Origin of the sequence: Prevotella sp. P3-92, assembly GCF_002251205.1 — a bacterium.
In the GTDB taxonomy this organism is placed as follows: Bacteria; Bacteroidota; Bacteroidia; order Bacteroidales; family Bacteroidaceae; genus Prevotella.
This window is the reverse complement of record NZ_NPJE01000040.1, coordinates 1-57,671: the sequence shown is the minus strand read 5'-3', so window position 1 is coordinate 57,671 and position 57,671 is coordinate 1. Positions and strand designations below refer to the sequence as shown.

Sequence of the window (57,671 nt, the reverse complement as noted above, 5' to 3'; positions counted from 1 at the left end):
TTGATTAGAGCCTCAAAGTAATGCGGCTCTGTCTTCGTACCTTCACAGACTATGAGGAAACGCACGAGCTTTTCACGAACATTCTCCTTGCGTTTCTTGGCAGCCTTGGCTTCTTTTCGTTCCCGCCTCAGTTTTGCGATTTCTTCTTTTCTCGAATATCCCATAGCAGTACTCTATTTTCCAATGAAAGGTATAGCGCCATATCGTCCGCGAATATAATCTCGCTTGATGTCACGATCATTGCGCACTTTCTTTCCATCCTCATCCTTGAATTCCACAAGAGAATAGATATCTGTAGCCTCCACCGTATCCTTCTCAGCGAACCAGATTTGGTCACGCCGAATAATTTCCAAATCAAGCAGATTTGTATCGTGAGTAGCGAAGATCAACTGTGCACCATGTCTGTTCTTCTCTGGATCCATGAATAGAAGTACGATGTTCCGAGTCAGTAATGGGTGAAGCTTTGCATCAAGTTCATCAACAATCAGAGTCTTGCCCTCGTTCAGCGTATCAAATATAGGGCCGGAAATCTCTATAACTTTCTTCGTCCCCTCAGACTCCATCTGATTCTTGTGGAAATTGCGTTCCCCTATCACAAGACCATTTTCATTATAGACATTATGAGTAGTAATTGGCTCAACAAAACTACCTGTCACAATATCCTTTTCAAGCTGTGCCCTTATAGACAGAGGAGCACTATCTAAGGCTTCTTTGGGAATATCTACTTTCTTTACAGAAAATCGGGTAAAGCCCAGTTGCAGAGTTTTAAAAAACTCCTGAGCCTGATCAGCTCCATTCAAATGCTCCAAAAACATTCTGAGCGTAAAGGCCTCATAACCTTCACTATCGATTCCTGATAGTACATTACATTCACCAAACCAGCCCATTATCGAATTGGACTTTTCACCCTTCAGCTGAGCAACAAGTGACAGAAAGAGACGATTCGAATTGGTCAGATCTTCTTTTCCTTGACCTTCAGGGAATCTTTTCTCAGACACTTCAATGATGTCTCGCGAGCGCATGAAGAGTTCATACTCTTTCTCGCCAAATCGCTTCTCATAAAGCCACTCAGAGATAATATCGGTTTTGTTGTATTCAAAACCATAGCGATATAGGACCTCACCTTTTATAAACTGTATCTCAAACAACGTAGGTTGCGAGTCAGAATTTTCATCCAATGCAAAAGGGTCGTAAGGTAGCGCATCACCTTCATTCAAACGCACAGAACGTCTGACCATACTTCGCATAGTAGATATTGCCAGAATGAAATTACTCTTGCCACTAGAATTTGCACCATAGAAAACTGCCAACGGAAGCAGCTTGTATTTACCTTTGTTGATGACAGACTTTTTATGTTCCTTTATGGAACTCGCCTCCATACCAAAAGTTCGTTCCTGTTTAAAAGAGCGATAATTCTTAACTGTGAAATTTACTAGCATATCTCAATTTTTTGTGCAAAGATACAAATAACAATCGGCATAACCTGTAAATTACGAGAAAATATCTCAAAAATCAAGACGTTTTAACACAAACAACCTATTTAACAGCCCAAAAATTAGAAAAAAAAACACATTTTTCATTGTAAGCCATCAGCGAACCCCGTCTTGCAGAGTTCCTCCTAAAATGTTAGAGAGATTTTCAAAATCTTGCAGGATTCTCCAAGATTCTCGGAATAAGTCCAGGATTCTTTGAGGATTTTCAAAGGATCTCAGAGGATGCCCTGCTGCTTGAGCCTGTGCGACAGGAGTGTAACTCCGTAACTCCGTAATTCCGTAACTCGCCCCAGCTGCTAAAATCATAATCCTTGATGTCGCTCACGATTCCTGCCTTCACTGGATTCTGGTGTATATATCTCAGAAGCGTTACGAAATAAGCCATGTCGTTCACCGGCTCACTCTTAAAGCGTTCTTTAAACAAGTGCCCGTCACGTCCATACTTCTTATTATAGTAATACACATAAGAACTTGCTATACGCTTAACCGTCTCCCCCACCTTCTCCTCACGCTCACGAATCAAAAGGTGGAAATGATTAGTCATCAGGCAATAGCCATAATAGGTGCAGTTCGTTCCACAAGGAAGCCCGTTGTCATCCATACGCAGGCGCATCCGATCAAGAGTATTGATAAACTGCCAATTATCCTCTTCATCTTCAAGGCTGCGATTAAGCGAGTACAATGCCTAGCTCGCTTGAGCATTGTCGAGCGTGAGCAGGCTCGACCGAAGGTCAGAGATATTCTGATGATTGATGCCACGCATCATCACATGAAATATCCCTGTGCACGATTCCTTCCTCGCCTGCCTCGGCATGCTTGTATTTTAGATCCGTTTATACCCAACAGTTTAAGATGATGCTGATGCCACTGACCTGTCCCTCTGGCATTTGCTCCGCTTTTCACCAGTTCTGCCGTTTTCCGAGCAAATGGCGACAAGGCTAAAGCAATAGCAATATCATCTTTTTTCTTCAAAGCTGTTTGATAAGCTGATGCCACTGACCTGTCCCTCTGGCATCCTCTGGCATCCGGGCACGCCTTTCCCGTACCCAATGAACCCTCCAAATCCGAAGTCCATCAGATACCCAGCCATCCCGTTATGACATGTACTGAGCCTTCTTCTCATTTTTCTCTCTTGTTTTACTGTGCTCGCTAATTTCCTTTCGAGCAGTTTGACAGGAGTCATCTTTTCTCATATTCTTTGCTATACACGACCTTCACCGTATGCCTCTATTTTCTTTTTTTTTAACAATTCCAAGACAGGAGCATCAATCAAGTGTTCGTCTGGGATTATAGGATCGTCATCTGGTAATATTGTTGAGTTATCCATATCATTTACTCCGACCTCCCAAGCTTCTCTGAACACAATATTTCTAACAGGGATAACTTGATTATATCGTTTCTCTTTGTTAAACATTGTTTCCTCAATGTTTTTGCTAAATTCCACAGCAGAAATGCCACATAAATGGCGCTGCTCAAATGCCTCTCTGAATCTGTCAATATTCTCTGTGGTTTCAGGTTCCATAGTATGGAATCTAGTTGCCTGCATAACGTATCTTCCTTTCAACTTTTCAACTTCTTTCATTGAAAAGACATCCTGTCCTACTTGCACTCTATACCATGCGGGATGCTTCTTACTCACATGCATAATAATAGATATTCTAATATTCAACTGCTTTTGTTTGAACAATTCTGCCCAACCCTCAAAAATCTGAATGCCAGCCTTAATATCCTTATAGCAGAACAATAGTATGGGTAACTCTATCGATTCTAAATCAACGAAAAAAGCGCATCCACTCCACTTCGCTTTATCCCATAATGGATAATCAATTATTGAAGCAATAGTATATGTTGCTTGCTTTCCTTTCCTCTCTTCAAATGGCTCAGAAAGGTCGTCCGCTCCCTGAAAGGCGTATTCTGCATCACCTTCTTCTTTCCAATCCCCAATAGTTGTTCTATACTGATCACCTATCAGATTTTTAGAGTCAGAGAGATACGACGTTAAAGTTGAAAGGCGATGCATCAATTTTTCCTTGGCCTGTTTATCCTCAAATAGTTTCATCAGATCATTTGTCATAGTATTCTGAGTAAACAGAAGAGCCAAAAACATACTTAGTGCTTCCCATAGTTTTTGGTCATCCAGGTCTTTTGTATTCACGTTAAATACATAATGGTTGGAAGATCGCCCTTTTAAAATCTCTGTTTTGCCGTTTGCAATTTCCACCACGTCAAAATGAATATGTCCCGTTGCAAATACAAAGTCCTTGAAATCCATGGTAGAACAGAGTATTTCAATAAAAGCGAGCACTGCTTCTGAGCACGTATGGAGCACTTCGTCACTTTTACTACTAGCAGTTATGCGACAACCATTAACAAGGGTTTCTATCTCGGTTGTTTCCTCTGCGATAAATGTTTTATAAAGGAAGAAACCATCCTCAACAAGCTTTCTTAACTTCTTTAACGCATCTGGGTCGTCCTTTAACAACTGACTAAACTCGTCACTCAATTTATCTTTATAGCCAAGCTTATAGAACATCACATCTGTAGGAACCATCAACTCCAAGCGATTAAAGATTTCTGGCAACATTGCATAGACTGGGCTGCTAACATCTCCTACCGACAATCTCACTGCAAGACAATTCTGTTCTTCTGCTATCATTTGCATTAGACGTTCATCTTGAAAATCGGGGTTCAAGTTTGTAAGCACGCAGCGCAAGTTGTAGAAATTCAAGAAATCTACCAACTGCCCAGAACGCAATGCAACCCTGCAGATTTCATGCAATACAGTAATCAGCAAATGGTCTGCATGACCTTGTATTTCTACTTGATGGAGCAGCATCATTGCTGCTTTCATCAACATAGCCTTGCCTGCATACAGCAAATCCTGATGAATATAAGCGACCCCAAGCAGTCCACAAGCCCTCACATATTCGGTCATGGTTTCTTCTTTGCCAAACATGATGATGCATTGGCCTAAGTGTCTAATGGCTTGTACATTATTATCAGCATCTAGATTCTGTTCACCTCGTCTCAATTGTATCTCAGCAGCTGTAATTTCTTGCTGGCGTTTAGATAGTATTTCAGAGAATTCATCTATAAGTCCTTCAAACTTCTCATTGTCTTTTACCGACAAACCTATCATATTAAGTATATCCTCATTACCCTCAATCGGAATGTCTACATGTCTTTCTGCTGCCTTAAGCGCTTTACTCAAATCGTCTATAAGGTCGTTCATCATATCATTGTCAGCAGAATTCTGTATCATTTTCATTTCTAGCCAATGAATGTGAATGTACAGGTAACTTGACTGACGTTTTTCATCATTCTTCAAATTTCGATGTAGCGACTCATAGAATATCGTTTCAGGTTCGATATCTATTTCTCTCTTGAATAGTTTAAGATGAGTAGCGGTCTCTATATTATGGTATAAAGTTACAAAACGTTCCACTCTGGCTACATTGATTTCTTCCTTCAACATCCCTTTCAACTTCAAGTAGCTGTCGTATGTGGCATCCGGGTTCTCTAGCCAATAGAATTCCGTCCAGCCTGCCTGATAGATGGCCTGATATAGTTGTTGCTTTGTACCGTATTGAGTAGCCAATCTCTCAGCTCGTTTCATACGCCCCCTCGTTTGAGTCGGGGGCAATTCCAGGCATCTGCTAAGAATTACAGCCTCAATAGCCAAGTCAACTAGTTCTGTATCAAATCGAGTTGCGCCTTGCCTTGTAATTATTTCCTCTTCAACTTCATTCAACCGCTCTTTTCTCTTCTTGTCACGTGGGCCAATTTCCTCAGTATTCTCGCAATACTCGGAACTAAGGTTCAGTTCTTTCACGGCTATATCCAAACACCCCTGACGGAACACTTTATCTACAAACCAGTTTTGGCTGAATATCTGAACTGGGACATTGTATTGTTTGGTGAGTGCATCTTCACAGTCTTTACTATCCTTTGATTTGATGAGCCTGTTTGAGAAGAAAAGAATCTTAGTGAAACCACGACCAGTTTTCACAATATTCTTTACATCACCCTTAACCTTTCCTTCCCAGTCCTCCTTACAACTAATGGCAAAAGCCCATTTCTCAGAGCCTCTACAGCCACCATCACATACATACCAACGTTCTGCAATTTCATCTGCAACTGGATGTGTTTCAAGATCGGTTTTTCCATCTCCACCTCCAGTTGGACCAGTCTGTGGTATTATGTTGGGAGTTATAAAACGCAAAGCAAGACTTTTGGTCAGGTTCTCGAACAGATCTTGTTTCATATCGTTCGAAAGCCTGTCCATTATATACTGGAAATGCTCCTCTGTTAAAGTCGATTTATACACAACTTTAGTATCCGAGAAGTATTCCGGCCTGAATTTCCTGTAATATTCATATGGTGTTAGCTCGTTCTTCATCGTTATAACGCTCGATTATTTACTTCATTATCATCTGCTTCACAAAAGAACCTGCCTTCAAAAGCACTTTCTTAAAACAAGACAATTCAACTTTGTTCTTTGCCTGTTCCTCTATCAAAGCCTTAATGACTACTTCTTTCTCTATGTTTTTGGGTATATAGATAAACTTAAACTGCTCACCTAAGTCATTAAAGTGCATTCTCCCCTTCGGATACAATGTCTCATACTTCTTGACCTTCCCATCTATATAAATTTGGAGCTCGCTCGTCGAGCCAAAACGGTCTTTCAACTTGGGCTCCAAAATCCACACATTATATTCTTCAATATTGAATTGCTCACAAAGGAATCGCTTGCAATCATCAGAGAGCACCCACAAATCAACACCGTCTTTTGAAATATCGCCCAAAGTGTCCCCAAAGAGATGCTTAAACTCAGACTTTGATTTCCATAACGGCTGAAGCTCATAGTTCCTTGTCAGCCATTGACGAATAAAGTAATCGTTCGGGAAACACTTCATCAACGAGACAAAGTCATCATCTGAGGGATACAGCAATGGTAAATTATATGAGCCAAATTGACAAGGAGCTGTAAAAGCCTTGATATTACAAAGTGTTTCTAAAGCCCTCTTTCGTAGCTGAGCATCATATGACATCACACCGTGAAGATGCCAATAGGCAGCTGACTTCATGGCCTCCTCCAACAGTTTCTGATCATACGCCACCACATGATGTGCAAACACGTTGTATTGTTGGAAGTGTTTTACACCAAGAACAGCCTCTATCTCATTAACTGCCTTATTCGAGAAACAGACCTTGTACTGGTCATTGTCATCAGCATCCTTGATAATAAAGATTTCAGCTACCAATCTTTCTACATCAATATTGTTGGTACTATAGCCTGCCATTGCAGCGTCTCTGCAAGCGTAGTCTAATCCGTCAGCATCTAGCACCTTACTATGCAACAATTCAACAAAGGCATTTTCGAAACTCTTCGCGGGATCAGAATACTTGCATCCAACTATCATTCTGGCTATAAACTCCATATCATAATCAGGTGCCTTCACGTAGTTTGGAAAACAAGTTATTGCCATAATGGCACTCATAATCTCATGGGGAGCAGAATTCCATTCCCTATCTTTCCAATCTTCAGTAAAGATCTTAGTATTAACTTTCTGCTCTAATGTAACTTTCAAGGCATTAGATTTATTATCGTAATAATCTTCAAATGTATGTGAGAACGGTGTATGACTCACGTCATGTAACAGACAGGCAATCAGATAATTCTTGGCCCTATCATCGAAATTCTCAGGCAGATTATCATGGCAGTTTTTTCTTACTGCCTTAACAATCTTCTCCCCAAGATGATATACGCCAAGTGAATGGATAAAACGGTCATGCCTCGCAGATGGGAACAATACCCTACATGAAGTCTGCTCCACTCGTCTCAACCTTTGGAAATATGGTGTATCAATCACGTAATCACAAATATCCTCAGGGATTGTGATATAACCGTGAACACTGTCTAATATTCTTTTTTCCTTTGTTTCCATAACGCTTTGACCTTCATATTCATTTCCGAATCTTGACTGTAGATAAGCTTACGCTCAAGCACTTTTTTCAGTTCACGCCCATTATATATAGTAACAGATGTTTCCGACACATGAACAAAGTGTGGGTATTGCCTTGCTACAGCATAAAACTCTCTGGACGATAAATCGGGCTGAATTGAAGATTCCTCCAGTTGAGATTTAATATAACTAATCTCACTTCCTATAATAGATTGCAATTCAGGATTGTCCTCCAATATAATCTGCAAGAAACGGAGTACTGTTAAATTTTTCATTCGTCTAATTATTGATATTGATTTAATCTCTTATACTGTTCACTCAACTCCATCAGTTCCTTAAACATCCCAAGCCTTGGTTCTTTCAGTTCACCTGCATTCATCAACTTCCGTTGCTGTTTCGTCCAATTGAGAAGTTCTCTTTCCGCCCCAACATATTTAGACGGATTACGATGGCGCGTCTCAATAAAACTAACCACTTCTTTATATCTTGTCAACCATCGTTCTTCTTGTGTCATCGTTTCTCGTCACTATTCCCAGTGGTTTTCCGTAGGGCTTTATTGTTCTGTATGTTGCGACATCGTTGCGACCTTCCATGTAGTCCCTGTGCTCAGTGGTTTTGCCGTTGAGAAAAGCTTCTCACTTCTTCCTCCACCTTCTTCATCAGCTGTGGTATCAACTGCTCTATAGCATAACACTAAACCTTACTACCGAAATTCATAGTCCGAGTAGTCGATATAGTTGGCCATAAACAGCAGATGAACTTTCTCTGCCAGTTCCACACTCACCCCGTCCAACATCTCATGAAGGGTTTTCAGGGTAATGCGCTTCTGCTTGTTTGCCGTCTCTTGCATCCTTATGCCATTTCTTAAAACCGACAAGCGGCCATATCCCTATTGGAAGTTGCTCTCAAACCAATAGTTCAATGACCGACTTGTCTGTGTATCACTTAAGGGAATCAACAATTCGCCTTTGACATTTGACCTTAGTTCTTTGACATATAAAAGGATGCGTACCACTCCGCGAACTTTCTCAATCCCTCTCTCAACGTGATCTTTGGTGTAAACCCGAAGTCACGTTCAAGGGCTGTGGCATCTGCATAGGTGGTGGGAACATCACCTGGCTGCATGGGAACGAGCTTCTTGTGGGCTTCAAAGTCGAAGTCTTCGGGAAGGACTCCTGCACGAACAAGCTCCTCTTGCAGGATATTTACGAAATCAAGCAGGTTCTCGGGCTGGCCACCACCGATATTATATACTGCGTATGGAGGGATGGGCAAGCCATCCTCACCCTTCTTGCGCACTGGAGCACCTTGCATCACTCGATACACGCCCTCTACGATGTCATCAACGTAGGTGAAGTCACGACGGCAGTTGCCGTAGTTGAAAATTTGGATAGTCTCGCCCTTCAGCAACTTGTTGGTGAATCCGAAGTATGCCATATCAGGACGACCAGCAGGGCCATATACTGTAAAGAAGCGCAAGCCTGTTGTGGGTATGTCATACAACTTAGAATAACAGTGAGCAAAGAGCTCATTGCTCTTCTTGGTAGCAGCATATAGCGACACAGGATTATCCACTCTGTCATCTGTACTGAATGGTACCTTCTTGTTGCCACCATATACGCTTGATGAAGAAGCATATACCAAATGCTCTACAGGGTTATGCCTGCACGCCTCCAAGATGTTATAGAAGCCAATCATGTTGCTCTGTATATAGGCATCAGGATTGGTGATACTATAGCGCACACCTGCCTGTGCTGCCAGATTTACCACCACGTCAAAGTGGTACTTCTCGAACAGTCCATCAATCAGTGCCTTGTCAGCTAAGTCACCCTTTACGAACTCATATTCAATTCCCGCAGGTTTAGCCTTCTCAATCTCACTGAGACGGTAATTTTTCAGTGTCGGATCATAATAATCATTCAGATTATCCAGTCCAACAATAGTACCCTCGCTCATTTCTTTAAATAAGCGTAGCACCAAGTTCGAGCCAATAAATCCAGCACTTCCGGTAACCAATATCGTCTTCATTCTTCAATTTTCAATTTTCAATCTTCAATCTTCTATCAGTCCCTCTTGAAAATATCGCGAGTATATACTTTCTCCTGCACATCATCCAGTGCCTCGTCGTAGCGGTTGGCAATAATGGCATCACTCTGCTTTTTAAACTCATCAAGGCTATTCACAATCTTCGACCCGAAGAAGGTTTCACCATCTTTCAGCGTAGGCTCATAGATGATGATATTAGCACCTTTTGCCTTCACGCGTTTCATAATGCCCTGGATCGCACTCTGACGGAAATTATCCGAATTAGACTTCATCGTCAGACGGAACACGCCGATGGTCACATCCTTCTCTGCGCTCTCGTTCCAGTCACTATTGGCAGTATAATAGCCTGCTTTGCGCAGCACCTCATCAGCAATAAAGTCCTTACGCGTACGATTACTCTCCACGATAGCCGTCATCATGTTCTGTGGTACATCCGCATAGTTGGCCAACAACTGCTTAGTGTCCTTAGGCAAAAAATAACCGCCATATCCGAACGAAGGATTATTATAGTGCGTTCCGATACGAGGATCTAGACCTACGCCCGATATGATAGCCTGACTGTCCAGACCCTTCACCTCAGCGTATGTATCCAACTCATTGAAGTACGACACACGCAGTGCCAGATATGTATTTGCAAACAACTTCACGGCCTCTGCCTCGGTCATGCCCATAAACAAGGTATCGATATTCTCCTTGATAGCACCCTCCTGCAGAAGTCCTGCAAATGTCTTAGCCTTCTCCTCTGCCTCAGGATTACCGATAGCTGTAATGGCAGCATTCTCCTCGTCCCACTTCCTGTTTCTATCAGCAGGCAATATCTTTGGATAGCCAACAATGATGCGAGAGGGATAAAGGTTGTCATACAGTGCCTTGCTCTCACGAAGGAACTCCGGTGAGAATAACAAGTTAAACTTCTTTCCTTTCAACTCTGGATCAGTCAAGAACTTCAGTGCGTACTTTACATACAGAGAACGACAATACCCGACAGGGATAGTACTCTTAATGACCATCACTGCATCAGGATTCACACTCAGCACGAGGTCAATCACATCCTCAATATGATGCGTATCAAAGAAATTCTTCTGCGGGTCATAGTTCGTCGGAGCCGCAATCACAACATAGTCAGCATCCTTATAGGCAGTCTTACCATCCAGCGTTGCCGTCAAGTCAAGCTCCTTCTCTGCTAAATACTTCTCAATATACTCATCCTGAATAGGCGAGATTTTTTTGTTGATTTTCTCCACCTTTTCAGGTATCACGTCAACAGCTGTTACGTGGTTCTTCTGTGCCAACAAAGTGGCGATACTCATACCGACATAGCCGGTTCCTGCTACTGCAATTTTCATTGTATAATAAGTTTTTATTCGTTAGATTCGTGAAATTCGTATTCGTTACTTACCGTATTTCTCAACGGTTTGACCTTCGGTCGAGCCTGCTCACGCTCGGCATCCAAAATCAAATTTTGCCTGCTCTCGCTAACTCGCAGGCTTCATAATAAGTATCGAGGCTGCCGATGTCAAATCTTCCTGCACTCATGGGCCAAGCATGCATGGTAGTATGTTCCACCATATAGTGAGCAAGATTACCTGGCGCATCCTTGCCACAGCCATTCTCTACAGAGTGACGAACCAGATCTAGGTCTTTCTTCAGATAGATATAGAACGGAGGCACTGCCCAGTGGCTCTTAGGCACCTGCGGTTTCTCTTCCATGCCTAACACCTTGTTGTTGGCATCTAGTTCCACTACACCTGTTCGCTGTAGCTTCTCTATCGAGGGCTGCTCATGGCACATGATACACGATGTGCCTTTGGCACGAGCAAAGTCCACGAACTCCTGGAACGAGAAAAACAACAGGTTATCTGCAGCGACTACCAACAAGTCATCATCGATGTGGAACTTATCCATTGCAAACAACAAATCGCATACAGCTCCAAGACGAGTTTCATTTGTCTCTGTTCCATCATCAACTATCGTGATGGGCTTCTGCCATCGACGGTCTGCAGTCTGAGGGCTAAGGTCTAAGGCAGCCTTTGTCTTTTGACCTTCGTCCTTTGACCATTGCTCTTTCGCCCATTGGGCGAATATCGGCGCAAACTTATGATTCGTAATAATGATATGCTCGTCAATTTCAGGAATCCTGTCTATGTCGTCGAGCATTCTACCCAAGATAGTGTTATCACCTATCTTCAGCAATGGCTTCGGAAAGTTCCTTGTCAACTCACCAAGCCTCGTTGCATATCCAGCAGCAATTACAATATTCTTCACTTCTATAGTTGTTAGTTATGAGTTATGAGTGATTAGTGATTAATACATGTCACACTTAAGTTCTTTTTCTTTGTGATAATGATGCTTGTAAGCAACTTCATTATTTCGATATTATCAGCCATCAATGAATTGTACATCTTTTCATCAATATACTTTCCATAAAATGCAAGTTCAAGCCAATAACTAGTTTCACTGCATTCTTTCTGGCTGATAGACATTTTTGATATGAAATCTGCAGGACTTTGAGCATATTGCGCTTCAGCAATGTTGGCACCTATACTTGTGCCACATCTGAAAAGTTGATCACACAAACTGTATTTCTTATATTTGCTCAGAATGTAATCTGTGCAATCCATAATACGATGTGCAAATGCAATGCTCTTTTCCTCAACTACTGATCTCATATCACTAAACACTGACCATTAATCACTGAACACTAAGGAATCGTGCACCGTCATCTGGTTTCACCCAAAACACTTGGAATGTCTTTTCATATTCGGGGAACTGTTCCAGATACTTCTCTGTGAGCACCTTCTGAATTTCCTCCTTATAGGCTGGATCTACGAGTGCAATACAAGCCCCCTTGAAGCCAGCTCCAGAGAAGCGACCACCATACACTCCAGGTAACTGGCGCATTATCTCATAGATAGCTATGAGCTCAGGTGAGCCACACTCATAGTTGTGGATGCTACTCTCGCACGAGTCAAAACTCAGTTTGCCGAATAATTGCAGATTACCCGTTTCCCATGCTGTCACTCCCTGACGCACACGGCGGTACTCACTATAAAAATGTTCTGCACGCCGTGCAAAACGCTGTGGCATAGCAATACGCGTCTTATCAAACGTTGCTTTAGGGATATCCCTCAGGAACGTCTTATCAAACGCCTTCAGTGGCTGGTCTGTATAAGCCAACATATTCCACGCCGCAGTCTTACACTCATACACCCTCAGGTTATAATCTGAGTTAACCAGCGAACGTGTTAGTCCAGAGAAGAAGATACCAATCTCAAAATCTGGCATGTCAACATTGCGCTTAATGATACGCCAGTCGTTCGAATCACAATCTAAAAACAAAAGACCGTCCTTCTTCCCCAATGCAATACAAGCCTGGTCAAGCAGACCATTATTCAGTCCGATATACTCACGCTCAGCCTCTGATGCAATTTTCACCACCTCAAACGGCTGAAGAGCTATATCATTCGCCTTTGCAAACGCCATCACATACGCTATCAGCACAGCAGCAGAAGAAGACAAACCACCTACAGGCAGCGAACCTTGAATGACGCCCTCTATACCATGACTCAACTCAAATCGCTTACGAAGAGCATATTTTGCGCCACGAGCATAATCCCCCCAATGTCTTTCTTTTACCTGTGATGGCGTATTGACATGGAACTCCACATCACCCTCAAACGTCCGGGATGATAGCTTTACGAGACTATCCTCCCTTACATTAAACCACAGGTCAACACCTTTATCGATTGCGAAGCCCGTCACTAGTCCATGCTGGTGGTCAACGTGTGCCCCCAATGGGCAGACCCTATATGGGCTGAATATATGATATTGATACTTATCCATTGTATTATTCCTTTTTTTTACCCCATTGAGGTACAAACAAGTAACTACAGAATTGCCAGATGGCTATCAAAAGGCTCTTCATCCAATGATGTTTTCCTTGATGGTGTCAACAATGTATTTCACATCATCGTCGCTGACATACGGGCCTGCAGGTAGACACATTCCGACTTTAAACAATGCTTCTGATACGCCATTAACGTAAGCTGGGACATCCTTATAGCATGGCTGTTTGTGCATTGGCTTCCATACAGGTCGTGCTTCAATCTGCGCTTTGTCGAGAGCTACGCGCATGGCTTCAACATTGGTATTGGGTTCACAATCGGTATGTGCAGACTCTGCTGCATGAATGACACCTGCCGCACCACCAACAGCTCCAGTCACGATGGTCTTATAAGCGTCCTCCTGCCCCTTCACCTTCACATTCTCATCGATAGTGATGGTGCAAAGCCAGTAGTTAGAGTCATAATCACCATTATTAGGCTGAGAATGTACATGTACTCCTGGCACATTAGCCAACAGTTCTTCGTACATCTTCTGCACATGCTTGTGATGAGCAAGGTGGTCATTCACCACAGTCATCTGGCCACGACCAATACCAGCGCAAATGTTACTCATACGATAGTTATAACCTATCTTCTCATGCTGATAGTAAGGATAGCTCTCACGATACTGAGTGGCGTACATCATAATCTCGCGCCAGTGGTCATCATCCTCTGTTATCAGAGCACCACCACCGCTGGTAGTAATCATCTTATTGCCATTGAACGACAGCACACCATACTTTCCAAACGTGCCGAGCACCTGCCCTTTATACTTTGAGCCAAAACCTTCAGCAGCATCCTCCACTACGGGAATTCCGTACTTATTGGCTATCTCCATAATGCGATCAGCTTTATATGGCATACCATAGAGTGCTACAGGAACAATTGCCGCAGGATATTTGCCCGCCTTTTCTTTCCGGTCAACAATGGCTTTCTCCAAAAGTTCTGGGTCAATATTCCAAGTGTCAGGCTCTGAGTCCACAAGCACAGGTGTAGCGCCTAGATAAGTTACAGGGTGAGTTGATGCACAGAATGTAAAACTCTGTACTATCACCTCATCACCAGGCTTCACACCACAGTTCAACAATCCCAGATGCACAGCAGCAGTTCCTGCAGACAATGCAACGACGCGTTTTCCCTCACCTACGAAATCTTCAAGGTCTTTCTCGAATCCATTCACATTTGGCCCCAAGGGCACAACCCAATTAGTGTCAAAGGCTTCCTTTACATACTTTTGTTCCATTCCGTCCTCGCTCATATGAGCCAGACAGAGGTAAATTCTTTTTCTTTCAGACATATTGCATTCTTAAATTAGTTCTCCATTATATTCCATTTTCTTACCAAGTACAGTACATAATATCATTTGTATATCCTTCACAAACGAATAATGTCTGTAGTAATAGCAATTCAGTCGTACCTTATCAGGATAGATAACCGTATCATTATACTCTACGGCTATCTCCTGCATGGGGCGAGCATCACCGTTTTTCTGTTTCTGAGCAACATACTCAGAAATCATTTCGTCTTCGAGCCTATACTTCAGCGTAGCAGGCCCAGTAATCCCCGGCCTCAATTTCAGCACATCCCTATCCGAACCTTGGAGCTTATCAGCATAGCCTGGAACATCTGGCCTTGGCCCGACGAAGCTCATGTTACCGATGAGAACATCCCAAAGTCCGGGCAGTTCATCAATCTTATAATGCCGTAATGTTGCGCCAAAAGGAGTGATACGACTGTCCCCAGCCACGGAAACCGTGCTACCATTATGCTTCACCATCATCGTGCGAAACTTATGGCAGTCGAACAACTTACCATCCTTACCAATGCGCTTCTGTACAAAGAAAGCAGGGCCTCCCGGCATTTTTATTTTCACCAATATTGCCACTATCAGCAATACTGGCCACAAAAACAACAATCCGATTAGCGACACCAATCGGTCAAATATCCATTTAAAAATCATTGTATTCAGTTTAGAACTTGAATCTTATTCCGTACAATATTCCCTTCCCAGATAATCAGGGAACAGGTCTGTCTCATAATACTTATGGGCAAGTAAGCGCAGGAATCCATACCCTTTACTATCAGTACGATATTTTATACTCTTATATTTTTTCCTGAACTTCTGTTTAAACTCATCTAAGGTTTCTGGCAGCTTGATACTTGTTTCTACTGAGATTTCCTTGTGCAATCGATGCTCAAAAAGCGATTGCTCTATATCATACTCTGATATTTCCGGATAGGCCACCTGCAAATCAACTTCCGACTCTTCCACAGCCTTCTTCAGTAGCGTATAGAACTCAGGAATATTCAAGTATGAGATAAGTTCAAACATCACAGTCAATAACAACGATGAGTCACAACAGTATTCATCAGATTTTGTAATCAGGCTTTTTGCTAACGCCATTCGGTTTCCACTCAGTTCTGGCCACATCTTCTGGTTCCTATAGCGTTGAATAAGGTTCAATACTGTATCCATCACAAATTGACCCAAGCAATCTGCATCGTCTTGCGACTTTATCCTGAATATCATATATCTGAACACCATCAATATGGGAATTGTATGCGTGTCAAGCAGAGGAACGGTACATGCAGAATTGTTTCTTATAATGGCCTTCAACGCATCCATCCGTATTTGTCCTACCTTCTCATAGTCTGCGCCACATGCCTCCGTCATGACGTAAAAATAAATTAAATCACTTAAGAATTCATAACAACGCAATGGATAGAACACCTGCTCTGTTAATGAGGACTGGAAACTATACAGTCCTTTTCTGAGATTAGCAAACTGAAGAATTTTGTTGATGTACTCCTCGTAAATCTGCATCTGGAGCATCACCAAGCCATAGAACAAAGAAAGTATCGACGATTTCTTCTCTCTCTTTCCTCTCAATATCCATGCCCAAGTCTTCAACACGATGGTATCTATGCAGAATTTGGCGGGATAAAGGTTGTTCGACTCCCTTGCATAGTAGTACATCATGGCACCTATCAAACGTAACGTCCCGAAATAGTTGAGTACTACGCGACGGTTATCATGTTTCTCCTTCTCTAACTTTTCTATCTGATAATCCACAAGTGCTACAAGGTCTGAGAAATCGTTCTCTTCAGCATCTTGCAATACCAGGACTTTTTTGAACAGCTTGTAACTCTTATCATCTGCAAGCAGCGTTTCATCAAACAAATAATCAGAGAATAGTGCCGTCAGTCTCTCCAAATCCCATCTCTCAAAATTACCTTCTGGAAATTCTGTTTTAATGAACCCGTTGAGCGTAGGCATTACATTTGCCTCTGCGAATCCGTTGTGTGCAAATACATATTGCCTGGGATAATCCTTCAATCCGGGAATACCAGCATCTTCATACTCGGTATATTTAGATGCCCTCAACGACTCTATCAGTCCATCCTTGGCATTGAGATTCCTATCAGTAATGTCCTTTGCTACAAAGCCTTTCAGTTCAAAAAGGTAAAGAGTCGGAACTCCTTTCAGTTTTTTGACAGCAATAACATCACGACCGTATTGTGATTGCCCCTTCGATTGCTTTGGAGTAGACAATATCCTAAAGCCCATCCTCTCCAACAATATTGGAAAGATGAAGTCAAGCTCACCATCCTCTTTCAAGGAGGCAACATATTGCTTAATGATTTCCTGTCGTATCATCCCAGTCTTTCATTATTTCACCTATCCATTTCCGCATTTCAAAGGGAGTCTGCGATTCATTCATCAACGGTGCTGGTGCCGAGAACTGTATCTTTGGCAGTTTTTGAGTCCTCCCATCTGGCATGCGCCATCCTTCACCACGGGCCAGTACAACCTTGCGGGCCAGTTCTTGCCAAAGATATTTATGACCGTTTTCTGCCTCCTTGATCTGGCTTTGCATAAACTCTCTTTCCACTCGTCTGGCCTCGCGGTATTCTTTTCCATAGGTATATTCAGGTGCCAGTTCTTTCAGTTCACGTCGTTTTTGGATTACATTCCACCGTTTTTCCACATAGTTTTTGATAGTCTTAGCGTTCTTGCCTTTTATATTCAATCTGTCCAAAGCAGAGCTCACATGCCCCATATAATCGTCCGTATAGGGTTGGAGAATTGCCATTACAAATCCTTTCACCTTTTCACTACCAGTCTTTAGCAGTGGCAACACCTTTGGAAGCCGCCTCTCCGGGTTCCCATGATCCTGCAGCATGAAATACGCAAATACGCATTGCAGTGACTCGTCAAAGTCTGCAGGATTGAAATCCGTTGTATCCAAGTGATATTGGTCCCAAAGTTGTCTGCCTACTTTTCTATATGCTCCTTGTGTGTGAACGATAAACAGAAGTACCAACTTAACAAAGTTCTCACGGTCATCATTTAGCCGATGTAGACAATGATCCATTTTCAAGACATCATCAGGCGACATTGTTTCAGCCACCTTGACTATTACCTTTGCCAATAAATCGGGACTCTTGTGCTTTGCTGCAATTGTGTTATCTATAGTTGCGAGACTGTCACTATCCTTGCCAAGTTTCTCTATCAGTAGTAAGACCAACTTTTCCAAGAATTCTGTCGTATCCTTTACCCTTAACATCCAATTGCAGATGTAGCGCGTATATTCCTCCGTGTTCCCTCCTTCCAGAAGTTCGCAAATTCTTTTTTCGCAATCTACCTTCCTGTTTCCATCTAATCCAAGTTGTTCCTTCAGCAGGAAAGCCATCAACGAGGTTAAAGCACAATCAGTAAAGGTGATAGCGATGTCATAAGCCTTCTCATGTACGTCTTTCTTCAAATCCAACGCTCCGCAATAAGCATCGGCAAAATCGTTCTGGTGTTCCATGGGAGGAAACACCTCACAATATTTTTGAAAGTCATTCTCCATCAACCCTGCCAATATACCCGTCCTATATCGCTCCAAACCATCCATCAGTTCCAATCCATGATCAAAACTATGCCTTGCGTATGTCTGCGCTACATTACCAAGCATTCCCTCTGCGTCTTTCTGCTTGTCAGCAAATGACATGATAACTCGTCGCATGAAGCCAGGTTCCCATTCTGCAACCTCTGCTAATAAATATAAGGAATATACCCAACTCCAGATATGCGCACCTTTAGGAACGTCAATCTGCCCATTCTTTTCATTTGCTATATAGGCAGTCGCTACAGCATAATAGGCGTTTTCATTATCTAACCCAAAGTCTAATGAATCGACAACATCCTCCTGGTCAGCCCATTTCTCCAATAAGTCGCTAAATTCAAACTCTCCCTTCTCTGCCTTCTCATTCAAGAATTTTACCATCTTCATGAGAGGTTCGGGAAGCCCAGCAATGATGTTCCGTCCTGTAAACATACGAATATTACAATTTACCAATCTGCTTCTTCAGCCAATTGTTCATACCTATATTCACAATATCAGCTTCATATTCAGTAGCGAAGACACCAATGGGAGAAAACAATGATTTGTATTCATCCTTCATGTTCTTATAAATGAAATTCGATAATATTACATTCTTTGTACCTTGGCTCAATTGATGTTCCGTTTCACTGAATATCTTCCCGGTCATCAGACTTCCTTGTTCTCCTACTGGCACAGCGAATACCTTTCCGAAGTCCACTGCTGTCCTGACCTTAAATTTGATACCAGTTTCCTTACGAATCTTGTAGTTGATGACATCCGTCAGGCTGATAATTCTTCCTGCCACATCCACCATCGCATCGATGTGAGGCTTTTTGGTCGTGTTAAACACAGCCCTCAGTCTCTCACCATCCCAGTCGAAATACAGCAATAAAGGCTGGCAGGCAACCAAATCATACATCTGTGTCAGCAGGATGTCATACACTCTTGCATAGTCCTCGACATTCCCATCTTCCGCGCCCGTAACATCGAACACCACAACCATTACTGTTGCATCAATAAAGGCACCTCTCGCCCCTCCCAACTTCTCTGCAGAATAGGATCCAAGTCGTGGTATCACACTACCCGAATGCAGTATGCTATCTATAGTGGCCAGAGATTGCTCAAAATTGAATTTAATATCTGTGGGCTTCATATTCGTTGTTGCTCCATTTAAATTTTGCCTGTCGGCTTTGTGAAATGGTTGCCAGCAGGTAGTCTTCTATCCGTTTGTCGCTCCATTTCCTTTCCGTCAACAGACCTTCACGCTTGCTCATGGCCTTTGCCACCAGCATATATTCGTTCAACAGGGACGTGGCGAAGATTCCCTTATCGTCTGTGTTGATTGTTACAGGCAGATGCTTTCCCCAGAATCTCGATGGACTATTCTGCCTGAACAACGGCAGCTCGTCATAACGCTCCATGGTACTGAGCATCAAGTTCGATGTTGGGTTACTCTCAATCGTCACACCTATTTTCTCCAACCGCTTCATCATCACCTTCTGTAGTTTATTCATCAGCAGCATATAGTCTCTGCTGATTTTCCATTTCACGGCATCGTTGCCCCTTGTGTTAAGGGCAGCATCCGTCTGCATCTTGTATGCAATCTTAACCGCATTGCCGTCTTCCCGACTTTTCACACATCGCTCATGCTGGCATTTCATGGTGCGCTCCCATGCAGGGTGTGCACCGCCACTTATCGTTCCCGCTACATCACTTCTCAACCACATGGCGTGGTAATAGGTATTCATGCTCGGTCTGTTACTGCCAAACACTAGTGTCATGAGCTGTTTGATGCCCTTTGCCATTCTCACCGCTAAAGCCTGAGGAATAGCAACTCTCTCTTCCTGACACGTCATCGCCGTCCAAACCATATTGTCAAGCATCACCTGACAGGGCATTGTCACCACCCAATGCTTACGCTGATAGAAATCGTATGTGTCGATTCCCATTGCCACACAATGTCCTAATCGCCATCCTGTCTCTACACCAAGAAACACAATTGTCTCGTCAATAGCTCTCAGTCCGTCGGCTATGTCATAAAAGTCTTCCCCGACATGCATGGTGAAGTTCCTGTGCCCTCTTTCGCGTAGATAACGATAGTAGTGTCCCAACTCTGCTGGGCGGCATTGCAATTCCTCTCCAGCCGCATCAAAGCCGGTCAATTTTATTCTTTTCTTGTTTTTATTTTCTTTCATGGTATCTTTTTCCCTCAAGTGGTTTTCCAGCAGGTCATGTACCAACAAACGCGTTGGTTCTTCTACCTTCTTTTTCTGAAATGTCTTGCTCAAATGCACCACATAGTCCACCTTCCCTTTCTGTTTCTTATCAAGCCATTCCGCATCGCCAAAGATGCTGCGGTTCAGACTCTCACCTTCAACCATCGCTATTTCATGTGGAGTAGCATTCACTCGAAGTTCCAGTTCATCCTCCGTTCCTGGTCGGATACTTGTTTGATAGGCAAAACGCATGGCCACATCCTTCAGCCTGTCAGGAACAAACCTGTTCTTTCTACGATTGAAGTCCATAAAGTAATAGAGTCCACGGTGTGAATGGTCGATAACCAATTGCCTCCTGAATGCAGTCTTAATGAGACAATAAAGATACACATATCGCGCAATCTTTCTCGCCTTCTTATTGCCAGTCTGATAGTCACAAAAGAAGAGATAAAGCAATCTCCGTTCTCCATGATACAGCATATAGGGCGACTGTAACTTGTCATCAACAAAGTCTTTTCTAATGGCATAGTCTATCGACAAGCCTTCGGTCGTATTCTTCGCATTATGAACAGCTATTTCCACAAGTGTTTTCACCCAGCAACGTCTTGATCGGAAACCCTTTTCCAATCCTGCCAACACTTTCATGTCATCGGAAAACTGCTCGCCAAAGGCGTTATTGTTGCCATCTAAATAGTAGCTGTACAGCGCATAGCGTATTCTTGCCGCCATCACGCTCCACACCTTCAGCTCGCCCATATCCTCCAGCGCATCATCATCCTCAAAGCCACCATTCATTAGTCCTATCCAGTTCAGAATAAAAGGATATCCAGCGCCGCCTAAGTGGGCATGAATATCACAAAGTCCTTCGCTGCTCAGTGTCTGTGCCACCTTCCCACCACAAGGCAGTATGTCTTCCCAGACATAACTCTTCAGTTCCTTCTTATGTTGATAGGCCAGAAACATACATGCCATCATGTCCTCACCTATCAGTCTTGTAATACCATTCCACCGCAGCAGATGCTTATAACTGGCATAAAGATTGTTATTTTCTTCGTTCAGAAAAATATTTGCGCAACGCAATAGCACCTTGAATGCTCCGTCCAACGGTGTCGTCAGATTATTCGGTTTGATGCCACCTATCCAACTATTCTCTACAAGATTACTGATAGCCTTTGCCTCTCCCATATTGAGCGTAGTGTGGTGGTCATGCAACGTCTGTTCCATGGTATTATAGTACCACTTCCCGTCACCACCGTTACCTCTCACAATGAGATTTTCTACGACCGCCTTTATCGGATAGTCATAGAACATGGCTTGTATAGCTATCTTCTCAACGTCCATTTGGTGCTTTTATCTAAGCATTGCCAACTCCGAAGTATTGTCCTCAATATACTGGTCTATGTGATTCGTCAAGAGACTTGTGTTTTCATCATTATCTATCTCGCACAGCACTTCCGACAGCACCTCTAAGAATCTGAACTTGATGGTATAAACATTCTTCTCACCTCTCGTCTGTGGATATGTCCTCATCTCCGAGTTAATGAGCCGGTCATAAAATGATGCCACTTCTTTCAAATAATGGCTTTTGTCCTTCAGCAACCGCCGGTTTCCAAGTACCCGCTCTCTTACTGATGTCAGCACCTCCGCATTCCTGATAATGGCATCCGATGCCACTTGGCATTCTTCGTGGTTTCCATTGGCATCCATGGCGGCTTTCAGTCTGCCCAGTATCGTCCAGTCGTTTTCGCAGGCAAATTTATACCAGTCACCCATTACATAACTAAATCGGTCATATGTGTATTTCACGTTTATCAAGTTGGCAAACGGAGCCAGGATGTCAAACACATAGTAAGAGTCATTTTCGTTGAAAGGCGTAAGATATGACGGCTGTGCATTGTCCTTCTTCAGTTCGTCTACCTCTATCTCATTATCCGTTGCTGCCAATATGCACAGCATCAGATACTCCGCAAACAGGCATCTCTTCCTATAGTCCTGCTCCGTTTCCTTCATCTTGGTGATATTCTCCATGAATTCCCTTACTCGGGCAGCATCAATACAGTAGCAGTCCAAGGGGAAAGTCTCATAGTCATTTACACCCATATGTGTCTCAAACTCCATGATTTGCTTGGGCTTGTAGGTGAAGTAGGAGCCATTGACAAATCGCTGCAAACTGTTCGTATTCTTAAACCACGAGTCGTTTTTGAATATCTCCGGTCCCTGTTCGTCATCTTCCTCCTTGCTTACAGGGTGCAGTGTACTCATATCTGTCTTGCAAGCAGTCGCTTCATCATAATACTCATACAAGCGGATGCCATAGAAAGCTTTCACGAAGAACGCTATCATTCGGCTCTTGTTGTCCAGCGCATTCCGCTCTATCATGTCCATCATCTCAAATACATCTCCAATGGTGATGTTATAGCTATAGTTCTCAGCCCGCAACAGGTTCGCAAAGGTCTTTTTCTGCTCTGCATCCAAGTATCGCTGCATATACCTTACCACATACTTGTTGATGGAGTAAGCATCGTTATTATCCACCAACTTGTCAGCAAAAGCCTGATCTTCATCGTCCAATTGTTGTGTCCATGTATAGAAGAAGTAGTATTTGAAGAGTCGCTTGCTTTCCTCATTGTCGTCCTGTTCTTCCTGTACCTTGCTGTCTTTTTTGAAATCCTCCATGCTCATCAGCAGACCCAACAACTGTCTGAGGCTTCTCAGATCTGTCGGTACTATCAACGACACGGTGCCCTTCCCGTTGTAAAACAGGTATCTTGTCTTCAGAAATATCAGCTTCACCACACCCTCCTTTACCGACTTGAACTCTTCAAGAGGCTTTTGCTCTGAGTTATTCTCATCACAACGTGCCTGCCAAACCGTCAGAGGCTTATCCACAATGTCCCTCACTTTCGGCATCTCGATGCGGTTGAAGATAGGTATCACTTTGCTGATATACTTCTGGGCTATCTGCTTCAGGTTGATGTCTGTAACAGCTCTCTCTATCTCCCGCTCAAAGCCCACCTTCACCAGTTCTGCCAGTTGCTCTATCCTTACCGATACTACTATCACGCAGTGAGGACTCCGCAGATACTTCTCTATCATCTTAATCATCGTATAGGCACCATACCAGTTATAGTCCATGTCGTCTATGACAATGATTATCTTCCCCTCCTTTTCCAATTTATTGGTCCATCGCAGATACGTCTTAAATAGCCGATTTATATGCGTCTTCAAGTCCATACTGGCCGACAGCTCATGAATGGCCGCTATTCGGTCGTATAGACTTTCACTGTTAGGTTTCATCACTGCTACGCATCTCTCAACAGCGGCAAAGCAGTCCATCAGCTCTTGATAGTAGTTCGCATTACCATTGTCACCCACTTTCTCGTAGAGTTGCCCTAACACCAGCTCCAGAATATTGTGTTCCCCGTCAAAGTGTGAGGGCGAGATGCTTTCCAATATCTCGTATTTGCCCTTATCCACAGAATTGACGAACGACATCATTGCCGAGGTCTTCCCATCGCCACGGTCGCCACAGAATGCTATGATGTTCGAGGACTGCTCTCGATAGTGACTTACTATCGAGTCTAACAACCTGGAGGCTTTTCTATACTGGCGATTGAAGATAGAAGCTTCCAAATTCGATTCTATCACCAATCCATTTTCTTCACCAGCATAAAATTTTATATTGTCAATCATCTTTATTGGTATTAAAGTCTATAAATACCCCTTCCTCTTTCTCCAGCACCAATGCCAGAGTTTCCAGAAGGGTGACCATAGCACCTCAGAGGGATAGTAGGTCACGAAGTGGAGATTGCGCTTCAGCTGGCTGAAGCCACGCTTGAAGCGCTTATCATGGTCTATCTGTTTGATGCGGGAGTCATAATGACCGAAGCTGCCTGCAGCCATAATTTCTGACAGGAGGAACTTACCGTGCCGCTCGTTTGCTGGGCAAAGGGAATACATGATGTTCATACCGAAGCACTCCATTAGAATCCACATGATGCCACCTACGAATGATTGCATCTTCAAGCTGCAAAGAGTCTTGAATGCCTCACTACGCTGTTCCTCAGTAGAACGCTGAAGAATATAGTAATAGTCCACCAACTGCCGCAACCCTATTCCTTCAGAAAAGATATGGCGGTAGATGTGTACCATCGAATACACTAAGTCAAAGTTTATAGTCGTATGGGCAAAACCGAGTTGTTCATCAATATTGGAGAATTGTCTATCTGCCTTCTCCTTGAAGAATCGCTGAAGCCGCTTGTTCGTCCATGGACTATACATCCATGAGGGCAGAAAGTGAACCTCCACTGGCACGTCATCAAAGAAACTGATGTCGGAATGTTTGATGTCAACATGACCAATATGGAGATTGCGAAAATAGGCAAAGCTCAACACCTCGCTTCTTACATCATCCGTCTTACATTTTCCATCTTTCGTCACCCAAATGTCAATATCGCCACATTGTCTGTATTCCGGCTTCTCATAATACAGAGCCGTACCCTGACCTTTCAGCACACAAGAGCGGAAGCCCTGTTTGCTAAATATCTCCGTTAGATCCTTTGCCCTTTTATTCTGGTGCTTGTTAAGAGTTGTTGTCGTTTGATGCACACCGATCCATTCAAACAGGACAGATGGCTTGTTTACACCAGGCTGTTCCAGCACCTTCTCTAATCCCATAAAGAGTACACTGGCCAGCGACTGCTTATTAGCTAAGTCCAAAAGCGCTTGCCACTCCTTGTCAGATGGCATGCGATCAAAGGTCTCCTTGTTTCCGAGACTTATCTGAATCAACTCAAAAAACAAATCCATTCGTCAGATTCGTGCTATTCACGTTCAGTTAAGGTTAACGTTAACGTTACCGCAGTACCCGATACGCAATCTTCTTCACCCACACAGGCGACACCAACATACAGAACATGGCAAAGCCATACACATCCGCTCCGAAACCATAACCCAGGTCCTTGTTAATCATCAAGCGATCCTTAAACTGCTTCTTAGCAAATGCCCATCCATTCCTGCGCTTCTTGAACATCGTATCCGTCATTCGGAAGTTAAGCACCACATCGGGGATGTTGGCGTGCTGCGTACCCGCCATCATTCCATCAAACCACAACATTGTGTCTTGGTTCTGACGATATTCTGGGCGGTATTTTTTGCCGTTCAGTTTATCAAAAAAAGACTTTCTGAACAATACAGCCGGATGTGCATGAGGGTTACGCTTCGAGAAGAAATCACGGCACTCTTTAGGCCCGGCAGGATAAACAATTGTTTTTCCTCTATTCTTCCCCTCTTCATCTATCTCGTTGATGGCACCACCCACCACATCAATCTCAGGGTGCGACTCCAGATACGCCATCTGTTTTTCGAACCTGTCAGTCCGCGAAATATCATCTGCATCCATACGGGCAATATACTCATACCCCTCTTTAAAACAAATGTCCAACAAGTCATTCAGAACACAAGCCAGTCCTCTGTTTTCTTCAAACCAGACAACCGATATTTGCTGCTGTTTCTCTAAATGCTTAAGGTAGTCCTCCAAATTTTCTCCCACGGGCCCATCCACACCAACGTACAGATGATAGTCCCTGTAGCTCTGCATCACGATGCTCTCCACCGCCAATCGCAAATACTCTATCTTGTCTTTCTTATATACCGGTAATATTACCGCAATTGTATTATTCATGTCAAATTCGTGACCATTCGCGGCCATTCGGGTTCAACAAAAGTATATTCGTGTTATTCGTGCAATTCGTGTTCGTTCTCAACATTTACAACGTATAACCCTCTGTGTCCTTCAAATACCGAATCAAAACATACCTTCTTCCCGTCCCTGCTCCACCTTGGATGCAAGTCGCACCGTGTATCATTGTCATATTTGAAAGGAGCAAACACTTTGGCAATTGTTCGTACAGAATCGCCTTTGGTATCATTGTCTAATCCCAACTTTACCTCCTGAATGCGAGAACGACTTGGGTAAGTGTCAAATACCACCAGATGATTGTCTGTGGGACAATAGCTTGGGTGTCCGTCATTGCTCAATTGCGGCCAGATGTGTTGCCACTCCTGAGTCTTGTCATTCATCAAATAATACCCGGGTCCAAACTCCTTCTTTCTTTCAAACGCAATAATTTCCTCATCATTCTTCCAATAGCAGTGGCTCACCATGTCGTCATCTGATAGTACATACATATCTGTCCCATCTACATTGCAAGTCACGAGTCGGGTATATTTCCTTTGACCGCAGAACCATCGATATAGCACCATATAACGCTTACCATTTGGTGACAGCATCAGATGGTTCACCTTGTGCACACTATCAGCCTCCTGCATCTCTGGTCTTGGCTGAAAGTTGGCGAAATTTGTATATTTCAGCAGTTCAGTCACTTCGCTGGTCTCCAAATCCATTTTCCATACTGCTGTTGTATCAGGCTGTGCAACACCCTTTGTCCGTTCGGGCAAGGCAACATAGCCATAGCCCAAACGAAGAGAATGCAGACGAGAAAAGTCTAGGCTCAATGCAATCTTGCCATCGGCAGAAACTGTATAGCAAGGCATAGGCAGCACTCTTTCCTCCATCGTTTCGATATTCAGTATCACAGAGCAATACTTGCCATCACGGAGGTCATTATACAAAATTCGAGACTTGAAGTCAGGCCCAAGCCATTGTGCCATACAACCTTGCTGCACATTCCAGGTATGTGTAGTAGCAATCTTTCTGACTGCATTGCCGTTCTGCGTATCAATCAGCAGAATATCTGCAGTACCCATAGGGTCTGGCTCACTCCAAGTATCCTTCGCCCTCATGCAAAGCATATACCGCATGGTGGCATCCCAAGGACTCTTGTCGTAATAGCCGAAGAAATACTCATGCTCAGGGTCATCAGGCGACACACGCACAATATTTCCTTCCGACTTAATCTTCTTGCTCACCGTATAGCATCCCAACTGGTAAGCTCGCTTAATCACTTTTTTCACAGCCGGATATTTATTCAGCTGGTAGTTTATCTTTTGTTCGATGCTCATAATGTATTAGATTTAAAGTGTTATGCATTTACCTTGCTCTTGAACTTTGAAAGCAACCATTTTGAAAATGGAAAACTGACTGCAAACATCACAGAAAGTACCTTTCTACTAAATGGTATTGGTGCTCCCAATAAAGTAGGAAGGGCTTTACGATGTTCTTTCAACAGTTTTTGAGTAATCTCTTTCTCGTCCATTGCCTCGACTCCCCAAACTGCTATACGAGACAACAAGGAAAAAGGAGTTCGGGCAAGTTTCACCTTTCCTAAATAGGCAATCTTTCCATAATTCTCTTGCTGGCACAACTTATTTAGCTCCTCTACCGCTTCATAAAGCTGCAAGGCTCTCGGTTTAAGTTTTCCAGAAGAAGTGCTGTTGCCTTCTTGCCAATAGAAGTATTTCACTTGGTTAGACACCACCCATTTTTTGCAATCTCTCAACACCTTAAACTTATAATCCATATCCTCATTAATCTTACCCTCACGAAATGAGTAACGCTTTGCTGTAGGTGCCTCAAAGAGGCACCTACACACGGAAAAGCCACCGCTTTTCCGTGTGGAGGATTCCATGTAGTATTCAAGTATGTCCTTGTCTTTATAATAATTAACAACTTCCTCTTTTTCAATGATATTGACTGGATATTGTGACGCAAGCATAACGTCAAACTGAACAACATCTGCACCTTTATGTTTGTATAAAAGATTCATGCAATATTCATATGTATCAGGTGCGATCCAGTCATCACTATCAACGAAGGTGACATATTCGCCGGAGGCGATGGACAGTCCTGTGTTTCTAGCACAGGACTGTCCACCGTTTTCACGGTGGACTGTCCGTATTCGCTCATCGCGCAAAGCCCACTCGTCACACATCTTTGGACAGTTATCAGGACTTCCATCATCTACAAGGATAATCTCCAAGTTTTTGTAAGTCTGATTTACTACTGACTCTACACATCTGTTTAGATACTTCTCAACCCCATATACAGGGATAATAACTGAAATTTTTTCCATACTTCCAATATTGATTTCATTGCTAAGACTGGAAGCATGGTTTGATTCAGTTATCCAATTTTCTCTCTCGCTTTAGCCAATATCCAAATAGGAGTATAAAACTCATGTTGGAGCATCCACCCCACAATGCAAGCCTTCCGGCTCATATTCTCTTTGTCTATTGGATAGTCTCTATCAATTGTTTCACTTAACCGACATCTACATTCTCTAACTTTTTTTAGGTATGTAGTAAACGGATAATTTTTGGTAAGACAATTGGCAGATGCAACCGATGCTGTCAAGAAGAATGCGTTGATGGTATTGGAAAATTTGGGATAAAGCCCCATTTCTGTCACTTTTACTTTCATTGCCTTTGCAACACCTCCCCAAGGATCATCCACTTTGAGGTGCGATTGACTATCGCCTCTTTGCACATAATTGTATAGAGGCTGATCAATGAAAGCTACTGACTTTGCATACCACAACGCTTGGAAACTATATAATGCTTCCTCGCCTATCTTATGATTTGTATATTTTATATTATTATCTTGTAAAACGCTGAGTTTAAGACATTTTCTTACCCCAAAAAATAATACTTCCAGTCATCTGCCTGCGAAGTATCGAGTCGAGCGAAAGTCGTTTATTGCTGGACATATACTATTCTTTGAGCACACGGCCATCCTCATCAACGTTACGAACGTCAATGTACACCACATCCTCATCGTGCTGTGAAAGAAGTTTGTAATAATCCTTCTCAATATAGTAGTCAGAGTCGATGAAGACCACATACTTGCCCTTAGCGCATTCAAGCCCCACATTGCGAGCTATACCAGGACCTGCATTCTCTTGATGTATCACATGGATACGATTGTCTGCACCAGCATACTTCTGACAAATTTCCAGACTCTTGTCCTTCGATCCTTCATCCACGAGAATCATCTGCCAATGGGAGTACGCCTGAGCTTGCACGCTCTCTATACACCTACTGACATATTTTTCAGCGTTATACACTGGGATTATTACTGATATTGAAGGATTCATAAATTAACCATTAAAGAATTGAGATTAGAAATTGATTCCATTTATCAAAGGTAACTACATTAGTATGAGTTGTACCAATTTTATAAGCCTCTATTGCCATGAGTTCAGCTTCTCGTGGGTTTTCAAGCATATACATCATTTTATCTACCAGAGCATTTACATTCCTTGGTGGTACGATTATTCCATTCTTGCCACTTTTAATCAGCGTTCTTGCTCCACCCGGTCTGCAATCGGTCGATATGCAAGGCAATCCCAGGGCCATAGCTTCCATCAATGCATTAGGCATACCTTCATAGTCTGAGGTTAACACAAAAAGCCGTGCTGTGCGAATGCAATCAAAAATATCCTTTCGGCTTGCATGCAGATGCACGCGTTCTGAAAGTCCCTTACTATTAATTATCGATTGGATTTCTTCTTTTAAATCTCCATCACCATAGAACTCAAGTGTCATATCTGGATATATGTCGGCTATCAAGGCAAAAGCATCAACAAGCAGTTGAGGATTCTTCTGAGAGTGCAGTCGCCCAACTGTAACAATTCGGTTATCTCTTGCCGAGGGTATCGGATATTTATCTTGCGGAACTACCACAGAATTGTGGATAACAATTGCCTTCTGCTTCTCTCCAATTTCAAAGAAATCCCTTGCACCTTCAGACTGAAAGACCAATGCATCAACCTTTTTGCAAGTAATATCCCTTACATGACCGAGAACTCCAGAATATTCTTTGTCATAAGGATCTCCCCTCTCAGAATATAAAATCTTGCCACAGATTCTATTTCCGAGAAGCATTGAGAAATAAGCACCCTGCAAATTATAATTAATAGTTATTTCAGGATGAATTTTCTTAAGCCACTTACGTAATGCGAAATACCGCTTAATAATATCAAATTTACCACCATGCTCTACTACTGATAAATCATATATATGAACACCATCTGCAATATCATAGTTAGACTTATTCTCAGCAAGAATCAAAAGGTGCACATCATGCCCCCTTTTCTTCATTTCGTTACCAAGAAGAATAATCTGACGTTCCGCACCTCCTGCTCCATGCAGGTATGCTACTAATGCTAATCTCATAGCTATTATTTACTAGAATATTAATCGATAAGAATGCATATTTTCATCATTGAAGAATGCCATATACATCAACCCCAAGACAACAATGGCAAAAGCATATTTAATAAACGAAGGATTAATATATGACATAATTCTCGGTATCACTAACACCATCGCAAAAGTATAATAAAGGGCCAATCGTCCAACCAGTGGTAATGAAGTACCAGCAAAGGATATTGAGAAGCCCATACACATAGCAATGAACAACAGTTTATCCATTTCAGAGCCGAGAATATGCTTCCATGCTATAGCTACATACGCCAATAAAATACAAAGGTCAATATAACTTTCCGTATAATTTGAGCCCTCGTACTTGTCCGTGTACAAATAAGTATCATACAAACCGCTGAACACGGCATCACCAAAATAATAATATACCGCCGTAAATGAGACCTTCAATCCTACAAAAATAAGCACAAGCGCCAATATTAACTTCCAATTGCTTTTTATCCCATACAAGAAATAAATGGGGAAGAATACAACGGACACATTATGAATACTGACACCTATGACCGTACAAATAATAAAAGGTAAGGGTTTTCTATCTATAATATAAGGAATACTGTTAAACAAAACCAACATCGCCAAGTATTGCCTCAATATATAAATTGACGGGCAAAACATAACAATCAAATATATAGTAAGAGAGATGAAAGGACTTGCGGAAAACCTTTTCAATATCCTATATAATAATATCTGAGATATTAACGCATGTATAAAAAGGAAACCATTTATATCTGTACTTAGACAAGAATACAATTTCATAAGAAGTCTGTATCCAGTCTCTATTCTAACACCAATGTCTTCAGTAATAGCACTACTCCACGATAGTTCGTCAATATCGTTCAGTGCACGTTCATATCCCAGGATGTCAGATACACTTGATGCCAGTACAAAGGTTCGCAAAAACAGCATGATAACCATTATAACCAGGACAAGAACCGCATAATGATTGCTCTCAAATCGACGTGTAAACGGATTCCTTATGGGCTGCGGATTTTTTGTCGCAACCCAATACATAAGATAAAAAAGAATTGTGAGTATTAAAGTATATTGAATATACATTATTTCTACTTAAACAAGCGAGTATATACTTCAGTCCTGTACTTCTTGAACAACGCAATAGACAAAACTGTTGTAGTAAGATAAACTATAATTCTCTGGAACAAAGCTCCGTATAACGAAGGAATAAAATACAGTGCACCAAAAGCTGCTATTGATATTACAGATATTAAAACCGTAAGATTAAAATTCAGTTTTGAAGAGGCAAAAAATGCCAGAATATTAATTTCGTACTTACCAAGTATATATATTATTGCAACGATAAAAACACACTGCACAAGTTCTGCTGCATGATCGTAATTGGAGAGATTACATATAGAAATAATCTGCGAAGAATAAATTGCAAATACGACACCAACAATCACGACAACACCCAATATCGCTGCTCTAATCATATTATATTTCTTTTCTTCCTTGCACAGTCTCTCATAGTTACCCTTAAACCTCACCAAGTTCTGAGAAAGGACATCAAAGAATCCTTCTATGAAATCCTTTGCCATATTCTCCAGGGCTTTATAAAGCGAATATATACCCATAATATGCGCTGGAAACAGTATTGAAACAAGGATGCTGTCCGCATAATTCTTGAAATAATCCAGATCTGTTCTCAGCCATAGAAAACGGGACTCCCAAACCTTCTTAAGCATAGGTTTAAATTGGATAAAATTGGATGAGAACGACTTATGTACGTATAAGTAGAAAAGAATAAATAAGGGAACGGAAGATAAACTGAAGAAATACAAATAAACTGCTGCACCAAATTTTAAATATAATATCAAGCCAAATGTTTTCACTATGCTGTTATTCAGCGTTTTCGCGAATTGAGCAAAGACATATCCTCCTTTTGACCTTACAATCAACGACATACAATCATTAAGCGTACTGGCTAGTGCGCCTATTAAAAACATAAATAATAGGAACAGGTACTGATGATCGTATTTTGTATAATCAATATAGAATATATAAATCAGAAGCAATGGTAGTAAAATGATATATCCAAAAATTCTTGAGAACATCGATTGAGTAGCGTACTCTACAACCTTTTGCGTATCATTATGTTCAGTCCAATATAAAGTCTCCCTCATCATCACTGTTTCAATGCCAAGATGAGAGAATGTATTAACAACACCTAATATAACGGTATATGTGCCCACCAGAGAATAAACCTCTGGGGTCATATCACCAACTATAAAATATAAAGTTACAAAACTGAGCAGAACCCCTATGAATTGTATTAGTACCACCCAGATACTCTTTTTTAACATAATCAACTATTCTTCCAGATATGCATATACATATCTGCAATTCTATTCATATCGTGAATGTCTTCAACATATTTGCGTGACAACCTGCCCCACTCTGGAATCATTGCTCTATTAATGACTATACGCTCCAGTTTTTCATATATATAATCCACATCAGGTTTAATATGAATTATAGGACTTGATTCAACCCCAAAAGCTTGAAGGGTTTCTGGTCTTGCACTTGCCATCACCACTTTCCCTTGCGCCATGGAGATACAGGCATTAATGCCATAACCATAGCACATACACTGGTCGATAACAATATTAGTCCTAGATAGCACTTTCACATACTCATCAAAAGGCATCTTTCCATCTATTATCACTTCAACGTCTTCGGGATAATTCCTTTTTAATCTTTCAAGCGCTTCCTTAATATATTTAGTACCCTTCTTTCTTTCATCATTTAAGCCATGAAAGAATACTATTTTATCACCTGGTATATTCTCACTATATTCAAGCTTTGTAACATTGATAGGAACAGGCACCACAGAAGAAATAGCCTCAGTTTTGTAACCGATTGAATACTCATACAAGATGGGGATTACTTTATCAACGGTAGCCGTTAAATAATTCTCATAACCAACCCTTAATCTTCCAATAAAGCTCTTTGTACTATAAGAAGGCACGACTTCTGGCATGGCATCAAATACATAATAGTCAAATTTACCTTCCAGATAAGCCTTGACAAGAGCATAGTCTATTCCACCAGAGACTAAGAAAATTTTACTATTATTATTCTTTAATTTTTGAACAACTCTTTTTCCTATAATGTAAGGAATAACAGAAGGATTAATGATCTGAACTATATCAAACCCCTTTAGCTTATTAATAGCCTTAAGGTAATTATAATAGTATAGCAACCTCCTGAATAATGACTTGCTCGAACATTCAGGTAAGGGCATATCTGCCCCACCTATTCTTTTGTAGCCGTCACCATTTGAAGCAAGGGTCACCTCCACATCACCGCAAGCGAGTAATCCTTGTTTTAAATAATTGTGTAGAGAACTGAATTCTCCCAATAAAAGTACTTTATACATGATTATTTCCTCGTATCATGAATCATAAATATTACTCCATGAAGCGTAACTCAAGCAATTATTTGCAAAAAATATCATTTAGGGTAGTATACTCTATGTTAGGATATTGCTTAACAACATTCAACACCCTCATTAACGTTTCTTTCATCGTGCCTGAGCCATCCGCCATTTGCGTGTCGAAACCATAAGAATGGGTTGATAGCACAAATACACCATTTTTTTTGTAGCAATAGTTAAACGAGTTTATAATCTCATCATAGTTATTACCTGGTTGTAACCTGCAATGCCCGATTAAGTCAATACCCTTATGGTGAATAATATATGGATACTGATGGCCTAATGCAAATCTATAATAGAGAATCTTTATCGTTCCAGCCAGTCCATAGAACTCCACCATAGTCTTAGGCATACGAGGAGAACGTATTAAGTCAGCACATAGTGACAAGTGGTTGTTTCGTATTGCCCGCAATCCGTTTAAATTTATCATATTCTGAGGAGGTGAAAAAGAGCAGATCTTAACTTTAAACAAATTCTCCAAATATTCTTTTGCCTCTTTTAGCTTACTCGTATAATCATTATTGGTATAGAATTCTGCACCTCTTATGAAGTTATTCGCCACTGGGGGCATATCCATTTCTTCGTTTCTATGATGGATGCCATGCATGGATATAGTTGCCTTCCCATTTTCGATTAAGCCCTTGATATATTTCACAAGTTCTTTATTGTCACCCAGTTTATATGGAACGCCAGTTTTTAACCACTCATTTTCATCATACGGTGTATGACTCTCGAAGATTTCCACCCATTTGAAAAAATCGCCCTTAATGAAAGCAGGAATACAAATTGATACAGGACAAATATCCGTAATCCCATCATACCACTTAGCTAATTGTTCTGCACTATAGTGATAATTTATATCATCGTCTCTTAAGATAAACTTCATACATTTATTATTATTATTAACCAGTGTTTAAGTTTCATGCAAATGGTTTCAGAGGCTCAATAAATAGTTCGCCACATCTATCGACCAATCTCTAGTAGTTCTACTTCTCACAGTATCCAAAACATTTTTTCTCATGTCATGAACTCGGTTCCAGTCGTCAGCGAACCACTTAAGACGAGAAGCTACTGAATCTACATCCTCTGTTTCAATAACAAATCCATTGATTCCTTCCTTAATCAAATCACAAGTTGCGTCTGGAGACACTATCATAGGAAAGCCAAACGACATCATCTCCGGGGTCACGCGCCCTGCTCCCTCTGAGAGAGAGAGCAGGGCGCCTACTGCGTCACGCGCACTATACCACTCTGGCAAATTAGATTGATGCCCAACATATATAACATTATCAAAGGGGCCATACTTTTCAATGAATTCTTTCATATCTTCACAAATAGTCCCTATGACATATAATGGAATATCCTGTATATTCGCCTTCTTCCAAGATAATAGTAAACGGTGAGTTCCCTTGATGAAACTGTGGAAAGATGTTGTTATAAATGCCTTTTCTCTACCTTCTATTGTTTGATATTGTTGAATCGGGAAATCAGTTCCTGTCAATGGTATAAGTTCAAACTTCTCAAGAGGGTAGCCAGCATTAATATATGTTTGGCGAGATACTTCACTAATAGTTACAATCTTGTCTGCATACTTTAATGAAGAAATACACGTATCTCGGTACATAGGATTACCATAAATATACTGATGTTTGATACCAAACTTAGCATACTCAACCTTTATTCTTTCATGTTCCCTTACCGGATCTGAGTTTGCTGCTTCTACGACTAATGTCTTTCCTGTCGCCTTAACCCTTTCTGCCGTTTTTCTGAAAAGAGGATTTATGTAAACAATACTCGAATCGTCAGATGCAACTTTACGTGAATATAGAGCGTCCAAAATACGGACATTTATCCAATATTCGTAGTATAAGGGTAGTCGGAATAACTTTAGAAAATGGGATAATAAACGGTTAAACAACTTCAACCCGATTCCCGGTGTGTTTACTTTACATTTTAAATCACTAGGAATAGTTTGTTTCCGTCCTATACTCGTTCCGTAAAAACAGCACAAATCATCCCCAAGTTTCTCTAACAAGGGGTAATATTTATTGCTAAGAGGGCTCGCGTTTACAAATATAGATATACGTTTGTTACTCATATGTTTAAAAATATATTACTTCGGTGAAAATGTTTTTTTTATCGGTTTGAGAACCAACTCATAACTAATTATTGAGATAACCAGACACAAAACCATAGAGACTAAGATACCACAAGGACCGGATAATAATGATTCGGGAAGCATGTATATAGTTAGTGGGAATGCTAATAGTTGTGACAAATAAAAACCATACGAGATACTACTAAGGTACATAAGGACAGTATGATTCCCATTACCCCTACACTGTAATGTACCTAAAAACATTATGATGCACATCGAGCATGGTATAACAATAGCATTATATGCGACATAACCTACATGCGGCACATTCAACCATGAAGGTACGCTAGTTGATAAGAACCACACCATTAATGATAGAAGAAAAATCCATTTGTTTCGCAAAAGTGAAATCAGTATATTTTTGCCCCCCCCCAACTTGATATTTATCCCATAGTATGGCTAGGAATACTCCAATACTAAATTCGAGTATTCTAAGGAAGGGATTGGGATATACGGACTCCAGATCATACCTATAATACAGTTGAATAATGGGTAATATTGAGAGTAGAATATAAAAAACTGCCATGAGCCAATATATGCTTCTTTCACTCAAAGACCTAAAGCAGTCCTTAACAAACGGAAACACCAAATAGCAAACGAGGATACATGATATAAACCATGTGCCGCCATTATGCGTTAAAGGGAAAGTCCCTGCAATTAATGATTGTAAACCTAAAGCTTCTATTGGGAATAGAACAATATTCTGCAATACGGTTTCTTTCCCAACAAAAACCACAAAAAGCAAAGAAATCAAATAGTAGAGTGGCAAGATAGACAAAAGTCTTTTTACAAAGAATACCTTAAGATTTCTAAGGTCACTAAAGTTTTTATCCCTATAGGTAATATAGAGTGCCCATCCTGAGAGCATAAAGAATGCAGACATAGATGTGGCTCCATTACCGAAGAAACCGTCAACAATGCCGTATTTAAAAAAACAATAATCACGCGAGTGGAAGAAAAAGATTAACAACGCGAGAATAATTCTTAAATAATCTAAGCCTATTGCTCTTTGCTTTGTCATTGCAACTTTTATTGGAAATTATTAATAAGTTTTACTATTGTCTCAACTTCTTCAATTTTAATCGAAGGCCCTATTGGGAGGCTCAACTCCTCATCAGCTATATTTTCCGTAATAGGAAGGCTCAATTGGGGAATATTCCACTCTTCCTTGACATAGCACTCCTGCTTATGAGGTGCTATAGGATAATGGCACACTGTACCAACACCATTTTGATCAAGATAATCATGTAAAGCATCACGTTTGCCATCAGCCACCAGAATCGGGAACAAATGGTAGGCATTCTGTTCATCAGGAAGTAAATCTGGCAGAGTAATCAAAGAATTATTGATATGCTCATAGTAGTAATGAGCCACCTCCTTACGATGTTGATTATCCTCAACTAAATATTTCAGTTTAACATCCAACACAGCTGCCTGTATCTCATCCAAACGGCTGTTACGACCGGTGTATTTGAATACATATTTCTTCTGAGAACCATAGTTTGCTAAAGCACGAATAGCAGCAGTTAGTTCTGGATCATTAGTGGTAACCGCACCACCATCACCAAGAGCTCCAAGGTTCTTACCTGGATAGAAGCTATGGCCTGCGGCATCACCAATGGATCCAGTAATGCGGCCATCAGTATGTTTGCAGCCATGTGCCTGAGCGTTATCTTCGATAAGTTTCAGATTATACTTCTTGCATAATTCTCCTATCTTGTCGGTATATGCATTACGTCCATACAGATGGACAATGGCAATAGCCTTTGTCTTGGGAGTGATCGCAGCCTCAATAAGGTCGTCATCAATCTCCAATGTATTAAGCTTCGGCTCTACAAGAACAGGCTTCAATCCATTCTCAGTGATAGCAAGAATCGTGGCGATATAGGTGTTTGCAGGAACAATCACCTCATCACCAGATTTCATCACACCCATCTCAATATATCCGCGGAATATCCAAATGAGGGCATCCAGACCATTGGCACATCCAATGCAATACTTTGTTCCTATAAACTTGGCATAATCTGCCTCAAACCTCTCGTTCTCCTTTCCTTGGAGATACCAACCTCCATTTACGACACGGGTAATGGCCTCATTGATCTCTGCTCCATGAAGAGCCGTTACATCCTTAAGACTTAAAAATGGTATATTCATATTGCTAGTTTTATTATCGCTATACTTGAAACCTGAAACTTGAAACTATAATTAAAAGTCCACTTTCTTAAAAAACTTCGCAGGATTGCCCATCCAGAGCTCACCGGCAGGCACATCCTTGGTAACTACACTACCAGCCGCTACAAAGGCATTCTCGCCAATGGTAATACCTGGTAGTATCACCGCACCAGCCCCAATAGTTGCACCTTTACATACTCTCGTTTTCAGTAATGTCCAGTCCTTGTTCTTTGAACGAGGGTACATATCATTGGTAAAGGTTACATTAGCCCCTACCATTACATTATCCTCCAACGTAATGCCGTCCCACACCTGCACATTGCATTTGATGGTGACATTATTACCAATCATCACCTCATTCTCAATCAGACAGTGAGAGCATATATTACAGTTTTCCCCTATTTGACAATTCGGGAACACTACACAGAACTGCCACACCTTTGTGCTTTCTGGCACGTTCTTGTTCATACAATCAGCTAACGGATGAATCATATTTCCTCCCTGAATTTTAAGAATTCTTCATAATCCCGAATATAATCCTCTTTTTGGTACACCTCACTGGCTAATACCATACAAACGGCTCCAGAAGAGAAATCCTCCAAATCACGCCACATTCCAGGCTTCACATAAAGACCCTGATAAGGTCTGTTAAGGAAAAAACTCCTCTTACACTTACCATCATCCAGAGTCACCCTAAACGAACCAGATGCAGCAATAATCAACTGTTCCAAATCTTTATGCGCATGAGAACCACGGCTCTCACCTCCCGGAACATCATACAGGTAATAAACCCGCTTCACGTCAAATGGCAAAGTCTCGCCATTCTGCACCACCGTCAGGTTACCCTTGCGGTCACTATGGTGCTTATCCAGCTCCACCATCGAGCAGTCGAATACACTATATTTTGCCATCTTTCTTCAGTTTTAAGAATTCATCGTAATCACGGATGTAGTCCTTTGCAGAATACTTCACAGAGCCAAATTCTATTGCGAATGAGTTAGTAGAGAAATTCTCCATCGTACGCCACAGACCAGCAGGAATATACAACCCGTAGTATGAACGGTTCAGTTCAAACTTCTTCTGCCGCTCACCATCATCCACCACAACATCAAAGGCACCGGAAATGGCAATGATGAACTCGTCATTATTCTTAAATGCATGACCGCCTCTGCTCTCTCCACCTGGTACATCATATATCCAATACGTCCGCTTGATTTCAAACGGGATATGATTGTTCTGCTCCACAAACGAGAGATTACCACGAGGGTCAGTGAACTTCGGCAGTTCTATTATCTTTACGTCCTTTATACTCATAATCTACTATCTATAACGGAAAGTATCTGAATCTACTTCCTCTTTCTTCTCTTCTATTACACGCATTAGATACTGTCCATACTGGTTTTTTAACATGGGCTTTGCCAGTTCTCGCATCTTCTCCTCAGAAATCCAGCCATTGCGGTATGCAATGCCTTCCAAACAAGCAACCTTTAGACCTTGGCGTTTCTCAATAACCTCGACGAAGGTTGATGCCTCTGCCAATGAATCATGGGTACCGGTATCTAACCATGCGAAACCACGGCCAAAGACCTGGACTTTCAGTTCACCATCATTGAGGAATTCCTGATTCACCGTAGTGATTTCTAACTCTCCACGGGCAGAAGGCTTAATGTGCTTGGCTACATCAACTACTTTATTGGGATAAAAGTAAAGGCCTACCACAGCATAGTTGCTCTTTGGCTTTTGTGGTTTCTCCTCAATAGAAAGACAGTTGCCCTCCTTATCGAATTCAGCCACGCCATAGCGCTCAGGATCATTCACCCAATAACCAAAGACAGTCGCTTTATGATTCTTATCAGCATCTTCTACAGCCTTACGAAGCAGGCTTGTAAAGCCAGCACCATAGAAAATGTTATCTCCAAGGACTAAGCAAGCTGAATCATTGCCAATAAACTTCTCACCAATAATAAAAGCTTGAGCAAGGCCATCAGGAGATGGCTGTTCTGCATACTCAAAATGTACACCATAGTCAGAACCGTCGCCAAGCAAACGTTTAAAGCCAGGGAGGTCATAAGGAGTACTAATAATGAGAATATCCCTAATTCCTGCCAACATCAAGGCACTGATAGGATAATATACCATCGGTTTATCATAAATCGGTAGCAATTGCTTACTTACGCCCTTTGTTATCGGGTATAGACGAGTACCGGATCCTCCAGCAAGAACAATACCTTTCATACCTTATTATCTATTGATTATTTTATATCCTTCAGGATTATTTTTTTGCCAATTCCAACTATCACGGCACATCTCATCAATACCATATTTTGCTTCCCATTCAAGTTCAGCTTTAGCTTTGGCGGGATTACAATAGCATGTTGCTATATCACCTGGTCGTCTTGGTTTTATCGTATACGGCACATTTACACCATTTATCTTCATAAAGGCATTTACCATATCCAAAACACTATATCCGTGACCTGTACCCATATTGTAGATACCAAGACCGCACTTGCGCTCTATTGCTTTCAATGCGGCCACATGACCAGCTGCCAAATCACAAACATGGATATAGTCGCGTACGCCTGTCCCATCATGCGTCGGGTAGTCATTACCAAACACGCCAAGTTCTTTGCGCTTGCCCACGGCCACCTGGGTGATGTAGGGCATCAGATTGTTGGGAATACCATTTGGATCCTCGCCTATACGGCCGCTTGGATGTGCGCCAACGGGATTGAAATATCTGAGCAGCACCACATTCCATTCTGGATCCGCTTTCTGAATATCCATCAGAACTTGTTCCAACATTGACTTTGTCCAGCCATAAGGATTGGTACATTGACCCTTAGGACAGTTTTCTGTAATGGGGACCTCAGCAGGGTCGCCATAAACAGTAGCAGAAGAACTAAAAATAATATTCTTGCATCCATGCTCCTTCATCACGTCAACGAGTACAAGTGTACCAGCAATATTGTTCTCATAATACTCCCATGGTTTTTCTACACTTTCGCCTACGGATTTGAGGCCAGCAAAGTGGATACATGCATCACACTGATGCTCTGTCATTACCTTGTCTAATCCCTCACGGTCACGAATATCAACTTCATAGAAAGGAATCTCCTTCACTCCTATAATCTCCGCCACACGACGTAATCCTTCTGGATTACTGTTGCTAAGATTATCAACCACAACGGCTGTATGACCAGCCTTGTACAACTCAATGATTGTGTGAGAACCTATATATCCAGCTCCTCCTGTAACAAGTATATTCATAATTTTGATTTAATTCTACATATAAAAGGCAGGCACCAGAATTTATTGAACCGTTCTTATGAGAGAATCCCGATGGGATTCCTGCCCCGGTAAGATGTCTGATGTTTGAAGGAAAATGTAAGATGTATTATGTTATTCCATCTGCGGACGAAGAAGTTCTACTATCATATCCATATTGCTCATTTCATCACAAGAGATTTTGCTCATCACGAACTCACGCAGGATAAAATTGATTGCCGCATTTTTTATTGCATCTCTATATCCAAAAGCCTGCAGCCATGCCTTTATCTCCTCTATCGTATGAACATTCTTGAGACCTACGGAACAAGCGACTTAAGTCGAGTCCCCTTCAGGATTTCCTCCTTAAACGGCTCCGTCACTTGACTTGTCGTCGACTTCCTTCGCACCTCGGCAAATCGAGTTAGTTCGTTTGCACTCGGCTTGGCGTCAGTTATCTTGATATTCTTAATTGGTGGCGTTATAAGTGGCATTAGAAACTAAAGACCTTTTATATACTGTACAAAATCAGTCATTATTGGTCTTGCTTCTGAGCCCTCCGAAAATATCTTCATAATATTGCAAGTATCAGGCTTGACATAGGGATACAATGAAAGGTACTCTCGTCTTGGAGTTACCTGCTTAGCATCTGATGTCACAGGCATAATAAAGCACTTATGAGTATGCCCATCTACCACGCCCAACTCCCAGGGCATCCAATTACTTTGACCGGCACTTGGAGACTGCGCATATAGCAAACTCTTGCTATTCATAAGACGGTTATGGATTCTTTGTGCAGTTGTTTTTTCACAATTGTCACGTTGCATATCTGGGTCAACAATACAATCCAGATAGACTTTTAGTCCTTTCTTGGTAAGAAAAAAATATATTGCTTTAACGGCTTCTATATTCTTGATGTTATATGATAGAAACACATCAAACTTGGCATCAGCACGAGAATCTCTTACTCGTGTCGAGAACTCACGTTGTTCATAGAGAGGAATCTGCCTTGCCTGGTCTAGAAAAAATTGTTCACTAAAAAACTCCATCTATTATATCCTTTCTTCCTTTACTAAAGTCCAATAATGTTCTCCTAAAATTGTCAGTTTGCAAGCTTTTCGCTCCATGGCCGCAAAGTACATGTGCTCTGCACCTATCGGAACAACAAGGTTCAAACGGTTATACTTTTGAAGAATTCTGAACTTCTCTGCATTAGTTTCATTTGTCTCTCCTGATGTAGGCTCAAAAGAAGGATCCAACGGAAACTCATAACCTTTGTCAGGAAACAAGTTATCAATCTTTTTCAAATCTTCCAAGGAAATGGGGGGCGTCACTCTACGAAGAGAAATAAAACTCCTAACGTTAGTCTTGAATATGGGGCGTTGACTCCATGCTCCAAGCGAACGATCAATATGGGCATAAACACTACCAGGAGAGATTTCACCCACAAGGTTGGCAGCGCTTCCGTTCATTGCATCTACCAACAAACCCGTAAATAATCCTCTTCCACCATTTTCTACTGCATATTGGTCACGTGCTGAAGCTGTCAAAATTGTGGTACCTTCTGAGAGTACAGCATTATTACCTAATGCTTTAACATTACCAAACTGACCAGAATGGCAACAATCAAGTACAATTACCTTATTCTTAGAACGAGAGTTGTTCACATATGACATAATATCATCCATAGATACACCATCGTCACCTGTTTTGCAATCAGATGTGATAAGATAACCCGAATCGCTATCAATATAACCATGGCCAGAGAAATAAAGAAGAGACACCTCCGTTTCATCATCAAACAGGTCAGAAATAAGTGCTTTCAACTCATCTTTGGTAATGGCTGTCGAGTCATCAGATGATGTCTTCAACAGAACATCAAAATTCTTCGTGCCGTCACCATGACGCTCCAAAACCTGACGCACAGAATATGCGTCATTTACGCAACCACCTAAACGGTTGGCGTGTGCGTAAAAGTCTATACCAACAATTAATGCTTTTCTCATACTAAGCTAATTCTCTTATTGCTGCTACTATAGATTCTGTATTCCAACGAACCATTTTATCCGCATGGTTTGAAACCACAGTAGAAATTCTTTCTTGTCCTCTGGGTATTACACCAAGAATTGGTTTGGATAACTCTTGGGCTTTATCCAATTCCCAAGTCATCCAATCACTATGAGATGCATATACACCCGCCAAACCAATAACTATATCAGCATTGGCTATACGCTGGGCAACACGAGCACGAACATAATAAATATTCTCTGATTTAATTGCATTCTCAGGTGTCACCTCAGAGAAATCAACATTGAAGTAGCCACGTTCCTGGAGATGCAGTTTTAAACTACGAAGGTCATCAAGATGATCCCAGCTGTGACTTATGAATACATTATATTTTTTTGCCATAAACTTAATTATATTTTTGTTCTGACTGGCAGTATCGAACTGCATCACCGATACGACCACCTGTGCAATCAGAAGATGTTTGATGTTTTATGGATGATGTATGATGTGATAAGAGATGGATGATGTATGAAGTATGATGTTTGACGTTATTCCACGCCGTCCAACTTTTTGCAGCGATGTGTAAGTACCTTAACCAATTCCTCACAGTCAGCGTAAATACTACTATGCTGTTTATCGTCTAAATATCCATTTCGGTGAAGCAAGTCTATCCAATATAGGCTTTCTCGGGCCTCCTTCAAGGCTATATATGACTTTGATTTGAAATCTGCTTTACTAATTGCGCTTGACGCTTCAGCGTTGTTTGCTCCGACACTTGTGCCAGACCTCAAAAGTTGGTTACAAAGATTCGAGACAGCTTGCAAGTGCACAGGAATAGATTTGTTATAGACTCGTTTCCCATTTACCATCTTGTAGCCAGGCTTCTTATTAGCAGCCTGCTCTAACAAGTAGTCATTGAGCTTTATTATGCGGTCGCCAAAAGCCAAGCACTTGGTCTGTATGGCATCGGAGATTTCAGACATGATATAAGATTTCGTTGGATGAGGATTCAACCTTTGTTCATATTGGCAGGGAGGATTCGGTCTACTATGACGAAGGATGCTTCAATATGATAGACGTACACCCATTTACGGTTATGAGATACCATCCGGCGTGCCTCGGGGTGTATCTGACGCAGTGTCATTGATGTTGTCTTGCCATAGAGATCAGCATAAAATGCCAACGTCTTTATCTCCTCACGCATATTATTGGCATAGCGAATAGCTCCTTCCACCGTCATCATAGACTTAAGGAACTTGCGCAATTCTGCCATGTCTGCACGAGCTCCATGACTGATTCGAACCTCATAGATTTGCATAATCCTCGCGCACCTTGTCTATCAGTTCATCGAAGTATTCGTCCACAGACATTGTACTGGCCATTATCCTATTTCGGGTGGAAGTGGCATTGAAATTCTGCTTCGTATCTGTTGCTTGATTGGTTACTATCATAATACTGCTTTTATTTTGTGGGCAAAGATACGAAAAAGATTTGAATCTTATCGCACTTTGAACCATTATTTTTCAATTTTTGTATTTTATGCTGCATGCCTGCTCTGCTGTGTCTTGTAACTTTCGTTAACAGTCAAAGTGCAAAATATCTTAATGCTATTGCAGGAATGCCTGAATTATGCTAATTTTGTAGTGAAAAGACCAGGAAAGGTCCGATTCCCGGATGTCTGATGAATGTCGTAAAGATGTTAGATGGAAGAAGGAAGATGGAAGATGTTGCTACACCCATTCTATAACTCCTCTTATTCTGTATCATTGATTTTTTTACAACGATGATGGAGAACTTTTACCAACTCCTCACAGTCACCATATATAGACTCGTATTGCCTATCATCAATAAAACTATTCCTATGAAGCAATTCAATCCAATAAAGTGATTCTCGAGCCTCCTTTAGTGCAATAAAAGATTTGCTTTTGAAATCAGCTTTACTAATGCCGTTACATGCCTCGGCATTATTGGCTCCAATGCTGGTTCCTGCCCGAAGTAACTGATTGCAGAGATTTGACACGGATTGCAAATGAAGTGGGATGGAAGAAGGAAGATGTAAGATGGAAGATGTCTTTTGTCCAGGCTTACGTTGCCTCAATTCTTTCTTATATTTCTCATGCTCCATCGCAGCCTGTGCCAGCAAATAGTCATTGAGCTTTATTATGCGGTCGCCAAAGGCTAGGCATTTTGCTTGTATCGCATCTGAGATTATTGACATAGTCGAAGTAAGAGGTGATATGTAAGAAGTAAGAATTTAATATTCTGCTTGCGTATTTCAAAATTTTTTTTTACCTTAGCGGCAGAGATGTCAGATGTATGATGGCTGACGGCTGAAGTTTTCTTTACAACGTCTTAAATGCCATCCTCAGGGCTATATTCCCTTTAGCCTCCCAACAAATGAAATTGTTGTGGAAATGTTGTAGGAAAATCGGCTCTCTTTTCATAACTTGCTGAGTATCAGTGGCGGTAAAAAAGTGGAGTATCTATGGAAAATCTAACCTATTGGTATTTCCTTATTTCCTCTCTAAAAAGAGCAATGTTCATCAGATTAACAAACATTTTTTCAGAATCCACCTGATCTTCCTTTCGCCGCAGGATAGTTCTTCTATTCCTGGACCCGATGTGGTATCAGTCCCAGTGACGTGGATGCCCTTTGGAAAACGGTGGTTGTCATAACGTTGTTTTCGTCGGCGATAGAAGAAGAGTGATAGAGCAATCCTGCGTCATTTCCTCTTTCTATTTGATGGAGTCGTTGGCGGTCACCGGCTGTGGTGATGGTGCCATATAGTTATTGACTGGCATCATATAAATCCTTATTTTAGAGGTTTTTCTGAGTGACCCTCGGGTCATCATTTTCCTTGTAGCGTACAAAGGTACACATTTTTCTGTATATAACATCAAAATGTTGCGAAAAAATTTATCCACGGAGTTATTTGGGGGTTGCTTCGCAAGAAATCTTTGGGGGAAATCTTTAATAATAAAATATGGCCGGGGGCCAGAAATTATTATGGATCCACGGAGGACACGGAGGGCACGGATGGTTAATGTCTCGCGAAAGATAAGTTTTGAGTTATACTCATGCTGTCTATTCCATCGAAGTCGTTGGTAAGCTATTTGTTTTCCACGCCTTCATTGATATACCCAGCAGTCTTGTGGAGACTAAACTTATCTTCGCCAAGGTGCAAAGGACACTAAGATCTATTTTCCACGGAGCACACGGAGGACACGGATCATCGGAATTTATACGGATGTAGACGGATTTTTTTTAGTTGCCTAAAGGCAAGAAATCTTTGGAGGAAATCTTTTATGAGATGTTGCTTCGCAAGAAATCAATCATCGGATTTAAACGGATCTAGACGGATTTTTTTTAGTTGCCTAAAGGCAAGAAATCTTTGGAGGAAATCTTTAACTAAGATGATGTCTGAGGTCTGAAGTCTGAGGTTTGAAGTCTGATGGACTGGTCTTTGTCATCCTACGATAATCTCAAAATAAAAATCTCGACTGAAAATGCGCAACAATACGTTGCTTTATGGGAGGGTCTTATTATGGATCGCCTTACAGGCTCGAAATCTTAACTAGAATCTTGAGAAGAATCTTAAACTAACATCTCTAAACTTAAAACTATAACCTTAACGTTAACCTTAACGCTAACAGCTAACCTTTAAACTATAACCTATAACCTAACAGGATAGTTCTTCTATTCCTGGACCCGATGTGGTATCAGTCCCAGTAACGGTGGATGCCCTTTGGAAAACGATGGTTGTCATAACGTTGTTTTCGTCGGCGATAGAAGAAGAGTGATAGAGCAATCCTGCGTCATTTCCTCTTTCTATTTGATGGAGTCGTTGGCGATCACCGGCTGCGGTGATGGTGCCATATTGCTATTGACTGGCATCATATAAATCCTTTTTTTAGAGTTTTTTTCTGAGTGACCCTCAGGTCATCATTTCCCTTGTTGCGTACAAAGATACACATTTTTCTGTATAAAACATCAAAATGTTGCGAAAAATTTTATCCACGGAGCACACGGAGGGCACGGATCGTTGGGAGTTAGACGGAATCTTTTTGGGTAGCCTACGGCTAGAAATCTTGGAGGAAATCTTTAATAATAAAATATGGCCGGAGGCCAGAAATTAATCATCGGAATTTAAACGGAATTAAAACGGAATTATATACGAGTATAGGTAGGATGATAACAAAAATCTTTATATCTAATCTCGACTAGAATACGCTCGAATACCTCGCTTTTGGGGAGGGATTTTTTGGGGATCGCCTTACAGGCTCGAATTTTTGGAGCAGCGAGAGTAGAGTGAAAGCACGCTTTCACTATGCCGAGTCGTGACAAAAATAACCTAAAGGTAAATCTTAACGAAAATCTTTAAAATAATCTTCAACCAGAATCTCTAGACACTAATCACTAACCTATAAACTCTAACCTTTAACCTATAAACTATAACCTTTAACCTATAACCTTAACGCTAAACACTAATCACTAACCTATAAACTCTAACCTTAACCTATAAACTATAACCTTAACGCTAAACTCTAAACACTAAACACTAAACTTTAACCTATAACCTATAAACTATAAACTATTTCTTGTCTAGGATTTCGTATTTGGAGACTTGGCTTTTGTATTCTGGGACGATGTCCTTCATCTTCTTTACTATATCCATGTCATTGTAGGTGTAGGAGAGGTCTAAGAGGGCCTTTTCGTTTTCACATGCTATGGCGTATTCATACTCGCGGACTTTGGCGCGCATGATCTTGGGATGCTTGGTGGGGATGTTTTCTTCCTGGTCGGAAAGGACTTCCTCGTAGAGTTTCTCGCCTTCACGCAAGCCAGTGAATTTTATTCCGATGTTTTTAGCACCGGAAAGGGCTATCATGCGCTTGGCAAGGTCAACAATCTTGACGGGTTTGCCCATATCGAAGACGAAGATCTCACCGCCGTTACCCATGGTGCCTGCCTCAAGGACTAGCTTACAGGCTTCAGGGATGAGCATGAAGAAACGGATGATGTCGGGATGGGTGACAGTGAGAGGACCGCCATTTCTAATCTGTTGCTTGAACAAGGGGATGACAGAACCGTTGCTACCCAGCACATTACCGAAGCGGGTTGTGACAAACTGGGTGATGCCCTTTACCGTGCCTTCGGCAATGGCTTTATTGAGTGATTGACAGTAGATCTCACAGATGCGCTTGCTGCAGCCCATCACATTGGTGGGATTGACTGCCTTGTCGGTGGATATCATCACGAATTTCTTGGTGCCATACTTGACTGCCAGGTCTGCAATAACACGGGTGCCATAGATATTGTTTTGCACGGCCATAGCAGGATTGTCTTCCATCATCGGCACGTGTTTATAGGCTGCGGCATGGAAGACATACTCTGGCTGATGCGCCGCAAAGATGGCTTCCATGAAAGTGGCATTACAGATACTTGCTACGATGGTCTCTGACTTGATAGCAGGGAACTGGCGTTGCATCAGCAGACGGATATCATGCATGGGGGTTTCTGCCTGGTCGATAAGGATCAGTTCTGAGGGATGATAGACAGCGACCTGGCGTACCATCTCTGAACCGATACTACCGGCAGCACCTGTTATCATGATCCTTTTACCAGTGAGAAGAGCACCAATGGCATTCATATCCACCTCTATCTTATCGCGTGGCAGGAGGTCTTCGATATCTACTTCATGGAGCTGGTCTTGCGGCAATTCGCTTTTCCCGTCCCACTCTAAAGCATGGGGCATCATCATGATCTTGATGCCATTAGCGATGAGTTCATTGATGAGGTGGTCGTCTTCACGGAATATATCTGCTTGAACCGGGGATACCAAGATGGCATCAATGCCATCGGCTTTCAACTGGGATGCTAACGTATCTTCTACCTCACGGACTTTCACACCCATGAGCATGTGGCCTACCATCTGTCCGTCGGGACTAATGAAGCTATCAAGGACATAGCGTTGAGGGGATTGGCTCTTGATCATTTTCGCCATGCCTATAGCGCCATGTTTGATGCCATAGATCACGGTCTTCAGGGCTTGTTCGTCTTTTCGTCTCGCGTCAAACATGCTCTTCACGGCTACTCTGACCATAAACATCAAACAGGTTGATGAGGTGAACATCAAGATAATACCTGAGAGGGATGGCATCAGGACTTCATCGATGGACCATACATGATTCACTACCAACGACATCAGGTAGGTCAGCAGGGATCCGAGTGATGTTGCTGCTGCGATTCGTTGCAGGTCAACGAAGGAGGAGTAGCGCACTACCCCACTATAGGTGCTAAACACGCGAAAGGCTATCACAAAGAGCAATACGCATAGCAGCAGGGAGTGGGTAATGGCCCAGAAACTGGCGGCAAACCCTGAACCTCCGAGTTCAAAGTATTCGGCGAGGTAGCCGGAGAACATCACAATGGCGCAGTCTAAGCATAATACGCCCCAATATGGTAGTGCTTTACTGGTAAAATACCAATTAAATACTTTTTGAATCATAATCGTTATTATATTATCTCACAGGTTACACGGATCATCGGATTGTTTTCGTTAAGCCATGAGCAGAATAAAGCTCCATTTTATGGCACCTTTTCTCGCCATGGCAGAGTTTAAGTGAACTTAATTCTGCTCATTTGGCTTAACGAAAACGTTCGCTTTAATTATGCCGTGGCGAGAAAACAAAGGCGTAGCCAATTTAGACGGATGTTAAACGGATATTTTTTTGGTTGCGCGAGCGCAAGAAATCTTTGGAGGAAATCTTTAATAAAGAATGGCCGGGGCAGAAAAGGATAACAATGCTGCTTGATTTTGGGAGTTGCTTCGCAAGATGTTTTGGAGTAGCGAAGACAGAGTGAGAGCGCGCTTTCACTATGCTGAGTCACGACAAAACAAACCATAGGTAAATCTTTGGAGGAAATCTTCTTAAAGAATGGCCGGGGGCCAGAAATTAATCATCGGGAATTTAGACAGAATTAAAACGGAATTATTTTGGGTTTGCCTGTCGGCAAGATATTTTGGAGAATGAAACATGAAACACAGGGACAGGTTTCTCATTGCATTAACGCTCTGCACAAGTCTCCACTCGAATGAGGAATTTTTCGAATCACCCCGTCCCTCTTTAGATTAGCTGCACTCGACAATTTGAAAGCAAACTTTCATTGCGCTCATTTGCAAAAACTTTAGCCAAAGAGAGTTCCACGTCCTAACCAAGCCTTCCCTTCTCAGAATGGAAGGATGTAACCGCCCTATAGTGCTCGAGAATGGTGTATGCAACAGAATTACAATATATCTTTCACAAACGGCAATATTACCTGTCCTAGTTTGAAGACTTCGGTACTATACAGTTTAAGTACTTGATTTTCTTCTTCATACGTTGCTTTAGCGTTCTGAATTGCAACTTCTATCATAGCAGGATGTTTTCTGCTGTCAAATCCACCCGGTATTTGAGCATCAACAAATTCCTTTATCGAAGAATACTTATCTACATCATTTTTCACAGGCTTTTCACTAAACTTATGATAATAAAGCCATATCTCAAAACTAGGATTACTCTGAGACACATACCAGGTTTCATTATCCAATCCTGCATTCTGACTCTTACAGAAATTTCGCAAATCTGTGATTTTACTTCCCCATGAATCCGTATCTATCACAAACCACACATTGTCTTGCTGGCTTACATCCAAAGTGAATTTCGGACTTACATCAGAATTTATTCCAAATTCTTCCTGTGCAGCTTCCATCAACTTCTCAGGATCAGTCTTACCATCCTTGCTTGGAATCGGAATGATATTCACGTTGGATGACAAGCCACAGAAAAATCTGAAATAATCAAACTCTCTTTTGTTTCCTTCACAATAGATGTATATCTTGCGAGAATCACGCAATGGTTCCTGGCGCTCATAACGTCTTGACCTTACCAAATATTTATTCTTCATCCCAGTGCAATGTTTTGAGATCGTTCATAAATGGTATTCCACCATATCTACCATTCAGATATCCATTCTCTACATTAGCCGTAGAATGAACATTGAAATCACTCAGAGAATATAATTGCGTTGCACCAGACAAGTTTTTCTGGGCAAACCAGATTTCATCAGTACGAAGAATATCCTGATCAAGAAGACAAGTCTCGTGAGTAGAGAATATCAGCTGACCATTCATTTTGTCATCCTTAGAAATTAAACGGATAAGTTCCTTTATGACAGAAGGATGAATACTACGTTCTATTTCGTCAATAACCACCACCTCGCTTTCCTTCAATATACTATGGAGCATCGGGATGTAATCCAATAGTCTCTTGGTACCATCAGACTCCATGCCTAAGCTAAATGGCACTTCATTTCCCTCACTATCCGCATGAGTCGTATTCAAAGTCTCTTCTATCACCTTTCCATCTTCCATCGTATAACTGACACGTTCTCCAAAATAAGGAGTCATTCTATCCAGGATAGCCCCGTCATGATGCTCCAAAGTCTCAAATATTTCCGCATTCTTCTCATTTCGCTCAATTTCCTTTTTCATTGGCAATATACCTTTTACGCCAGTAGAAAATGTAGCCATCAATGTATTGCCAAACTTCAATAGTTTGGCATCTTCTCCAAAGACATGAGCTATAGGAAATAAGATTTCATCAGCATTAACGACATTCAATGTTTGTCTGAACCAATTGAAAGCTATTTTTGTTTCAGGAAACTCTTTATCATACTTATCTTGTAGCATTGTGAGAAGAACATCCTTTCTTCCTAGAAATTTCTCTGCTAACATATCTACAAAGAGCTGAGCCTTTGGCTCCTTGCTATAGCCATCATAGAAATGAAGATTTTCCTTACCATTATCAAATTCTCGCTCAAAGATTGTTCTATCTTCATCGATAGACAACGTTTCAGACAAGCCTTCATACAGGACACCTGATCCTTCAAAAGAAATCGTATAAAAATATGTATGCTCAGCTGCAACAAACTCTACGGCAAGTGAAGAGCATCTATCTGCACATGTTTTGTCCAACTTAAACTTCAAACTATCAACTACAGAAGGAATACTGCCATTTAATACCAAATTCTGCAAAAGGCCTAAAGCCTTTATCATATTAGACTTGCCCGCCCCATTTGCACCATATAGAGCAGCCATCTTAAGATAAGCTATCTTGCCGATATATCGCTTATGCATAGAATGCCTTTGGCTCTTGTTGGTAAACATGTTAAATTCTACCTGATGGTTGAAAGAGTATAAATTATCTATGATAATACGTAAAATCATAATTTTTAAAGCTTAAATAGTGAATATTCACTGCAAAGATAAGGATAAACATCCTAATAAGCAAAAAACACAGCTATTCCCAGTTAGAAAAGCGTTATTTTTCAACGTTTTTAACTTCTTACAACTTATTATTTTACCAAGCCAGTTTCTTCTGGCACGCAGATTGCGCGGATGACACAGACATTTGGCCTATGCGGTCTGGGGAGTAATCTTATCTTCTATATAGATGAACGACTGGGGAACCTTGAAGTTTGGAATCAAAGACTCGGGATTAATTGCTTCCTTATATTCCTTACAATCCTTTATCATCAATGCTACTGCCTTCTCCCTTCCCTTATAGTACTTATCAAAGAACTTCCTGGTAACGCCAGACTGGTGTCTGGTTTCTTTCCAGATGTTCTCTGGGGTATCACAAAGGATTTTCTCAATCTTGAACTCACCAACTATTTTGCTGATGGGACGGCTGGCGTAGATATATACGGTATCCACCTTTTGCTTGAAGAGAACCTTACGGTACTCATATTGCTTTTCCCCAGAAAAGATTTTCTCTACAAACTCAGGCTTAATCGATAATATAACGTTCATCTATTTCTCCTAATTCCAATAGTTTATCAAATTGAGCATCGGTAAGTTTAAAGAATCCCCAATACTTGGGATTCAAACCAACCTGCTCTTTCATTACCTTGTTGATTACCTTTTTGGTAAAAGCTATATTGTACACCATCTTGACAACAGTGAAATAGTTCTTCGTGTGATACCAACCTCTCAATTCTTTCTCGCTAAATACAGAATAGCGATTGGTATATTTAACGAAATCATCATCATTGGTAAAGTCCTTGATTGTCTTTACCTCGCAGACGGTACAGACTGATGTACATACGCTGCGATAGGAGGCTGGTCCTTGATAGTCGGAAGTGCGATAGATGACAAGTTTATCTCCTTTCTTCAACTCCTTGACTCCTTGCATCCAGCATATATATATTTTGTAGATACTGTTGGTCTCCGATACATCCTGTATGAGGTCATACTTCTGTTCAGTTTTCAAAATGGAGTCTGGGAATAGTTTGGTATGATATTCCGGCTTGATAGAGAGTACATACTTTCTGGAACCTGTCTTCCGGACAAAGGGATAGTCAAGCATCAGGTCGTTTACTTGTGTTCTCATGTCCTTGACCAATGCATACTCGCTACTACCATCTTCATGTTTCTTGTCAGCTATATGAGAAAAACCGAATTTCTCGAACATCGTTACCAGATTCCGTAATTCCTCTGTCGGGAACATAGTGACATAGATTTCATCGACATCCTCAGCAATTGCCTTATCCATGATTTTCTTCATGAATCGCTCACCACGAGTGGTATGTCGGTCTTCATTGTCCACCTTGAAGGTACCCACCTTCAGGCGTTTCTTGGCTGGAAGTACTGGAGTCAAGTCTGAAAGAGCCTCTTCCTCTATCTTCAAGTAGAGGAAATCTTTCAACTCGTTATCTACATAATAGCAATAAGCTGTGGCTCCTGCTGCAGCCTTCTTGTTATACCATTCATTAAACTCAGGATAACTGTCCCTCAATGAATCGAAAAAGGAATCATTGAGATCTATATCTGAAAATCGTTGCAGCTGTAAGTCCATTGGTCTTCTTTCTTGATTATTCTTTATCTTGTTTTTTAACTCGTCTGCAGGTTTCTCCTCTACTTTCTGCTCTGCCTGGCTGGCATTGGGCGCGATGAGATTGTTACCTCCGTGAATATTGAAGATGATATGAGGATTCTGGCACTCCTTGATTAGATCAATGCGGTCATGATACTCCTTAAGCGAGATCAGCGGGACGGTTCTACTGACCCACTGTGGAAAGTGACTCTTCAGTCTTTCCCTCTACGAACTGCAGTATATTGTCAATTGAAGCTATCATATGCTCCAAACGCTGACGATCTCTAATTGGTTCTCTCATAAATCAATAGTCTGTCTTTATTAGCACTTTCGACTGCAAATGGGAGAAGGGTGCCATCTTCTATCAAATCAACTGAACGATGAAGAAGGTCCTCAAGGTCGCAAATCATGGATGCATGCTTGAGAAGACTTACCTTCTGGTTGCGGTCATAAACTACTAGGATATCTACATCACTCAATGGTGTATCTTCACCACGAGCGACTGAACCAAAGACCCACGCCTTAACTACAGGCTGGGACTTGAAGTAGTCGGCTATGGTTTGAATCATTACTGTATTCATATCCTTGAAATTTATAAGTTTTTTTTCTGTATTCCGTGGATTTTTAATGTCGCACAGAAACCAATCATCGGAATTTATCCACGGAGCACACGGAGGACACGGATCATCGGAATTTAGACGGAATTAATACGGAATTTTGGGGGGTAGCCTACGGCTAGAAATCTTGGAGGAAATCTTTAATAAAATGTTGCTTCGCAAGAAATAATTCAATTACCAAGAAACTATAATCTTTAAAGAAAATCATTACCAAAATACGCAACAGTACGTTGCTTTATGGGAGCGTTTTGTTATGGATCGCATCGGAGATGCTCGAAATCTTAACTAGAATCTTCAACCAGAATCTCTAAACACTAAACACTAACCTATAAACTATAACCTTTAACCTATAATCTCTAAACACTCCGTGTTCTCCGTGTGGTCCGTGGATTTAACAGGATAGTTCTTCTATTCCTGGACCCGATGGAGTATCAGTCCCAGTGACGTGGTTGCCCTTTGGAAAACGGTGGTTTTCGTCGGCGATAGAAGAAGAGTGATAGAGCAATCCTGCGTCATTTCCTCTTTCTATTTGATGGAGTCGTTGGCGATCACCGGCTGCGGTGATGGTGCCATATTGCTATTGACTGGCATCATATAAGTCCTTCGTTTTGTGTTTAACGATTCGTAGCAAGGGGTTATGACAGTGATAACAGGTTTGTTTGAATCTAGCATTTTCCCCTCGTGCGTGTGTCGCTATCAAGGGTTTTCTGGTGACCCTCAGGTCATCATTTCCCTTGTAGCGTACAAAGGTACGCATTTTTCTGTATATAACATCAAAATGTTGCGAAAAAAATTGTCGCACCGAAAGCAATCATCGGAATTTAGACGGATTTTAAACGGATTTTTTAATGTCGCGTTGCAGACAAACGACTAACAAACTTGCAGTAATTCCGTATATATTCCGTTTAAATTCCGATGATTATATAATTCATCTGATGACTACAATCGGACGAGACGCTTAAATTCCAATTTTTCTTGTCCAAAATTTATAAGGAATCCTATTTTATGGCCTGTAATCTTTAGATAATTAATGACCTGAGCCTGAAAGACATGATCCATCTGAGTCACCGCCTTTAATTCTACAATCACTTTATTATCAACAACGAAGTCTGCTATATAATCACATTGCAACTGTTTGCCGTGATATTGAACAGATAAATGTTTCTCGCGTTCAAAAGGAATGTTCATCTCATGCATCTGTATGGCCAAAGCCTCTTGATAGACCTTTTCCATAAAGCCACAACCTAACTCGTTATGAACTTGATAGGCTGCCTTTATAATTCTTTCTGTTAATTCTTCAAATAAAATCATAGGCACAATGTATTAAATTTTTACAATTATTATATTCGAGCGAAACGTTCTAAGTCATATCTTTTTACATCATCGGAATTTAGACGGATTTAAACGGATTTTTTAATGTCGCAAAGAAATTCTGTGTGACATTATTCGGCGGGGGTGAAGTCTTCGTTGTGGACGTCGCGGAGGGCGACGGCATAGCCGCCGACCTCGATGACGAGTTGGCGGTCGCGGTCAACGCGGACGATGTAGCCCTCGAAACCTTTGAAGATGCCAGTGAGGACACGGAGTTTGACGCGGTCTTTGGCGAATTTCAGGAAGGGGTCACGTAAGAAGGTGATGTGTTCGGGGTGACTGGAGAGGACTTGCATGAAAGGTTGCATCTTCTGGTGGGAGATGCTGGCGGGGAGTCCTGTGCTGCAGTCTTTGATCAGATGGTAAGAGGGGTAATGGGTGCGTAAGAAGGTTTGGAGTGACTGGGTGTCACCCTGTAGGAAGACGAGACCACTGACGGTGGGGAGGTGTTTCTTGATGACTCCCTTGCCATTACTCTTCTGTTTATATTTATAGGAGTAATGGACGAAACAGGCGTGAGGGGCTTCGGGATGGGCGAGGTTGTAGGCGTCCATCTCTTTTTTGAACGCCTCTACCTGTCTGTTATGTACGAAGAGGTAGCCCCAGGGTTGTTGGTCATCCCCTGCCTTTTCTTCGGCATTAGATACATGTTGTTTTACTGGTTCTGATGTAGCATCAGCACTTTTGATACGTATGCCTTTAGGAAAACGCTTGTCGTTTTCGTTGGCAACAGAAGGTGTTATAGAGCAATCCTGCGTCATTTTTTTTATTCTATTGTTTGAGGTTTAGTGGGTTGCCACCCATGTGGCGTACAAAGTTACGAATTATTTTTTAATATCACACAGAAATCAGTGATTTTGTTTATCCACGGAGGACAATCATCGGATCATCGGATCATCGGATCATCGGAATTTAGACGGATTTAAACTCTAAGTTTGCAGAAGAATGCGACGCAGTCGCATAAATGTTAAATAATCAAGGTAAAACTATGATTGCTAAAGACAGTTTCGTACCTTTGTTGTAAAAAGGTAGAATCGGTCTGTCGAAGAGGTA

General features: G+C 41.5%; 55 protein-coding genes (1 of these 55 running past the window's edge). All 55 read right to left on the bottom strand.

What is annotated here, in order from left to right; translation table 11 throughout:
- A protein-coding gene (locus CIK93_RS06235; protein ID WP_094391641.1) for an RloB family protein crosses the window boundary here: on the bottom strand, positions 1-164 show its 5' end (the start). It extends 529 nt beyond the left edge of the window; only the first 164 of its 693 coding nucleotides appear in the window; it begins with the start codon at positions 162-164; its stop codon lies beyond the left edge, outside the window.
- 9 nt (positions 165-173) lie between these two features.
- Positions 174-1,439: an ATP/GTP-binding protein gene (locus tag CIK93_RS06230; RefSeq protein WP_094391640.1), complete on the bottom strand. Its 1,266-nt coding sequence runs from the start codon at positions 1,437-1,439 to the stop codon at positions 174-176.
- Between the two features lie 259 nt (positions 1,440-1,698).
- Positions 1,699-2,175, bottom strand: coding sequence for a transposase (locus tag CIK93_RS06225; protein ID WP_094449251.1), 477 nt, complete (start codon positions 2,173-2,175; stop codon positions 1,699-1,701).
- Positions 2,176-2,258: 83 nt separating this feature from the next.
- Positions 2,259-2,465 (bottom strand): hypothetical protein, encoded by a 207-nt coding sequence (locus CIK93_RS13430; RefSeq protein ID WP_144007575.1) that lies wholly within the window; start codon positions 2,463-2,465, stop codon positions 2,259-2,261.
- A gap of 229 nt (positions 2,466-2,694) precedes the next feature.
- Positions 2,695-5,757, bottom strand: coding sequence for a hypothetical protein (locus tag CIK93_RS06215; protein WP_144007576.1), 3,063 nt, complete (start codon positions 5,755-5,757; stop codon positions 2,695-2,697).
- A gap of 154 nt (positions 5,758-5,911) precedes the next feature.
- Entirely contained in the window at positions 5,912-7,441 is a 1,530-nt protein-coding gene (locus CIK93_RS06210) for an HD domain-containing protein (protein ID WP_094446908.1), read from the bottom strand.
- Complete coding sequence (locus CIK93_RS06205; RefSeq protein WP_094446907.1) at positions 7,414-7,734, bottom strand: hypothetical protein; 321 nt, start codon at positions 7,732-7,734, stop codon at positions 7,414-7,416. The genes CIK93_RS06210 and CIK93_RS06205 overlap by 28 nt, the downstream gene beginning before the upstream one ends.
- A gap of 8 nt (positions 7,735-7,742) precedes the next feature.
- On the bottom strand, positions 7,743-7,973 hold the full coding sequence (locus tag CIK93_RS06200) for a hypothetical protein (RefSeq protein ID WP_094446906.1): 231 nt from the start codon (positions 7,971-7,973) through the stop codon (positions 7,743-7,745).
- A 189-nt stretch (positions 7,974-8,162) separates the two neighbouring features.
- Positions 8,163-8,309 (bottom strand): hypothetical protein, encoded by a 147-nt coding sequence (locus tag CIK93_RS13635; RefSeq protein WP_158215482.1) that lies wholly within the window; start codon positions 8,307-8,309, stop codon positions 8,163-8,165.
- A gap of 131 nt (positions 8,310-8,440) precedes the next feature.
- Positions 8,441-9,487 carry an NAD-dependent epimerase/dehydratase family protein gene (locus tag CIK93_RS06195; protein ID WP_094446905.1) on the bottom strand — a complete coding sequence of 349 codons (1,047 nt, stop codon included), beginning with the start codon at positions 9,485-9,487 and terminating at the stop codon, positions 8,441-8,443.
- A gap of 35 nt (positions 9,488-9,522) precedes the next feature.
- On the bottom strand, positions 9,523-10,851 hold the full coding sequence (locus CIK93_RS06190; protein WP_144269533.1) for a nucleotide sugar dehydrogenase: 1,329 nt from the start codon (positions 10,849-10,851) through the stop codon (positions 9,523-9,525).
- A 109-nt stretch (positions 10,852-10,960) separates the two neighbouring features.
- Positions 10,961-11,770: a nucleotidyltransferase family protein gene (locus tag CIK93_RS06185; RefSeq protein ID WP_094446903.1), complete on the bottom strand. Its 810-nt coding sequence runs from the start codon at positions 11,768-11,770 to the stop codon at positions 10,961-10,963.
- 32 nt (positions 11,771-11,802) lie between these two features.
- A complete protein-coding gene (locus CIK93_RS06180; RefSeq protein WP_094436334.1) occupies positions 11,803-12,174 on the bottom strand; it encodes a four helix bundle protein in 372 nt (123 codons plus the stop codon).
- A gap of 22 nt (positions 12,175-12,196) precedes the next feature.
- A complete protein-coding gene (locus CIK93_RS06175) occupies positions 12,197-13,348 on the bottom strand; it encodes a galactokinase family protein (RefSeq protein ID WP_094446902.1) in 1,152 nt (383 codons plus the stop codon).
- Positions 13,349-13,426: 78 nt separating this feature from the next.
- Positions 13,427-14,686 (bottom strand): DegT/DnrJ/EryC1/StrS aminotransferase family protein, encoded by a 1,260-nt coding sequence (locus tag CIK93_RS06170; protein ID WP_094446901.1) that lies wholly within the window; start codon positions 14,684-14,686, stop codon positions 13,427-13,429.
- Positions 14,687-14,695: 9 nt separating this feature from the next.
- Positions 14,696-15,349 (bottom strand): sugar transferase, encoded by a 654-nt coding sequence (locus CIK93_RS06165; RefSeq protein WP_094446900.1) that lies wholly within the window; start codon positions 15,347-15,349, stop codon positions 14,696-14,698.
- A 24-nt stretch (positions 15,350-15,373) separates the two neighbouring features.
- Positions 15,374-17,047 carry a hypothetical protein gene (locus tag CIK93_RS06160; RefSeq protein ID WP_094446899.1) on the bottom strand — a complete coding sequence of 558 codons (1,674 nt, stop codon included), beginning with the start codon at positions 17,045-17,047 and terminating at the stop codon, positions 15,374-15,376.
- The gene (locus CIK93_RS06155; RefSeq protein ID WP_144007578.1) at positions 17,025-18,662 is read right to left on the bottom strand and encodes a hypothetical protein; all 1,638 of its coding nucleotides are present in this window, start codon (positions 18,660-18,662) and stop codon (positions 17,025-17,027) included. Before CIK93_RS06155 ends, CIK93_RS06160 begins: the two co-directional genes overlap by 23 nt.
- Before the next feature lie 58 nt (positions 18,663-18,720).
- Positions 18,721-19,413, bottom strand: a complete 693-nt coding sequence (locus tag CIK93_RS06150) for a hypothetical protein (protein WP_094446897.1) — start codon at positions 19,411-19,413, stop codon at positions 18,721-18,723.
- Complete coding sequence (locus tag CIK93_RS06145; RefSeq protein WP_094446896.1) at positions 19,394-21,817, bottom strand: hypothetical protein; 2,424 nt, start codon at positions 21,815-21,817, stop codon at positions 19,394-19,396. Before CIK93_RS06145 ends, CIK93_RS06150 begins: the two co-directional genes overlap by 20 nt.
- Before the next feature lie 9 nt (positions 21,818-21,826).
- A complete protein-coding gene (locus CIK93_RS06140) occupies positions 21,827-24,169 on the bottom strand; it encodes a hypothetical protein (protein ID WP_094446895.1) in 2,343 nt (780 codons plus the stop codon).
- Positions 24,170-24,187: 18 nt separating this feature from the next.
- The gene (locus CIK93_RS06135) at positions 24,188-25,285 is read right to left on the bottom strand and encodes a nucleotidyltransferase family protein (RefSeq protein ID WP_094446894.1); all 1,098 of its coding nucleotides are present in this window, start codon (positions 25,283-25,285) and stop codon (positions 24,188-24,190) included.
- Between the two features lie 46 nt (positions 25,286-25,331).
- Positions 25,332-26,159, bottom strand: coding sequence for a glycosyltransferase (locus CIK93_RS06130; protein WP_094446942.1), 828 nt, complete (start codon positions 26,157-26,159; stop codon positions 25,332-25,334).
- Between the two features lie 53 nt (positions 26,160-26,212).
- Entirely contained in the window at positions 26,213-27,499 is a 1,287-nt protein-coding gene (locus tag CIK93_RS06125; RefSeq protein ID WP_094446893.1) for a hypothetical protein, read from the bottom strand.
- A 20-nt stretch (positions 27,500-27,519) separates the two neighbouring features.
- A complete protein-coding gene (locus CIK93_RS06120; protein WP_094446892.1) occupies positions 27,520-28,509 on the bottom strand; it encodes a glycosyltransferase family 2 protein in 990 nt (329 codons plus the stop codon).
- Between the two features lie 50 nt (positions 28,510-28,559).
- Complete coding sequence (locus CIK93_RS06115) at positions 28,560-28,856, bottom strand: hypothetical protein (protein ID WP_144007579.1); 297 nt, start codon at positions 28,854-28,856, stop codon at positions 28,560-28,562.
- A gap of 289 nt (positions 28,857-29,145) precedes the next feature.
- Positions 29,146-29,529: a glycosyltransferase family 2 protein gene (locus tag CIK93_RS06110; RefSeq protein WP_094446890.1), complete on the bottom strand. Its 384-nt coding sequence runs from the start codon at positions 29,527-29,529 to the stop codon at positions 29,146-29,148.
- 10 nt (positions 29,530-29,539) lie between these two features.
- Positions 29,540-30,610: a glycosyltransferase gene (locus CIK93_RS06105; RefSeq protein ID WP_094446889.1), complete on the bottom strand. Its 1,071-nt coding sequence runs from the start codon at positions 30,608-30,610 to the stop codon at positions 29,540-29,542.
- Between the two features lie 12 nt (positions 30,611-30,622).
- The gene (locus tag CIK93_RS06100; RefSeq protein WP_094446888.1) at positions 30,623-31,714 is read right to left on the bottom strand and encodes an EpsG family protein; all 1,092 of its coding nucleotides are present in this window, start codon (positions 31,712-31,714) and stop codon (positions 30,623-30,625) included.
- Between the two features lie 5 nt (positions 31,715-31,719).
- Positions 31,720-32,976, bottom strand: a complete 1,257-nt coding sequence (locus tag CIK93_RS06095) for a lipopolysaccharide biosynthesis protein (protein WP_094446887.1) — start codon at positions 32,974-32,976, stop codon at positions 31,720-31,722.
- 2 nt (positions 32,977-32,978) lie between these two features.
- Complete coding sequence (locus tag CIK93_RS06090; RefSeq protein ID WP_094446886.1) at positions 32,979-34,052, bottom strand: hypothetical protein; 1,074 nt, start codon at positions 34,050-34,052, stop codon at positions 32,979-32,981.
- A gap of 58 nt (positions 34,053-34,110) precedes the next feature.
- Complete coding sequence (locus CIK93_RS06085) at positions 34,111-34,995, bottom strand: DUF2334 domain-containing protein (protein ID WP_094446885.1); 885 nt, start codon at positions 34,993-34,995, stop codon at positions 34,111-34,113.
- A gap of 48 nt (positions 34,996-35,043) precedes the next feature.
- Entirely contained in the window at positions 35,044-36,207 is a 1,164-nt protein-coding gene (locus tag CIK93_RS06080) for a glycosyltransferase family 4 protein (protein ID WP_094446884.1), read from the bottom strand.
- 346 nt (positions 36,208-36,553) lie between these two features.
- Positions 36,554-37,288 carry an acyltransferase gene (locus CIK93_RS06075; RefSeq protein ID WP_094446883.1) on the bottom strand — a complete coding sequence of 245 codons (735 nt, stop codon included), beginning with the start codon at positions 37,286-37,288 and terminating at the stop codon, positions 36,554-36,556.
- A gap of 8 nt (positions 37,289-37,296) precedes the next feature.
- Complete coding sequence (locus CIK93_RS06070) at positions 37,297-38,421, bottom strand: DegT/DnrJ/EryC1/StrS aminotransferase family protein (protein ID WP_094446882.1); 1,125 nt, start codon at positions 38,419-38,421, stop codon at positions 37,297-37,299.
- Positions 38,422-38,472: 51 nt separating this feature from the next.
- A complete protein-coding gene (locus CIK93_RS06065) occupies positions 38,473-38,931 on the bottom strand; it encodes an acyltransferase (protein ID WP_094446881.1) in 459 nt (152 codons plus the stop codon).
- Positions 38,928-39,350: an FdtA/QdtA family cupin domain-containing protein gene (locus tag CIK93_RS06060; RefSeq protein ID WP_094446880.1), complete on the bottom strand. Its 423-nt coding sequence runs from the start codon at positions 39,348-39,350 to the stop codon at positions 38,928-38,930. The genes CIK93_RS06065 and CIK93_RS06060 overlap by 4 nt, the downstream gene beginning before the upstream one ends.
- Entirely contained in the window at positions 39,337-39,753 is a 417-nt protein-coding gene (locus tag CIK93_RS06055; protein WP_094446879.1) for an FdtA/QdtA family cupin domain-containing protein, read from the bottom strand. The genes CIK93_RS06060 and CIK93_RS06055 overlap by 14 nt, the downstream gene beginning before the upstream one ends.
- Before the next feature lie 6 nt (positions 39,754-39,759).
- Positions 39,760-40,674: a glucose-1-phosphate thymidylyltransferase RfbA gene (rfbA, locus tag CIK93_RS06050; protein WP_094446878.1), complete on the bottom strand. Its 915-nt coding sequence runs from the start codon at positions 40,672-40,674 to the stop codon at positions 39,760-39,762.
- A 6-nt stretch (positions 40,675-40,680) separates the two neighbouring features.
- Entirely contained in the window at positions 40,681-41,709 is a 1,029-nt protein-coding gene (gene galE / locus CIK93_RS06045) for a UDP-glucose 4-epimerase GalE (RefSeq protein ID WP_094446877.1), read from the bottom strand.
- A gap of 497 nt (positions 41,710-42,206) precedes the next feature.
- Positions 42,207-42,755 carry a TIR domain-containing protein gene (locus tag CIK93_RS06040; RefSeq protein ID WP_094446876.1) on the bottom strand — a complete coding sequence of 183 codons (549 nt, stop codon included), beginning with the start codon at positions 42,753-42,755 and terminating at the stop codon, positions 42,207-42,209.
- 3 nt (positions 42,756-42,758) lie between these two features.
- Positions 42,759-43,712 carry a caspase family protein gene (locus CIK93_RS06035; protein ID WP_094446875.1) on the bottom strand — a complete coding sequence of 318 codons (954 nt, stop codon included), beginning with the start codon at positions 43,710-43,712 and terminating at the stop codon, positions 42,759-42,761.
- Position 43,713: 1 nt separating this feature from the next.
- A complete protein-coding gene (locus CIK93_RS06030) occupies positions 43,714-44,115 on the bottom strand; it encodes a TIR domain-containing protein (protein WP_094446941.1) in 402 nt (133 codons plus the stop codon).
- Positions 44,116-44,261: 146 nt separating this feature from the next.
- Positions 44,262-44,582, bottom strand: a complete 321-nt coding sequence (locus CIK93_RS06025) for a four helix bundle protein (protein WP_094446940.1) — start codon at positions 44,580-44,582, stop codon at positions 44,262-44,264.
- A gap of 140 nt (positions 44,583-44,722) precedes the next feature.
- Positions 44,723-45,031 (bottom strand): hypothetical protein, encoded by a 309-nt coding sequence (locus CIK93_RS06020; RefSeq protein ID WP_094390743.1) that lies wholly within the window; start codon positions 45,029-45,031, stop codon positions 44,723-44,725.
- The gene (locus tag CIK93_RS13630; protein ID WP_158214994.1) at positions 45,018-45,164 is read right to left on the bottom strand and encodes a hypothetical protein; all 147 of its coding nucleotides are present in this window, start codon (positions 45,162-45,164) and stop codon (positions 45,018-45,020) included. Before CIK93_RS13630 ends, CIK93_RS06020 begins: the two co-directional genes overlap by 14 nt.
- 302 nt (positions 45,165-45,466) lie before the next feature.
- Positions 45,467-45,931: a four helix bundle protein gene (locus CIK93_RS06015; RefSeq protein ID WP_094464231.1), complete on the bottom strand. Its 465-nt coding sequence runs from the start codon at positions 45,929-45,931 to the stop codon at positions 45,467-45,469.
- Between the two features lie 2,374 nt (positions 45,932-48,305).
- On the bottom strand, positions 48,306-50,222 hold the full coding sequence (locus CIK93_RS06010) for a nucleoside-diphosphate sugar epimerase/dehydratase (RefSeq protein WP_094446874.1): 1,917 nt from the start codon (positions 50,220-50,222) through the stop codon (positions 48,306-48,308).
- 779 nt (positions 50,223-51,001) lie between these two features.
- Positions 51,002-51,661: an RloB family protein gene (locus CIK93_RS06005; protein WP_094446873.1), complete on the bottom strand. Its 660-nt coding sequence runs from the start codon at positions 51,659-51,661 to the stop codon at positions 51,002-51,004.
- Positions 51,651-52,982, bottom strand: a complete 1,332-nt coding sequence (locus CIK93_RS06000; RefSeq protein WP_094446872.1) for an ATP/GTP-binding protein — start codon at positions 52,980-52,982, stop codon at positions 51,651-51,653. The genes CIK93_RS06005 and CIK93_RS06000 overlap by 11 nt, the downstream gene beginning before the upstream one ends.
- Before the next feature lie 189 nt (positions 52,983-53,171).
- Positions 53,172-53,567, bottom strand: coding sequence for an ASCH domain-containing protein (locus CIK93_RS05995; RefSeq protein ID WP_094446871.1), 396 nt, complete (start codon positions 53,565-53,567; stop codon positions 53,172-53,174).
- Positions 53,545-54,612, bottom strand: a complete 1,068-nt coding sequence (locus CIK93_RS05990; RefSeq protein WP_094446870.1) for a hypothetical protein — start codon at positions 54,610-54,612, stop codon at positions 53,545-53,547. The genes CIK93_RS05995 and CIK93_RS05990 overlap by 23 nt, the downstream gene beginning before the upstream one ends.
- A 302-nt stretch (positions 54,613-54,914) precedes the next feature.
- Entirely contained in the window at positions 54,915-55,211 is a 297-nt protein-coding gene (locus CIK93_RS05985) for a nucleotidyltransferase family protein (protein ID WP_094446869.1), read from the bottom strand.
- 975 nt (positions 55,212-56,186) lie between these two features.
- Positions 56,187-56,558, bottom strand: coding sequence for a GxxExxY protein (locus tag CIK93_RS05980; protein WP_094446868.1), 372 nt, complete (start codon positions 56,556-56,558; stop codon positions 56,187-56,189).
- A 131-nt stretch (positions 56,559-56,689) separates the two neighbouring features.
- Positions 56,690-57,379 (bottom strand): hypothetical protein, encoded by a 690-nt coding sequence (locus tag CIK93_RS05975; RefSeq protein ID WP_094446867.1) that lies wholly within the window; start codon positions 57,377-57,379, stop codon positions 56,690-56,692.
- Positions 57,380-57,671: the final 292 nt, after the last annotated feature.

Bases quoted from the DNA above. Each gene is read 5' to 3' on its own strand.
- CIK93_RS06230 (WP_094391640.1), bottom strand. From the start codon at position 1,439: ATGCTAGTAAATTTCACAGTTAAGAATTATCGCTCTTTTAAACAGGAA.
- CIK93_RS06215 (WP_144007576.1), bottom strand. From the start codon at position 5,757: ATGAAACAAGATCTGTTCGAGAACCTGACCAAAAGTCTTGCTTTGCGT.
- CIK93_RS06210 (WP_094446908.1), bottom strand. From the start codon at position 7,441: ATGGAAACAAAGGAAAAAAGAATATTAGACAGTGTTCACGGTTATATC.
- CIK93_RS06205 (WP_094446907.1), bottom strand. From the start codon at position 7,734: ATGAAAAATTTAACAGTACTCCGTTTCTTGCAGATTATATTGGAGGAC.
- CIK93_RS06200 (WP_094446906.1), bottom strand. From the start codon at position 7,973: ATGACACAAGAAGAACGATGGTTGACAAGATATAAAGAAGTGGTTAGT.
- CIK93_RS13635 (WP_158215482.1), bottom strand. From the start codon at position 8,309: ATGCAAGAGACGGCAAACAAGCAGAAGCGCATTACCCTGAAAACCCTT.
- CIK93_RS06195 (WP_094446905.1), bottom strand. From the start codon at position 9,487: ATGAAGACGATATTGGTTACCGGAAGTGCTGGATTTATTGGCTCGAAC.
- CIK93_RS06190 (WP_144269533.1), bottom strand. From the start codon at position 10,851: ATGAAAATTGCAGTAGCAGGAACCGGCTATGTCGGTATGAGTATCGCC.
- CIK93_RS06180 (WP_094436334.1), bottom strand. From the start codon at position 12,174: ATGAGATCAGTAGTTGAGGAAAAGAGCATTGCATTTGCACATCGTATT.
- CIK93_RS06175 (WP_094446902.1), bottom strand. From the start codon at position 13,348: ATGGATAAGTATCAATATCATATATTCAGCCCATATAGGGTCTGCCCA.
- CIK93_RS06170 (WP_094446901.1), bottom strand. From the start codon at position 14,686: ATGTCTGAAAGAAAAAGAATTTACCTCTGTCTGGCTCATATGAGCGAG.
- CIK93_RS06165 (WP_094446900.1), bottom strand. From the start codon at position 15,349: ATGATTTTTAAATGGATATTTGACCGATTGGTGTCGCTAATCGGATTG.
- CIK93_RS06160 (WP_094446899.1), bottom strand. From the start codon at position 17,047: ATGATACGACAGGAAATCATTAAGCAATATGTTGCCTCCTTGAAAGAG.
- CIK93_RS06155 (WP_144007578.1), bottom strand. From the start codon at position 18,662: ATGGTAAAATTCTTGAATGAGAAGGCAGAGAAGGGAGAGTTTGAATTT.
- CIK93_RS06150 (WP_094446897.1), bottom strand. From the start codon at position 19,413: ATGAAGCCCACAGATATTAAATTCAATTTTGAGCAATCTCTGGCCACT.
- CIK93_RS06145 (WP_094446896.1), bottom strand. From the start codon at position 21,817: ATGGACGTTGAGAAGATAGCTATACAAGCCATGTTCTATGACTATCCG.
- CIK93_RS06140 (WP_094446895.1), bottom strand. From the start codon at position 24,169: ATGATTGACAATATAAAATTTTATGCTGGTGAAGAAAATGGATTGGTG.
- CIK93_RS06135 (WP_094446894.1), bottom strand. From the start codon at position 25,285: ATGGATTTGTTTTTTGAGTTGATTCAGATAAGTCTCGGAAACAAGGAG.
- CIK93_RS06130 (WP_094446942.1), bottom strand. From the start codon at position 26,159: ATGAATAATACAATTGCGGTAATATTACCGGTATATAAGAAAGACAAG.
- CIK93_RS06125 (WP_094446893.1), bottom strand. From the start codon at position 27,499: ATGAGCATCGAACAAAAGATAAACTACCAGCTGAATAAATATCCGGCT.
- CIK93_RS06120 (WP_094446892.1), bottom strand. From the start codon at position 28,509: ATGGAAAAAATTTCAGTTATTATCCCTGTATATGGGGTTGAGAAGTAT.
- CIK93_RS06115 (WP_144007579.1), bottom strand. From the start codon at position 28,856: ATGAAAGTAAAAGTGACAGAAATGGGGCTTTATCCCAAATTTTCCAAT.
- CIK93_RS06110 (WP_094446890.1), bottom strand. From the start codon at position 29,529: ATGAATCCTTCAATATCAGTAATAATCCCAGTGTATAACGCTGAAAAA.
- CIK93_RS06105 (WP_094446889.1), bottom strand. From the start codon at position 30,610: ATGAGATTAGCATTAGTAGCATACCTGCATGGAGCAGGAGGTGCGGAA.
- CIK93_RS06100 (WP_094446888.1), bottom strand. From the start codon at position 31,714: ATGTATATTCAATATACTTTAATACTCACAATTCTTTTTTATCTTATG.
- CIK93_RS06095 (WP_094446887.1), bottom strand. From the start codon at position 32,976: ATGTTAAAAAAGAGTATCTGGGTGGTACTAATACAATTCATAGGGGTT.
- CIK93_RS06090 (WP_094446886.1), bottom strand. From the start codon at position 34,052: ATGTATAAAGTACTTTTATTGGGAGAATTCAGTTCTCTACACAATTAT.
- CIK93_RS06085 (WP_094446885.1), bottom strand. From the start codon at position 34,995: ATGAAGTTTATCTTAAGAGACGATGATATAAATTATCACTATAGTGCA.
- CIK93_RS06080 (WP_094446884.1), bottom strand. From the start codon at position 36,207: ATGAGTAACAAACGTATATCTATATTTGTAAACGCGAGCCCTCTTAGC.
- CIK93_RS06075 (WP_094446883.1), bottom strand. From the start codon at position 37,288: ATGACAAAGCAAAGAGCAATAGGCTTAGATTATTTAAGAATTATTCTC.
- CIK93_RS06070 (WP_094446882.1), bottom strand. From the start codon at position 38,421: ATGAATATACCATTTTTAAGTCTTAAGGATGTAACGGCTCTTCATGGA.
- CIK93_RS06065 (WP_094446881.1), bottom strand. From the start codon at position 38,931: ATGATTCATCCGTTAGCTGATTGTATGAACAAGAACGTGCCAGAAAGC.
- CIK93_RS06060 (WP_094446880.1), bottom strand. From the start codon at position 39,350: ATGGCAAAATATAGTGTATTCGACTGCTCGATGGTGGAGCTGGATAAG.
- CIK93_RS06055 (WP_094446879.1), bottom strand. From the start codon at position 39,753: ATGAGTATAAAGGACGTAAAGATAATAGAACTGCCGAAGTTCACTGAC.
- rfbA (WP_094446878.1), bottom strand. From the start codon at position 40,674: ATGAAAGGTATTGTTCTTGCTGGAGGATCCGGTACTCGTCTATACCCG.
- galE (WP_094446877.1), bottom strand. From the start codon at position 41,709: ATGAATATACTTGTTACAGGAGGAGCTGGATATATAGGTTCTCACACA.
- CIK93_RS06040 (WP_094446876.1), bottom strand. From the start codon at position 42,755: ATGGAGTTTTTTAGTGAACAATTTTTTCTAGACCAGGCAAGGCAGATT.
- CIK93_RS06035 (WP_094446875.1), bottom strand. From the start codon at position 43,712: ATGAGAAAAGCATTAATTGTTGGTATAGACTTTTACGCACACGCCAAC.
- CIK93_RS06030 (WP_094446941.1), bottom strand. From the start codon at position 44,115: ATGGCAAAAAAATATAATGTATTCATAAGTCACAGCTGGGATCATCTT.
- CIK93_RS06025 (WP_094446940.1), bottom strand. From the start codon at position 44,582: ATGGTAAATGGGAAACGAGTCTATAACAAATCTATTCCTGTGCACTTG.
- CIK93_RS06020 (WP_094390743.1), bottom strand. From the start codon at position 45,031: ATGCAAATCTATGAGGTTCGAATCAGTCATGGAGCTCGTGCAGACATG.
- CIK93_RS13630 (WP_158214994.1), bottom strand. From the start codon at position 45,164: ATGATAGTAACCAATCAAGCAACAGATACGAAGCAGAATTTCAATGCC.
- CIK93_RS06015 (WP_094464231.1), bottom strand. From the start codon at position 45,931: ATGTCAATAATCTCAGATGCGATACAAGCAAAATGCCTAGCCTTTGGC.
- CIK93_RS06010 (WP_094446874.1), bottom strand. From the start codon at position 50,222: ATGATTCAAAAAGTATTTAATTGGTATTTTACCAGTAAAGCACTACCA.
- CIK93_RS06005 (WP_094446873.1), bottom strand. From the start codon at position 51,661: ATGAAGAATAAATATTTGGTAAGGTCAAGACGTTATGAGCGCCAGGAA.
- CIK93_RS06000 (WP_094446872.1), bottom strand. From the start codon at position 52,982: ATGATTTTACGTATTATCATAGATAATTTATACTCTTTCAACCATCAG.
- CIK93_RS05995 (WP_094446871.1), bottom strand. From the start codon at position 53,567: ATGAACGTTATATTATCGATTAAGCCTGAGTTTGTAGAGAAAATCTTT.
- CIK93_RS05990 (WP_094446870.1), bottom strand. From the start codon at position 54,612: ATGGACTTACAGCTGCAACGATTTTCAGATATAGATCTCAATGATTCC.
- CIK93_RS05985 (WP_094446869.1), bottom strand. From the start codon at position 55,211: ATGAATACAGTAATGATTCAAACCATAGCCGACTACTTCAAGTCCCAG.
- CIK93_RS05980 (WP_094446868.1), bottom strand. From the start codon at position 56,558: ATGATTTTATTTGAAGAATTAACAGAAAGAATTATAAAGGCAGCCTAT.
- CIK93_RS05975 (WP_094446867.1), bottom strand. From the start codon at position 57,379: ATGACGCAGGATTGCTCTATAACACCTTCTGTTGCCAACGAAAACGAC.